Raw genomic sequence first — 57,671 nt, 5'->3', positions numbered from 1 at the left:
AACGCCATTTCATGCTATAATCCAGATACAAATAAAAACAAATCGAGGATTTTTATGAACCAGAAAGTTTTGAAAACATTAGAATATAACAAAATCATCCATCAACTGACCGGTTACGCGGCTTCCGCTCCGGGAAAGCTCCTGTGTCAGAACCTGCTCCCTATGAGTGACTTCCATGAGATCGTGCAGGCCCAGACAGAGACCAGCGACGCCCTCACCCGTGTCCGCATGAAGGGCAGCCTTTCCTTAAGCGGCATCCGCGATGTCCGGGATTCCTTAAAACGTCTGGAAATCGGCAGTGCCTTAGGCATCCCGGAGCTGTTATCCATCAGCTCTCTGCTCACCGTGGCGGCCCGCGCCAAAGCCTACGGCCATCATGAGGAATCCGAAGAATTTCCGGATGACTCCCTGGATCAGATGTTCCGCAGCCTGGAGCCCTTAACGCCTGCCAACAACGAAATCAAGCGCTGCATCATTTCCGAAGAAGAGATCAGTGACAATGCAAGCCCCGGCCTGCACAAGGTCCGCCGCTCCATGCACGGCATCAATGACCGCATCCACACCCAGTTAAACAGCATCTTAAACAGCTGCCGCTCCTATCTGCAGGACGCTGTCATCACCATGCGTGACGGACGCTACTGCCTGCCGGTCAAGGCAGAGTATAAATCCCAGGTGAACGGCATGGTACACGATCAGTCCTCCACCGGTTCCACCCTGTTCATCGAGCCAATGGCAGTCATTCAGTTAAACAACGAACTGCGCACCCTGGAAATTCAGGAGCAGAAGGAGATCGAAGCTGTTCTGGCTGATCTGAGCAATCAGCTTACGCCTTACACCACAGAGCTGGCCATCGACCTGCAGATCCTGACCAGGCTGGACTTTATCTTCGCAAAAGCCGCCCTGTCCCGCCATTTCAAGTGCAGTGAACCGAAGTTCAACACTGAGGGACGCATTCACATCAAGGACGGACGCCATCCGCTTCTGGACCCGCAGAAGGTGGTCCCGATCACCGTATGGCTTGGCACCGATTTCGATCTTCTTATGGTCACCGGACCAAACACCGGCGGTAAAACGGTTTCCTTAAAAACCGTAGGCCTCTTTACCCTGATGGGACAGGCCGGTCTGCATATTCCGGCATTTGAAGGCTCAGAGCTGGCTGTATTTGAGGAAGTCTTTGCCGATATCGGCGATGAGCAAAGCATTGAGCAGAGTCTCAGTACCTTCTCCGCCCATATGACCAACATCGTAAATATTTTAAATCAGGCCGACAGCCGCTCTCTCTGCCTGTTCGATGAGCTCTGTTCCGGAACTGATCCGACTGAGGGTGCGGCTCTGGCCATTGCCATCTTAAACTTCCTGCACAACATGAAGTGCCGCACTATGGCTACCACACATTACAGCGAATTAAAGATCTACGCCCTCAGCACTCCGGGCGTGGAAAATGCCTGCTGCGAGTTTGATGTTGCCACCTTGCGCCCAACCTACCGTCTCTTAATCGGCATCCCGGGCAAGAGTAATGCGTTTGCCATCTCCAAAAAGCTGGGACTGCCGGATTACATCATCGAGGACGCGAAAAATCATCTGGAATCCGAGGATGAAACCTTTGAAGATGTCATCAGCCGTCTGGAGGAAAACCGTGTCACCATCGAGAAGGAGCGCGCGGAGATTGAGAACTACAAGGCAGAAATTGCCCGCCTGAAATCCGGTCTGGAAAAGAAAGAAGAGCGTTTCGATGAGCGCAGGGACAAGATGATCCGCAAGGCCAACGAAGAGGCTCAGCAGATCCTGCGGGAAGCAAAGGAAACGGCAGACCGCACCATCAAGAACATCAACAAGCTGGCTGCTTCCTCCGGCATCGACACCAAGGCCCTCGAGGCAGAGCGCACAAAGCTGCGCGACAGCTTAAAGAAGGTCGAGGGCGGCCTCTCCTTAAAGCAGGAGACCAGAAAGCCGCACAAGGCCATCAACCCGAAGACTCTGAAGCTGGGCGACGGCGTGCGTGTGCTTTCCATGAACTTAAATGGTACTGTCAGCAGCCTTCCTGACGCCCAGGGCAACGTATTTGTCCAGATGGGCATCCTGCGCTCCAAGGTGAACATAAGCGACCTGGAGCTGCTTCAGGAGAATTCTGTCAGCGGTCCGGGACTGGAAGCCCGCCGCAAGGGCAGCGGAAGCAGCAACATCAAGATGTCCAAGTCCTTTGGCATCTCCCCGGAGATCAATGTCCTGGGTATGACCGTGGACGAGGCCGTGGCACAGCTTGACAAATATCTGGACGATGCCTACATTGCCCATCTGCCGCAGGTACGCATTGTGCACGGTAAGGGTACTGGAGCGCTGCGTGCCGGCATCCACAAGCACTTAAAACGGCTCAAATATATTAAGGAATTCCACCTGGGCGGCTTCGGAGAAGGCGACGCAGGCGTAACCATCGTAGTATTCAAGTAAATTGGGAGGATAAAAAACATGGCTGAAAAGCAGCGGATTTTGATTGTAGATGACGATGAGAACATCGCAGAGCTGATTTCTCTCTATCTGATGAAAGAATGCTACGAAACCTATATTGTCAACGACGGCGAGGAAGCCCTGAAGATCTTCCCGGAATTTAAGCCGAACCTGATCCTGCTGGATCTGATGCTTCCGGGTATCGACGGCTACCAGGTGTGCCGTGAGCTGCGGGCCACCTCCCAGGTTCCGATCATCATGCTTTCCGCCAAGGGCGAAATATTTGATAAGGTCCTGGGACTGGAGCTGGGCGCTGATGACTACATGATCAAGCCCTTCGACTCCAAGGAGCTGGTAGCCCGGGTCAAGGCCGTGCTGCGCCGCTATCAGGCTGCTCCGGCTCCGGCCGCGCCGGAACCGGCCCAGCAGGGCGAGTATGTGGAGTACCCGGACCTGACCGTCAACCTGACCAACTACGCGGTCACCTACTGCGGCCATTCCGTGGAGATGCCGCCGAAGGAACTGGAGCTTCTGTATTTCCTGGCTTCCTCACCGAACCAGGTCTTCACCAGAGAGCAGCTCTTAGACCATATCTGGGGCTACGAATACATCGGAGACACCCGCACCGTAGACGTACATATCAAACGTCTCCGGGAAAAGATCAAGGATCACGCCAACTGGGCGCTGACCACCGTGTGGGGCATTGGATATAAATTTGAAGTGCGGAAGTAAAAAAGTGGACAGGCACCTTTCAAGGTGTCTGTCCACTTTTTTACTGGATCCAGGCTCCGTCCCCGCCGACGTAGCAGCCATCCGGAGTCCGGCTATTTACAAGCATGGCTCCGGTGCTGTCCGTGTAATACCATTTTCCGTTATCCTCGATCCATCCGCAGCGCAGATAACCATTCATTCCAAAGCAATACCAGATTCCGTCTATCTGCACCCAGCGGCCCACCGGGTAGCTTCCATCTTTAAACTGGAACCATTTGCCGCCCTGGTCAATGCACCAGTGGTTGCCCTGTGCGGTGGAAAAATCCTGTCCGCTGCCTGCTGCCACACCGGGACCTCCGGTGCTGGCTGGATTTCTTCCGGTATCCCCGGGGCCTCCGGAAACATATTTTCCATCTCCGGGACCTCCGGAATAGCTGTGGCGGTAATCATAGCTGAGATCATCTGCTTCCTCCGCAGTCAGAAACATGGTATCGGAACTTACCCACTCTCCCTTTGCCGATCCGCTTCCCACAGCACGTACCATAAAGCAGTAGTTGCCCCTGCGGGTCATGTGACCGGCAAAATCATAGGAATTATCGTAGACCGATGCGGTACTCATCACAGAAGAATCGTTCCGGTACAGCTTCACCTGATAATACCGGGCTGACGTGTTGTCCGTCCAGGTACCACTGCCGGAATCTCCGTCCCATCTTACATTCTCTACATTCAGATCCGTGCCGGGATCCGGCGCCGCAAACCCGCTGACCGCTCCGGCCAGGCTCATCCCCATGACAAGCAACATGCCTGCAATACATTTCCCTGTTTTTTTCATACGCGTTCTCCTTCTTTACTCTTACAGATTCGTTGCCAGGGGCAGGGAAAAGATAAACTCCGATCCCACGCCTTCTGTGCTGACTACATCAATATTTTCCCCATGTGCCTGAATGATTTCTTTTACAATGGCCAGCCCCAGTCCGGTGCCTTTTTTATCTTTTCCGCGGGACAGATCAGACTTATAAAACCGGTCAAAAACCTTTTGTACACTGTCTTTCGGAATGCCAATGCCCGTATCCTTCACGGAAACAAAAATCTTTTCATTTTTAATGCGGGTCTGGATATAAATCGTGGAATCCTGATGACTGAACTTGATGGCATTGTCAATCAGGTTATAAAGCACCTGCTGGATCTTTCCCAGATCCGCATACACCATCTGCATGCTGTCCGAAAAGGTCAGTTCGAAATTAATATTCTTCTTTTCACAGGTTCCCTCAAAGGAAGCCGCTGTGTCTTTGATCACGCGGTTGATATCAAAGCTTGACCTCGAAAGATATCCCTTACTGTCTAAGGAATTTAACGTCAGCATGCCCTGTGTCAGCTTGGTCAGGCGCTCCGTCTCCGAAATCACACGGGTCAGATATTTTTCATACATTTCCGGCGGAATCGTTCCGTCTATAATCGCTTCAAGATAGCCTTTGATAGATGTCAGCGGAGAACGGAAATCATGAGAGACATTGGCGATAAAGTTTCTCTGATATTCCTCCAGCTTGTTCAGCTCACCGGACATATAGTTTAGCGTACCGGCCAGATAGCCCATCTCATCCCTGGTATTCAGATCAATCCGGTACTCCAGATTGCCGGCCGCATATTCATTGGCACCCTCCGTGATCTTCTGCAGCGGAAAATACACAGTCTTCGTGAACACCAGCAAAATGATCAGGGACAGGATAAACAGGATCGCTGCCGTTATGTAAACCACATTCAGATTTGAATTGCTCATCTCCCAGATCACGCTCATAGGAAGATGCACCAGCACATAGCCGTAGGTATTGTAATTTCCCGTAATGGGTGCGGAAACACTTAAAACATCATACGGAAAGAGCCCGTAGTAAGTTCCGGTACAATAAGACTTATTGCCTGTCGCCGTCGGATCAAACCCTTCGATGGCTGTCCCGGCCCGCTTATTCTGTTCGCTGTCCACCACAATGATGCCCTGGCGGTTCACCACCCAGATCTCCGCCCGCACAAACTTGGCCACGGCCTGAAGCTGCGGGTAGACGGAATCCAGATCCTGCTTCTTCCCCTGATACACACTGCTGTAGGCTGACGCGATCAGATTCGCCTCGTCATACATGGCTTCCGCCTGGTTTTTTACCTGATTTTTGTTCATCAGCTGCGCGGATAAGGTCGCAATCGACGCAAAGCCAAGCAGACCGAATACCAGATAGCCTAAGATGAATTTATAGTAGAGTGAATGCTTCATAGATACATAAAACCCCTTATTCTGTAATGGATGTCCTGATTATATTCATTCTAACACAAAATAAGGCTGAAATAAACAAACAAAAAGCACGCCTGGCAGCGTGCTTTCCGTTTAGGAGTTGAGTTTCTGATTTCACGGGTCAGATGAAACCAGACGAAATGTATAGAATATTCACATGTAGTTAGTTGCGGCTAACTGTCATTATATTAGCATATGCTAACTGTTTTTGCAAGCCCTTTTTTCAAATTTTTTTAATTTTTTATCTGCTGCGGTCCTGGTATTCAGACGGAGAGATTCCGATCAGCTTCTTAAACTGGGCGCTGAAATAGGCTGTGTCGGAATATCCTACCTGCTCTGCCACTTCGTAAACCTTCACACGGCAATCCTTCAGCAGGGACATGGCTTTTTTCATGCGATACCGCGTTAAATAGCTGGTGAAGGTATAGTCCGTTTCCTTTTTGAACACACGGCTTAAATACCCTTCGCTGATTTCCAGTTCTCCTGCCACGGTACTGATATTGATATCCTCCCGGAAGTGTTCCCGGATCAGCTGTACAGCCTGCTCTACGTATTTATTCTTCGTATTTTTCACCGGATTTAACCGGAACACCGGCATATCCTGCTCCTTCGCCGCTTTTGACTCCAGCGCCTCTTCCTGCCCCTGAATACGGCGCACCACAAGCTCCAGTTCACCGTCTTTGAGCGGCTTCAGCAGATAGTCACTGACACCAAGGCGAAGTGCGCTCTGGGCATACTTGAAGTCGCTGTAGGCCGTCAGGATGATAAATTTTGCCTGGCAGCCATTTTCCCGCAGCTTCGCGATCATCTCCACGCCATCCATGCGGGGCATCTTCACATCTGTCACCACAATATCCGGCGACAGGCGTTCCACCAGAGCTGCGCCCTCCTCCCCATTGGCCGCTTCCCCCACAACGACACAGCCCAGGGCAGACCAGTCAATGGTCAGGATAATGCCCTTGCGGGCCATCGTCTCATCTTCCACCACTACTACTCTATTCATGTTCCACTTCCTTCCAAAATGGCAGCCTCAGCGTCACAGTAGTGCCGTCTTCCGCCACTTCCGCGTGCATACCGTACTCCTCTCCATAGTAAATCTTTAAAATCTGGATCACATTGAAAAGGCCCAGATGTCCATCCCTCTTTGCCGGTGCCGGGCTGTTGATCCAGTCCACCATATCCCGGCTCATTCCGCAGCCATCATCCGTCACGGAAATGCTTAAAGCACCGTCCTTCTGGGCCGCGTAAATACAGATATAGCCATTATCACATCCATCCAGGCCATGAATGATGGCATTTTCGACCAGCGGCTGCAGAATCATTTTGGGGATCATGCTTTCTTCCAGAAGATCTGGAATTTCTGTTTCATAGAGGAACCTTCCGCTGAACCGGATCTTCTGGATGCGGATATAGCTGTCTATGGTATCCAGCTCCTCCCTCAGGGTGATGAATGGCTTGCTGGAAATGCTTTTTCTTAAGATTACTGCCAGGTTTTCCGCCAGCACCGCAATCTCCGGGATCTGATTGATCTTGGCATTCCACTTAATGGTATCCAGTGTGTTATACAAAAAATGCGGATTTAACTGTGTCTGATACAGGCGCAGGGTCGTCTCATTTAAATCCTTCTGCTGCTGCACCTTCTCCTCCAGGTATGTTTTCAGATCACGTACCATACCGTTAAAGCTATCTGTCAGCCTTCCCAGTTCATCGGTACGGGTACTGTGAACACGGATGTTTAAATCTCCTGCCTTAACCTTTTCCATGGCCTTATCCAGCTGGCTGACCGGCTTTACAATATTCCGGGTCAGCGCGCCGGAGATCATCATGGACAGGACCAGGCTCAGCAGGGACATGGCCAGGACCACCGTTCCCATCGTCTGCATGGCCGGGGAACTGATGGGCGCCTGACGGCACAGGATCACATAAAACCCACGCTCCGGTTCCTGCATCCACAAATACTGTGTGTCTTCCTCCTCATTCATGTTGGTCTCATCATAGTCTGATCTGGAACAGTACAGAAGCCGCTTATGGGAATCCAGAAGCCAGATGGTATCTGTCTGGGAATAGAATCCGCTGAAAACATTATCAAAATTTTCCCGGGTAAAATCCAGCACCAGATATCCGGTCCTGGCTCCGCCGGGATTTTCTATCGCGTAAGCCCCCTGCATCAGCACACGGTCATCATTCAGTGTCAGGTATGGATCTGTGCGGTACCAGGTCATGCCCGCCTGTCCGGATGCTTTCTTTAAAATACCCCAATACACAGGCAGAGAATCTGCCCGCGACAGTGTATCCGTGGTAAACCGCAGCTTTCCACCCACATCGTACACACTGATCTGGGCATGTCCGTAGATTTCCTGCGAAGCCTGATATAAAGAAACGTACATGCCCCGCTGCATTTCTATCGTAGTGGTATCGATCATATAGCGGGACACGGTACCGTTCCTTGTAAGTTCCCGGCACGCTTCCTCACAGTCATCCAGAAGCGCTGCAAAACGGCTGCGGATCTCCGTAATCTGCCGGTTCGCCTCCTGCTCACTCTGGCGGTTCAGGGAAGCTGTAAACAGCCGCACCATGACCACGCTGGTTAACAGAAGCGGAACCAGTGTTACCAGAAAGCAGGCCAGAAAAACCTGGTCCCGGAACGAAAGGGTTTTATGCTTCATGCTCCGCCCTCCCTTCCGTCTGCCTGCTGCCACAACATGTCTGCCTGCTGTTTTGCTTCCGAAAGCTCAGCCCTTCCTGCCTCCGGAAGCGGCAGCTTTTCCATCGGATCCATGCCTTTTTCCGCAGCTGTGTCCGTCCGCACGGAACGGCGGTTCCGGCTCACTGCCATGATCTTCTGCGCGTCACGGCTGACCGTAAAATCCAGAAAGGCCAGGGCTTCTTCTTTATGGCTGCTTCCGGCGCGGACTGCCGTACCGTCCAGCACCATCGCAGTTCCCTCCTCAGGATAAATATAATCCACATCGGCTCCGCCGCTGCGAAGCGTCTGAGCCGCCGCCTCCGTGGTCACACCAACCGAATAACGCCCGTCCAGGATCCCCTCATTGACCTGCTCCACGCTTTTTAAGACCTCATAATTCAGATTTTCCGCCAGTTTTCCAATATAATCCTCACCGCTCTGACTGCCAAGCATGGCTGCCGCAAGTGCCAGGGCAGAAACATCAGACTGCTCCGGATCCGCAAAGGCCACACGCCCCTGCCACCGGGGCTCCAGCAAACTCTCCCAGCCCACCGGAAGCTCCCTGTAGGTCACCACATTGGTGTTGTACATGATTACCAGCGGCAATACTGAAAAACCGATCCAGAAATGGTCCGGTGACACATACCGGCTGTCCAGCATTTTGGCCTCACTGCTCTCACAGGGAAACCACAGCTCTTTATATTCATCCAGAAGTTCTGTGTTCACGCCAAAGGCCAGATCCCATTCTGCCGGCTGATCCGGTCCGCGCTTTCCATCTCCGTTTCGCTCTGTCTGTTCCTGCGCAAGCCAGGTCCGGATCTCTTCCGATGTTCCCGCCTGCACTTCAACTATCAGACCGGTACGCTCTTCAAATTCCTTTACCACCGGCTCATAAACCGGAAGCTCCAGATCCGTACAGACCACCAGATCTGCCTGCCGCGTAAGCGGCGGCTCCGTCCTGCGCCCGCAGCCGGAAATAAAGACTGCCAAAACGAACAACGCCGTTTTTCTAAAGTTTCTGCTTTTCATCCAGTCATTCCCCTCAAAATTCAGCCATTTCAAAACAAAAAATCCCCGTTCTCCGGACTTCTGCCATTTTCGTGACTTCATGGATTTCCCGTATCTTCACTGATACGGCTTTATCACTATATTATAGCAGAAATCCCGGAAAAACGGAGATTTTGCAGGACATTTACAGTCCCAAAAACTTCTCAAATACTTCACAGAGCAGCACAGCCTCATGCTCCGTCTGCATCTCGCAGAAGATGCGAAGCAGCGGTTCCGTTCCGGAGAACCGGGCGCTGACCCAGCCTCCATTTTTTAAGTAAACCTTGCAGCCGTCCATGTAGGAAACATGATCAATCTCAAATGGGATCTCCGGCAATGCCTGGTCCATCATCAGGGTCTTGTGAATGCGTTCCTTTTCCTCTGCCGTGAAACGGTACGCGCGCTCTTCCATGTGGATCTCGCCGTACTCCTTGCGGATGTCCTCAGCAATCTCAGAAAGCTTCTTGCCGCTGACTGCCATCATCTCCACCAGAAGGGAAGCCGCGTAAATACCATCCTTGCCATGGATATGGCCCTTTACTGTCAGACCGCCGGAGGATTCGCCGCCAATGATAGCATCGGTCTCCTGCATCTTTGCGGAAATATACTTAAAGCCCACCGGCACCTCATAGCATTTCTGGCCGAAGCTCTCTGCCACCTTGTCCAGCACATGGGTAGTAGACAGGTTGCGCACCGCCGGGCCGCGCCAGCCGCGGTATTTCAGCAGATAATAATACAGCATGACCAGAATGGTATTTGCGTGAAGGTAATGTCCCTTATCATCAATCACACCCAGACGGTCCGCATCACCATCGGTGGCAATACCGATGTCACAGTATCGGTCCAGCACATAATTCTGGAGGCTGCGCAGCGTGCTTTCTGTCGGAGCCGGCATCTTGCCGCCAAACAGCGTATCATGCTGGGAATTGATAGTCTCAACAGTGCAGCGGGCAATGGAAAGGATCGTACAGAGCGCCGTCAGGCTCACACCGTACATCGGATCAATGGCAATACGCAGGTCGCGCTCCCGGATGGCATCCAGATTGATAAGGGAAATGATGTTGTCCAGATACTCATTCATCGGGTTCATCTCCACCACCCGGCCGCTCTTCACCAGCTCCTGGTATGCATGCGGCGGCATCTGTCCGTTCTCCTCCGGATCCGGCACGTAGAGTTTCTCTGCCTGCTCCAGATATTTCTCAATATCTGCTGTCTGATGTTCGTCTGCGTCGCGGCCGCCTCTTGTGAATACCTTGATACCGTTGTAGATAGCCGGATTGTGACTGGCTGTTACCATCATGCCATAGCTGAGATCATGCTTCATCACATAGAACATGATGAGCGGGGTCGGGGAACTGCGGTCCACAAACAGCACCCTGATTCCCTGCTGCCCCAATATTTCACAGGACCAGATAACAGCCTCTTTGGAAAGGAAACGCCGGTCATAACCGATCACCACCGGCTTGTCCTCCACATGCTCTGCCTTGATTTTCAAAGACATGGCCAGTGCAAGCTTCTGAATGTTTTCTTTCGTAAACTCTTCGCCAATGATGGCTCTCCAGCCACCAGTGCCAAATTTTATCATAACCACACCTCTCTTTTATAAGAGCTCCGGCGGCCTCTCAGACCGCCGAACGCTGCAGCTGTTTCCGGATCAGACAACCGATACCCTGCCCTTGCTGACTTTCAGGAAAATCAGCAGGGAAATCACAGTGCTGACCGTCAGGATGGAGGCCAGCGCTGCCGCGGTACCGAAGCTGTTTCGTACCACCTCCGTGTAGATCGCAACAGAAATCGTGCTGGTCTTGCCGCCATACAGCATAACGCTGGAGGACAGCTCATTGATACAGGTGATCCAGCTTAAGATCGCGCCGGAGAGAACTCCCGGTGCCATCAGTCTGGCAGTCACATTTACAAAGGTCTTCATCGGGGATACACCCAGGCTGATAGAAGCCTCTTCCACGCTCACATCCATCTGCTGCAGGAATGCACTGCCGGAACGGACGGTATAAGGCAGCTTGCGGACAATAAACGCAATGATCATGATCATAGCGGTACCGGTCAGGATCACCGGCTGTTTGTTGAAGGCAACGATCAGGCTGATACCGAGGACAGCGCCCGGAATGACAAACGGGAACATGATCAGAAGATCCATGAGCTGGCCAGCCAGCCCTTTCTGGCGCACGACGATGTAAGAGATCAGCATGCCCAGGATGATAATGAACACGATCGCGATCGAGGAGAATACGAAGGTGTTGCGGATATTGGTCCACAGACGGTTGAAGATCGTTGCATAGCTGTCCAGACTGAAGCCCTTCTGGAATCCGGTAAAATCACATTTGATAAAGCTGCTGACGATCACCACGATCTGCGGCATAATACCGATCAGAGTAACGAGCAGTACCGGCAGGGTAACCAGGAAACGCTTTCCACCGTGAAGAACTTCTTCCTTCGGCGGGCGCATGGCAGTCATCACATAGTTTTTGCGGCTCACGAAATATTTCTGAACCAGAAGAACAGTGGTGGAGCAGAGTACTACCACAACAGAAAGGGCACTTGCCAGATGGGCATTTCCTCCGATCTCACTCATGTACTCATTGTATACAAGAACCGGAAGAACCATATAGCCCTCGCCGATCAGCATCGGGGTGCCGAAGTCTGCCAGGCTGGTCATGAATACCATGATCGCGCCTGCCGCGATGGACGGAGCCACAACCGGAAGGGTAATGGTTAAGAGACGGCGCAGCTTGTTGCTGCCCAGGTTCTCTGCCGCTTCCTCAATGCTGGAGTCAATGCTTCCCATGGCACCTGATGTATACAGATACACGTATGGGAAAAGCTTAAACGTAAATACCAGGATGATTCCCAGCTTGCCGTAAATACTCGGCAGATGGATCCCGATATTGGCAAACAGCCTTGTCACAAAACCTGCACGGCCAAACAGCATGATCCAGCTGTAGGCACCGATGAACGGCGGGCTCATCAGACTCATGATAATAAAAATATGAATGAAGCTCTTGCCAAATACATTATAGCGGGACATGATATACGCGATCGGAACTCCTACCAGAAGCGTGGTGCAGGTGGTCACAATCGATACAAACAGGCTTCGTCCCAGAGCCGAATAGTAATACTTCTTCGTAAAAAACCGGATGTAGTTTTCAAAGGTGAATCCGGCCGTCTTGTTGGAAAAGAAGCTTCGGGTGATCAGGGTGCAAAACGGATAGATCAAAAAGATCAGCATAAATCCGATCACTACCACCTTGACCCAAAACCAGAAATCCAGTTTTTTCCGGGATGTTACCATGAAATCACCTCCTGGGTTGCCGCATCGTATACGCCCACTGCGTTGATGTCAAAGTTGACCTTCACCTGCTCGCCATCCGGGCGCACCATCTGCACATCCTTGGTGTACTCGTTGAGCTGCAGGGTCTGTCCGTTGTTCAGCTCAATCTCATACTCAATGAAATCGCCCAGGAAGGTGGACATCACGATCCTGCCCGGAAGTCCGTTTTCCTTGTCAAAGAACAGCTGCTCCGGTCTGGCGGAAATGATGCCCTTGCCGGTAAATGGCTTTTTTAACTTACAGGTGATGCTGCACTCATCCTTGACATTTAAAACCGCCGCCTCCGGATTTTTGCCATCCACCTCACACTCCACAAAGTTAGACACGCCGATAAATCCGGCTACAAAGGTATTTTCCGGTTTCTTGTAAATGGCTTCCGGCGTTCCCACCTGCATGATATTGCCTTCTTTCATGACGGCAATCCGATCCGAAATAGCCAGTGCTTCCTCCTGGTCATGGGTAACGTAAATGGTAGTAATGCCGAGTCTTCTCTGCAGCTTCTTGATGGCGGTCCGCATCTGCACGCGGAGCTTCGCGTCCAGGTTGGAAAGCGGCTCATCCATTAAAAGAACGCCCGGCTCAATCACAAAGGCTCTGGCCAGTGCCACACGCTGCTGCTGGCCTCCGGAAAGTTCGTTCGGCTTTCGGTCCTTTAACTGGCCGATCTGGACCAGTTCCAGTGCCTCTTCCACCTTGCCCGGTATCTGATCCTTCGGACATTTCTTTGCTTTCAGTCCGTATGCCACGTTCTCTGCTACCGTCAGATGCGGAAAGATCGCATAATTCTGGAATACCATGCCAATATCACGCTTGTGCGCTTCCAGATTGTTGATGACCTTGTCATCGAAACAGATCTCACCACCGTCCACGCTGTTAAATCCCGCGATCATACGAAGCAGGGTGGTCTTTCCACAGCCGGAAGGTCCAAGCAGGGTAAAGAACTCACCCGGCCGGATTTCCAGATCCACTCCATTTAACGCAGTGAAATTCCCGTATTTTTTTACGGCTTTTTTTATGATAACTGCATGACTCATATTCATTCCTCCATTCCTTCATAACCGAAAAGGCTGCCCGCCCGCTTGGGGCAAGGCAGTCTTTCCGTTTTCGCTCAGCTGTTTACTTGCTGTATCTCACGATTCAGTGTTTGCATTTTCTTTGCCGGTGTTCTTAAAATTAATCTACCATGATATCATTGAAATGCTCGATATTGGCTTCCTTCTCATTTGCTGCCCAGTCAAAGTCATAATCAACTAATACCAGGTCATCCAGCTTCGCCATGCCATCGCCAACTTCCATATCGCTGCGAACCGGACGACGTCCCCAGTTCTGGCTCTGCTCAGTCTGGCATTCTTTTGAAGTAACAAAATCAATGAACAGCTTTGCGTTCTCTTCGTTCGGGCATCCCTTAACCAGTGCAACACCATCCGGAACTGCGCTGGTGCCGTCTTTCGGATATACAAATCCAACGGATGGATCGTCTGCGTATTTGATTGCGGATTTCTCAATGGTAATTCCTACATAGAACTCACCGTCAGCTACCATCTTGTGACACTTACCGGAAGAGTCAACGATCTTGCCATCCAGATTGTCATACAGCTTCTTGATGAAATCCCATCCGGCTTCCTTGCCGCCATGTCCAAGGATCATGGTGCACAGCTGGGTGTATGCGGAACCGGATTTAGACGGCAGACAGTAAGCAATTTTACCCTTCCACTCCGGCTTGGTTAAGTCTTCCCAGGACTCCGGAATGGTTAAACCATCTTTTTCAATTAAGTCTTTGTTATAGAAGATAACCATCGGAAGCGGGCTCTCGCCGATCCACAGGCCATCCGGGTCTTTGTATGCATCGCCGATAAATTCATCGTTTGCGCATACATACGGCTGGAAGTACTCCTTAAATGCTGCCAGTGAGTCTGCACCGCCGCCCCACAGTACGTCTGCGATCGGGTTTGCGGACTCTGCCGCGATTCGGTTGCAAAGCTCACCGGTTCCGGCTGCTACCACCTCAACCTTTACGTTCGGATATTTCTCCATGAACAGGTTTACACCTGCATTCAGCGGATCTGCGTCATGCGGGGAATATACGACTACACTGCCGGTATAATCTTCCGGAGCCTTCTCGGCCGTTTCCTCTTTGGAAGCTTCCTCTGCCTTAGATTCCTCTGCTTTTGTCTCTTCGGCCTTGGTCTCTGCCGGTGCTGCTGTTGTCTCTGCTGCCTTTCCGCCGCCGCATGCGGTCATACTCAGAGCCATAAGTGCCGCTAACGATGCTGCAAACCAACGTTTTTTCATAATACCTCTCTCCTTTTCACGTTCTTGCTAATGTCACGTTCTCCGGGAATGAAGCTGTGAGCGAATGAGAAGCTGTCATTTTCCCTTGTTGATGTATTTATTATATGATTATTTTGTGCATTTTTCCATTTGTATTTCTGACTTTTCTTTTGTAATTCTGAACTTTGTATAATCATTCTGCATTTCATTTCTTTCTTTTGTGCAATATTCGTTAATTCGCATTCCTACTCGCAGACACATACAGCCACAGCAAAAAGGACCTGCCCGCAGGCAGATCCTCTCTTATCATTCGCTCTGATTCTGTAATTGCTTTACACTTCATCCTTCCAGTGCAGCCGGTGCAGATGGCCTTCCATATTCATCTTCTCAAATCCGTTCTGGCGCAGTGCCTCATACAGCACGATCGCCACCGAATTGGAGAGGTTCAGGGAACGGATATCGCCCCACATGGGAATGCGCACACAGTTTTCCTTGTGCTCCACCAGAATTTCTTCCGGGATTCCGGCACTTTCCTTACCGAACATGATATAGCAGTCCGGCTCGTACTCAACCTCAGTGTAGGTTTTCGGCGCTTTGGTAGTAGCCATGTAGATCTTCGCCCCCGGATTGCGGTCCAGAAAATCCTGAAAGTCGGAATACACGGTAACATCCAGCTTATCCCAGTAGTCCAGTCCGGCACGCTTTACGGCCTTCTCATTCAGCTTAAAGCCCAGAGGCTCGATCAAGTGCAGACGGGTGTTGGTGGCCACACAGGTACGGCCGATATTTCCGGTATTCATCGGCATTTCCGGCTCAAATAATACAATGTTCATCTTTCTTACTCCGTTTTTCCGTCCAGACGGTCTACAAACCGTTTGATGCGGCTTAAGGCCTCCTTCAGACTCTTTAAGGAATAGGCATAGGATACGCGCAGGAATCCTTCTCCGCAGTCACCGAAGGCGGTTCCCGGTACAACTGCCACCTTTTCTTCCCGCAGCAGGCGGGTCGCAAACTCATCGGAGGTCATGCCAAACCGCTTGATGCTCGGGAACATATAGAACGCGCCCTGCGGCTCAAAGCAGTCCAGATGCATCTCCTCAAACGCATTGATCAGGAAACGGCGGCGCTGGTCATAGGACTCACGCATGTGCTGTACGTCTTCATCGCCATTGCGCAGCGCTTCCACTGCAGCGTACTGACTGGTGGTCGGTGCACACATGATGGCATACTGATGGATCTTCAGCATCTGTTTTAAGATCACTTCCGGCGCACAGGCATAGCCCAGACGCCATCCGGTCATGGCAAAAGCCTTGGAGAAACCATTGATCAGAACGGTGCGCTCCTTCATGCCCGGCAGAGATGCAATGGATACATGATCCTCTTTCGCATAGGTCAGCTCTGAGTAAATCTCATCTGAAATAACAAACAGATCTTTCTCAAGGATGATCTCAGCAATCTTCTCCAGATCTTCCCGCTCCATGATGGCACCGGTCGGGTTGTTTGGGAACGGCAGCACCAGAATTTTTGTCTTTGGGGTGATCTTTTCCAGTAATTTCTCCGGAGTTAAGCGGAAACGGTCTTTCTCCTCCAGCTCGATCGGCACAGGGACACCGTCTGCCAGCACACAGCACGGCGTGTAGGAAACGTAACTCGGCTGCGGGATCAGCACTTCATCTCCCGGGTCGATCATGGCACGCATAGCCGCATCAATGGCTTCGCTGCCACCCACGGTAACCATGATCTCATGGTCCGGGTCATAGCAGATATTGCAGCGGCGCTCCAGATAGTTGTGGATCTCAATCTTTAAGTCCTTTAAACCGGCGTTGGAGGTATAAAAGGTACGTCCCTTTTCCAGAGAGTAGATGCCCTCCTCACGAATGTGCCATGGCGTGTCAAAATCCGGCTCGCCTACACCAAGGGAAATCGCATCCTTCATCTCACTTACGATATCAAAAAATTTCCGGATCCCGGACGGCGGGATAGAAACGATCTTTTCATTTAATGGGTTTCTCACGGGGTAATCAGCATCCTTTCATCCTGGACCTCATCGCAGAGGACTGTTCCGTGGTCCTTATATTTTTTCAGTACAAAATGGGTTGCCGTGCTTAAAACAGAATCCAGCGGGGCCAGCTTGTCAGAAACAAACTGTGCTACCTGGCGCATGGTCTTGCCCTCGATAAATACGGTGAAGTCAAATGCACCGGACATTAAGTAAACGGCATTCACCTCGCTGTACTGGTAAATGCGCTCCGCGATCTTGTCAAAGCCCATGCCGCGCTGGGGAGTTACCTTTACCTCGATCAGCGCAACCACTTTTTCCTCACTGGTGTTGTCCCAGTTGATCAGGGTGTGATAACCACAGATAATATGCTCTTTCTCCATCTCGGCAATCTCATTGGCGACCGCGACTTCACTCTCCCCTAAAAGAATCGCCAGGTCATGGATATCGATTCTGCTGTTCTTTTCGATTACCGCCAAAATTTTCTCTCTCATTTTTTGATTGCCTCCTTGTATAGTTGTATATATGTGGAATCCCGATTTCTTCTTTTTACTTGAAAAAACCGGGAATCACTTTCGTTATTTCATCGGGCTGCGGGCGCTCCAGAAAGCCCCGTCCCTCCTGCACGATCATTTCCCGTGCAATGCCTTTGTTCACCCGGCCAATCACCTGGGCCGGAATATGTTTTTCTGCCAGTATACGGACAAGCTGCCCGCCGTTGTCTGCTGTGAGGAGCACGCATCCCCGGCTGTAAAGCCGGTAAGGATTTAACTCCAGCCGCTCGCAGACCTCCACGGTCTCCTGCCGCATGGGAATCTGGCGCAAATAAAATTTCACGCCGGTCTCATAAGCTCCGGTCAGATTCCAGATGGCGGTTAAAATGCCGCCCTCACCTGCCGGTTCCCATTCTGCCGCACCGCAGGAGCGCCAGAACTCCGGACTTACCGGGCAAAGCGGCGCAGCGTCTGCAATTTCTTCCATATATTCATCGGAAAACCAGCGGGACAGCTCTTCCTTTGCTGCCTCCGCCAGCTTTACCGTACCAGCGAGTCCCGCGTAGCCTGCCACAACCAGATCCTGTCCGGCCTGCAGAAGGCCCGTGTTCTCGCGCTCAATCTTTCGCATCATATCAATTCAAACCTTTCACAGCGGATTCCTGTACACGCAGACACATCTGACCGCTTTTGCTGCCGCACTTGTTCAAAAACGTGCGCTCTTTTACTGCTCCCCGGGACCCTCTGCCGCAGGAGCCGGCGCTGCGCCCGGTCCGCCGGAAGAGTTCTCTGACGGCTGGCTTGCTGCCCCCGGTCCTACCACCTGGCTCTGGGACGGCTGCGGTGCCGCAGTCTCTGCAGGTGCTGCCTGTTCCGGTGTGGTTTCTGACGACTGAGCCGGATTTTCTACTGCTGGTGGGACCTCCGGAGCGGCTGGTCCCACCAGAACAATGGCTTTCGATGGGTTGTATGTGTCGGTGTGCAGAATCGTTCGTTCTTTTTCTACACCATCTACCGTTACCACCTTCCACAGTCTGGATTTGTAACCGATATGCGCAGACTGGACCTTTTTCGTCTGCCCAGGCATTAAAGAATGATCTACCTTTTGCTGCGGTGCACCCGGATCTGTCTTGCTCAGGGTCTCGGAAATATACTCTACCTTGCGGTTCGCCGGTCGGGTTTCCTTGCCATAAATGGTAAAGGTCAGCGTCTTGCCTGCGGTAGTTCCCTCAATATAGATCGGGGTACTGTAATTATTGGTAATCTTGATATCTTTATAAGTACCGGCAATGGCCGCATCCATAGACGGCTTTACATACGTAACGATCATGGAATGGTTCTGCCGCTGGGTAATCTCCAGCTCTGCCGCCAGAGAAGCATCGTACAACGTTGTGGCAATCTGGCACACACCGCCGCCTACACTGTCCACGACCTGACCGTTCTCATAAGCCGCTGCCGTAAAGTACCCATTCTCAATGGTAAACGGATGCATGCACTCGTAACCGGATAAGGTCTCCCCCGGCATCAGCACATGGCCGTTGATCTTGGACACGCCGTTTGCAATGTTGCCGGAACGGGATGCCCCGCTGCTGGCATAAGCCGTGGTACAGGTCCCCAGCACATCGGAAATGGATTCCAGATCTGCTTTTTTGATGTTTGGCTCCTGCTCCGTCACAACGGCTTCCACGCTGACTGCACCGGTTTCTTTTCCCAATTCCTCATTCAGCTTTTCTATAGTTGCCTTTACATCCACCGCCATGCCGCTCTGCTCCGGTGTAATCTCGAATTTTCCATTCACACGGGTGATAACAGCATCCTGAGGCTCACCCGGAAGTCCGGAACACTGTTCCTCCACAAAGGTCTGAACCGCCGTTTCATCTACACCTGCATCCAGCGAAATATGCACCGGCTCCTTTTCCAGATCCTTGCGCTCCATGTACTGCCGGATCAGACAGCCGCCTGCGGCGTACTCCTCTGCTTCCTGCAGCGCATCTTCATTTTTGCAGGCGTAGCCCAGATCCTTCGCGGTAGTCTCCAGCCCGTTTCCTGCCACATCCAACGTCACGCTGCGCTCTTCCAGGCCAGAGATATAGGCGGCAAACTGTGTCTCAGCCTGTTCCTTTGTCAGTCCGCCAAGTGCAAACCCACCCGCATAGATGCCCTCCGGAAAGGTCTTCTCTTTCGCGTAGACCGGAAATGTAAACACACTTCCAAGTATTGCTGCAAAGGCCAGACCTCCCAGCACACTGCTCTTTTTCATAATCTTCTCCCTCTGTCTGCATTCTGCTGTAATGCTGCGTTCGTGCGCTTTGGCCGGTGTTCCGGTCACTTTACATCATAACAGATAATGCCATCGGTGCTACCATAGCCAGGATCAGGATTACAATTACAACACCCATGATCACACGGGCTTTTTTATTGTTATGCATGTTCATCATAATAAAATTCACCTCTTCTTAAATTCTAAAAATATTGCCCGCCGTTTATTTCTGCGGGCAGATTTCTGTTTTTTGTTATACTGAATTACCGGATTCTTCCGTACCGGGATATGATCTGATCGGTGATACGGGAGATCTCATTTCTGCTCAGGTAGTCAATCTGCACAGGTAAATCTATTTTATGATATTTTAGTAAATACCGCAAGTCCTCTTTTTGCTTTTTGGAGGCCGGCTGTTCCCGTTTTACCTTGTAGATCAGCGGCTTTGCGGCAAAGATTTCCGGAGCCTTTGCTCCGTGCTTTTCCAGCAGTTTCTGATAGAGCCGATGGGCATCCAACGCATCTCCCAACGCCCTGTGGGCACTCTCCTGAGTCAGCCCGTAAAAGGCACAGGCCGCGCCAAGACGCTTACTCTCCTCCGCAGGCATAAAACGGCGACAGATCGTCAGGGTATCAATACCATTTTTTTCAAATGACAGTCCCTGATTTACAGCAGCCCGTTTGACAAAACTATAATCAAAAATAATGCGATGGCCAAGCAGCGGAAGTTCTCCACAGAAAGCAAGAAATTCTTCAAGAATATCCACAATATCGGGGGCATCTTTCAACATATCCCAGGCAATGCCTGTCAGTTCCGTAATCCGCTCCTCCAGTTCCCTGTGTGGATTCAGCATGGTGTGAAACCGGCCGGTTTCCTGCCCGTTTTCCACGCGCACCGCTCCAATCTCAATGATTTTGTCCTGCTTCGGATTTAAGCCGGTAGTTTCCAGATCCAGGGCAATATAGCTGTTTATCATACATCTGTCCTCCCCAGCACCGTCACCTTCGCGTTATGGTTCAGCCGGTCTTTCTCCCGGTAATCAAACAGCAGAACCTCACCGGACCGCAGGACTTCTGCGTGTACCTGGGTTCCCAGAGTCCGCAGTTCCGGAACCATATGGCGGATTTCTTCTTTATAAGGAGCCTGCGCCAAAGCAAATGACGGCCGGCTCTTCGCATTTTCGCGCAGATACAGATCACACATCAGCGCATCCTCAAACATGCTCATCCGCTCCTGCTCCGCCCTCCTGCTGATCAGGTCGTGAAAGACCTCATAACGCGCCAGGCGGCTGTGGTTCAGACCAGTCAGATGCTGTTCATCATAATACCCGGCCATATACTCGTACATGGCAAATGCTCCGTCAAACTCCTGTTCAAACAGCTTTAATGTCCGCATAAACTGACGGCTGTTGTAATACACCTCCACCATATCCTCCACGCCCTTTAAGCGAAGCACATCACTGTATGGAAGCCACTTTGTGGACAGCACCTCATAGGGTGCCTTTCCCCGGTACTGCAGATCATAATCCGGCACCTTCTCATGCATATAGGAGCCTTTGAGAACCTTCAGAAATCCCAGCTGAAACTGCTCTGGCTCCATGGAATAGACATCGTTGAAGGATCGGCCAAAGGAGTCATAATCCTCAAAGGGCAGACCCGCGATCAGGTCCAGATGCTGATGCACATTTTTTCCGGCATTGATCCGCTCAACCACATAGCGCAGCCGGTCCAGATCCATCTTGCGCCGGATTGCCTTAATCGTATCCGGATTGGTACTCTGCACGCCAATCTCCAGCTGGATCAGCCCCGGCCGCATCCGGCTGATCAGGTCCAGCTCTTCCTCATCCAGAAGATCTGCCGTAATCTCAAAATGAAAGTTGGTGACACCGTTGTCATGCTCCAGAATATGCTTCCAGATTGCCATGGCATGACTCTTTTTCGCATTAAACGTACGGTCCACAAACTTAACCTGCGGCACCTTCTTTTCCAGGAAAAAGTCCAGTTCCGGAAGCACCAGCTTCAGATCCCGGAAACGAACAGACTTATCAATGGAGGAGAGACAGTAGCTGCAGGAAAACGGACATCCGCGGCTGCTTTCATAATAAACAATGCGGTTTTCAAATCCTTTTAAACTCGGATACAGAAACGGGATCCGGCTCATGTCCATGACCGGACGGACAGGCTGGTCGCAGAGTTTCCCATCCGCACCGTGATAGGTCAGGCCTGCCACCTGAGACATGCGGTACCAGAATTCCGCAGTGCATGCTTCATCCGGCGCTTCTGCTGCGGCATCCTTACCGCATGCAGAACCTGTCGGAGCACTTCTCCGCCCTAAACGCTGCATCTGCCGCACTGTGCATCCCAATGTCCGGTAGCAGTTTAAAAGGGCCGCGAACATCTCCTCGCCTTCGCCCTTCATGACACCGAATACCTCCGGCTCCCGGACAAGAAGCTGTGGCGCATCATAGGAAACCTCCGGGCCTCCAAGCCAGATATCCGTCTCCGGCAATACCTTGTGGATGTCCCGTACCAGATCCAGCACATAGGCAATGTTCCAGATATAGCAGGAAATTCCTACTATATCCGGCTTTCTCCGGTAAATATCTTCTAAAATCAGTTCCATCTGGTTATTGATGGTGTACTCTGCAATCTCTACAAAGGGTGCGCAAGGGAGACCATCCTCTCGCGGATCCTGGTCTCCCTGCACTGCTTCTGCCGCGCCCTGAGACTCGGCAAACATTTTTAAACTGTACACTCCCGGATTGGAGTGAATGTATTTGGCGTTGATCGCCGTCAGTAAAAACTTCATCTTATACGTCAATCTCTATCTTTCTTCCGGTCTGGTCGTACTGGTAATACCGCACGCCTGCCGCATTCAGCATGCGCTTGGATGCCCGCACGGACGGAGAATCCGGATATTTATCTTCCTTATAGATGATGGTCTTGATTCCAGCCTGAATGATAGCCTTTGCACACTCATTGCACGGGAAAAGAGTCACGTAAATCTTGCTGCCCTCCAAGCTTCCTCCCCGGTAATTTAAGATGGCGTTCAGCTCACTGTGGGTCACATACAGATATTTGGTGCTGTACGGATCGTCTGCTTCCTGCTCACGTCCCCACGGGAACTCATCATCGGAGCAACCCTTCGGGAACCCATTATATCCCATAGACATAATCTTGTTATCCTGACTGACAATGCAGGCTCCCACCTGGGTATTGGGGTCTTTGGAACGACGTCCGGACAGATCCGCCACACCCATAAAATATTCGTCCCAGGAAATATAATCCACACGTTTCTTGGAATTGCTCATCGTACGCTTCCTCCCGTTTCTTTCTCATTATCACAGTGCCCTGCTCCTGTCATCGCATCAGGGAATATCTCTTTTTCGCTTGTTCTATTCTCTGTCATCTCATACGTTCAGTATATGATAGCCTGCCGCTTTCGTCAGACGGTTCATGATAGCCTGCCCCAGATGATCCTTGGAAAAGCTTTCCGAATAAATGCAGTCCACATTCAGATCATCAAACTCCCTTAACACGGCGAACAGATTGTGGGCAATGGTCTCCTCCTTCGCGCGCAGTCCCACGCTGCGGACTTCACCCTGCGGATAACGCACTCTTGTCTCATCCGTGCATATCACACCAACCATTTTGCCTTCTGCAAGCTTCTCTTTTACCAGATTATTGATGACCTCCACTACTCTGTCCGTCTCACCCTCTACCAGCTGCAGGTCCGCATGAGGTGCATAGTGGCGGTACTTCATGCCCGGTGCCTTCGGCCGCAAGTCTGCGCTCGGCGGTGCCTGAATAGCCGGATCGATCTCTACTCTGCCTACAGTCTCCCGCAGCATCTCCATGGTGATGGCCCCCGGACGAAGCAGCGTCGGAACATCGCCGGAGACATCCACAATGGTGGATTCCACGCCGATTCCCACCGGACCGCCATCCAGGATCATCTCAATCTTGCCTTCCATATCCTGCCATACGTGCTGTGCCGTAGTCGGACTCGGTCTTCCGGAGGTATTGGCACTCGGTGCTGCCACCGGAACTCCCGCCAGCTTGATGAGCCGGTTTGCTACCGGGTCACTCGGCATGCGGACTGCCACCGTATCCAGGCCACCCGTGGTTCCATAAGGCACAATGTCACTCTTCGGAAATACCATGGTGAGCGGCCCCGGCCAGTATGCCTCTGCCAGCTTTCTTCCTGCTTCCGGAATGTAAGCCACCAGCGGTTTTAATTCCTCCAGGCAGGAAATATGCGCAATCAGCGGATTGTCTGACGGACGTCCCTTCGCCGCATAGATTTTCTTTGCCGCAGTCTCATCTAAGGCATTGGCTCCAAGCCCGTATACGGTCTCCGTTGGGAATGCAACCAGTCCGCCATCCCGCAGAATCTGCGCGGCCTCTGCCAGCTCCTCATTTTTGATCTGTTTTGTATCTTCTATTTTTATCAGTTTTGTATTCATGTTTCTACCTTCTTTGCAGCTGCGCTTATATCGGTATGTTCATTACCGTTCATGCATGCACAAATTGTAACGGATTCTGCCTTATCATAGCACAAGACGCCCCTTGGTGCAAGGCACACCGCGGGGCGTCAGAAAGGATTCTGCTATGCATTTATTTGATTGCTGTTCTTCACAGCCTTATGGTTTCCCACGCTGTGGATCAGAACGCTGACACGCTTGTAAACCAGAGATGTTACTACCGACACTACAACACCTTTCACCAGGTTAAACGGTCCCACGCAGAAGAATGCGAAGGTCCATACGCTTCCAACTGCCGGATTGATGGCTGCGCCTGCTGCCAGGATAGTCTCCATCGGCATAAAATTAGAGTAAAACGGAAGCATAACCAGTGCATTGGCTGCCACTCCGACTACAGCCATCAGAACCGTTCCAGTCACAAGGCCAGTCATGGCGCCCTTGCGGGTGTGGGAAATCTTATAGATCAGCCCTGCCGGAATGACCATGGCACAGGAAATGACCAGGTTCGCAAACTCACCCACAAAACCGGTGCTGGTCGGCTTTAATACCAGCTTGACCAGAATCTTTACTACCTCCATAATGGCGCCTGCCACCGGTCCCATGGCAAATGTTCCGATCAGCACCGGAACCTCGCTGACATCCAGCCCGTAAAAGCTCGGTGCCAGGAACGGAAGCGGGAACTCAAAAAGCATCAGCACGCCGGCAAGGGCACCAAACATTCCCATTAATACCACATTTTTCGTTGTAAGCAGTTTTTCTTTCATATCTTTTTCCTCCTGAAATAGATTGGTTAAGTTCATTATTCAGAGGAATCGTGTGAAACGCAAAAACCCCCGGATATCGCTATCCGGGGGAATCAGATCATTCATGCTGCTTTTACAAACCATAAGTTAAAAGCCTTCACACAATCTCTTCTCTCATCCAGACTATACTGTCGGTTTTGGAATCTCACCAAATCAGCTGCTTTACGCAGGTCGCGGACTGTAACCGCCGGTGGGGAATCTCACCCCGCCCCGAAGAACTTATCGTGCCTTAACTATAGTACAGTTTTCCATAAAAATCAAGAGGATTTCTTCTGATTCAGAAACTCCATAATTCCCACATGGATCGTCCAGGCCAGCCGGTCCTGGTACTCTCCGGAATTCAGATTTGCAGCCTCTTTCCAGTTCGACAAAAAACCGCATTCCACAATCACGATCGGCTGCTTTACATGCAGAAGAAGGTAATAGCTTCCGTTCGGCTTTGCCTTCCGGGTATTCTTTTCTCCCAAAACATAATCAAAGCGCCTCTGCAGAATCTCTGCAAGGCGCTTTCCTCTTTCGGATGTTTTGTAATAAAAAACCTGACCACCGGATACAGACTCCTGGTGGTAGCTGTTTTGATGAATGCTCACCACCAGATCTGGCTCTGCCTCCGCAATTTTTCCGCACCGGTTCTTCATATCTGCCATTTTTTTGCTGCTGTCTGTTTCTTCGTAAAGCCCACGGTCATCCTCCCTGGTCATGACCACCGTTACATCCGAAGCCTCCAGATAGGTTTTCAGGCGACGTGCGATCTGCAGATTGATCTCCTTTTCCAGACTTCCGTCCACGCCGATCTTTCCAGGATCATTTCCACCATGACCACTGTCCAGCACCACAACCGGACGACGCGCCCCTACTGCCACTGCCTGGCCGGACACCATCAGTCCTGCCTGCCGTGACACCAGAAATACCGCTATCAAAAGCATAACTGCCATCATAAATTCCGGCATTCTCCGGCGCTGCTCCTCCCGGCTTTCATTCTTTTCCGGCTGTTCGCTCCCGATCCATCCATCTTTGCTCACCTTACCCGCTCCATTTTCACTTTTCCTGTAAAATATATGATTCAGAGCCGTGAAAAAAACATAGTTTTTCCTTCATCGGGAAATATCAGCCAGCAAGGTCTAGTTAACCTCCAGACGATTATAATCTCTCTTACCATCTTCCAGAATATACCGGAAATATTCACCCTGCTGCGTTGCCATACCATCTTCCTGCCAGAGCTCATATGCTGGATCATTCCGCACAGGCTCCTGCACCTGATACGCCGTTCCTTGATAATAATGGAATTTCAGCAACGAATACAGCTGTGCCATCTGTTCACGTTCGCTGTCCGTAAGTTCCGGCACCTCATTCAGGGACGCAATTGCCTGATTATAAAAAACACGTCTCAGAAACGGGGTCTGGAACTGTTTGAAATTCAGGAGATCTTCTTCTGTGCACTGGTTCTTCTTCGCCCAGGCCTCTACATCCAGCGATCGAGTCCGGTACAGAAAGCTTCGATCATCCCGGTAAGTCAGGATGGCATACTTGCAGGACGGTGTTGCCAGTGAAGCCGTCACCATCTCCCAGATTCCCCGATTATCCTCCGAGCGTTTGCAGTGCTGCACATGCAGATGTCCGCTCAGAAACAATGCTACATCCCAGGTTTCCAGAAGATCTATAAACTGCTCGCTATGCTCAATCGTGCATTCATCCACATAGATTTCGCTCTCATCCAGCAGATTGTGATGGGCAACAGGGATAATTTCCACCCCCGCATCCCAGGCAGCTTCCAGCTGCTGTTCCACCCACTCATAGGTTGCCTCAGAGATAGCTCCGCCCACCTTGTTTACCGGACTATACTGGCAGCTGTCAATCATCAGAATCCAGGTATTTTCATCCAGTTCATACAGATAGCTTAAACTGTTTGGATCCTCACTCGCCGCTTCATCATAGCCAAACGCCCGGTAAATCTGACGGAATTCCGCCGGAGTCGTATATTCTGCAGGAAGCCGTTCTTCTCCCTTATAGCGTGCTGCCTGATGATTGTTGATATCGTGATTGCCGGGAATCACCAGTACCGGAATTCCATGATTCTCCACCCGGTGGAGTTTTTCTGCCAGATCTTTATGGCTGGCTTTCTCCCCATTGAGCGTCAGATCCCCGCTTAACACCAGAGCATCCGGATGCTGCTTTACTACTTCATCCAGAAACGCATCCGTAATCTGATCAATGTAAGTGACTATCTTACCATCCCCATACTCCACCATCTCCTGAAAGCGAGGTCCGCCATCGGTCAGTGAATCTGAAAAATAATGGATATCAGTCGCCAGCATGATATTTTCTATCCATTCTGCATCCGTACTGCTGTCAGTTGTTTGCTCTTCCTCAGTCTCTGTACTGCTATCCGCTGTTTTGTCTTCCTCAGTCTCTGTACTGACCGCTTCCTGCTGCGTCTCCGATTCCGTCTGGCTTTCCTGTGAAATTGCCGTAGCATCTGCCGGATCACTCTTCTGATGTCCGCAGCCAATGAGCACCACCGCTGCTGCCAAAACAGGCAGAATGGCAGAAAGCGTCTGCCTTCTGCCATCAAAATCCTTTTTCATATTCCTCACCCTTTCCAAACCATCCCGCCATCGATCATCACGGAAGCTTCACGGTATCCCAGATTTCTGCCGATTCCATCCCAAGCCGCCAGCAGGCCACACCCGCCAGACCGTTGTCCCGGATCAGCTGCATTTTCAATGCCAGAGATCGTTCCTCTTCCATCCAGATTTCGTAGTTTACGCCATCTTTCTCCAATTCTCCGTAATACTGGCCAAGATCGTCCTGCCAGTACAGCTCTACCTGGTTCGTCTCCACCCACGCTTTGGCACCGGATATGCCTACTGCCTGAGAACTGGTTCCGGAAGCATCTTCTTTCCAGATTCGTGTGTAAAACGGAATTGCGCTGATGATTTTTTCCTTCGGAACCTGCTTTAACAAATCGGCGATTCCCTGCCGCTCGTAGCCAATGGAAGCAACCGAACCGGCTTCTCCACCAGCATAATGTTCATCGTAGCCCATCATCACCACATAATCGGCAACACGGCCCTGCTCTGCCCAGTTATAAAATGCAGAGTATGACGCCGGCACATAGGAATCGATAGAAAGAACAAGCCCTTCCTTCCGGCAATCCACGGATAATTCCCGGATAAACTGCACATAATGCGGACCGGCTGATGCTTTGATTCCTTCTATATCCAGATTAATACCGTCGACTCCATAGGTCTTTGCATCCTGCATCAGGGAAGTGATCAGTTTTTTTCTGGCTGCCGTGCTGGCAAACAGGATTTCCGACTGCACCTCATCTCCCTTATTGAAATTATCCAGCACGGCCCATACCTGAACACCCATGGCATGTGCCTGATCCACATAATTCCGGTCTGCCAGAGATTCGTAGTTACCGTTATTATCCGTCAGCATAAACCAGGTAGGCGCAATAACATTTACTCCCTTGGTATTGTCCATAAGAGTTTTCATCGCCTGATTGGCAGAAAGATTGGTTACCTGATGCCATACCAGAACCACCGGCTCATCCATGGAAATATTGGTATATTTCGGTTCTGCAAACGTGCTGACCAGTGTCCGCTGCTCCATTTCCTTCAGACGGCGGTTCGGAAGATAACCTACCTGTCCATCCTCTGTACGCACCCGGCTCCAGTTTTCCAGCTGTTCCAGAACGATCACTTCTGAATCAGCCGGCACCTCTGTAATGACTGCACTTTTCACACCGCCCCGCACCCGGAGGGCACTGTTCTTCTTCACATCTGCCAGCTGCTGCGGATCCCATGAGGTATCTACAAACACACGCCGCACACTGTCCGTGTCAAATGTTTCGATCCGCACATTCGTGTACGCAGTCACCAGACTGGTGAGCAGCCATACCGTCCCATCCTGCTGCTCCAGCAGCGGCTTTCCGCTGTTTCCCACAGTTTCCGCATTCGCGTATACAATCTGATCTGGCAGTGTATAGATCAGCTGGCTGTTTTCTTCATCCCAGTAAAATTTCTCATTCACCGCCTTATTTACCCAGTCAAGCGGCAGATAGGTCTGTCCGTCTATATAACGTCCCTGAACTCCTTCTACCCGTTCACTGTTAAAAAAGACAGCCGTCTCATCCCCGCTGGCCTGATACCATTCCTTCTGATCCACATGCTCTTTTGACGGTTTGTACTTGCGGTATAAGATAAATCCTGCTGCCGCTCCCACGACAAGCATGATCGTCAATATCACTGTCAGTACTGTTGCCAGAAATCTTTTCATCCGCCGTATCTCCTTACCGGTATTCTTATCTCACATCTGAGTCATATTATACCACAGATCCGATACGACTTCTCTTAAATTTTCCTGATCTTTCTCTTTACCCGGGCTGAATCGGGGATTCTCTTTTCTGATCAGAAATTTTCGCTGTTACTGGTGATACACGATATCAAAATGGATTTCTTTTAACCGTTTGGCTTTCATATAATCTTCCTCTTCTTCATTCACCTCCCCTTTAGCCGTATTTTCCTGTGGAATGTCCTCCAGAATATAGTCGCCCATATAAAAGCTTCCATCCTCGCGAACCTCAAACAGTTTTCCCCACGTTTCTTCACAGGCATCTTTTCCATCGATCAACACACGAATTCCCCGTTTCTGATACCGCTTTAAACCTTCCACATAAATCTGGCTGCCTTTGTTGTTTTCATACACTCCCGATACATTTGTTAACATATGGCCCCCTATTGCTGACAGCTCCGCCGCTTAGAAGGTATTGTCGTGACACATTATTCCCACTAAATACTGCTGCCGCAAAGCTGTCCGCTTTCTTCGTTTTTGCTTTGTAAATTCTTACTGTACAGTAACCGTTTTGCTGATCCGCTCCGTTATTTTGCAAACAGCAGCGTCTCAAAACATAGAATTTCCTCCTGTGTAATGCGGAATGCATCTACTGAAGCCGGAATTCTTTGAAGCCGGCAGCGAAACATCGATTCTATCTCCTTTCTGGTATCTTCTCCGCCCGCAACGACGGCCATTCTCCAGCTCTTATCTCTTCGCTCTGTCTGCTCCAAAATTTCCAGAAATGCTTCCACTTTCCACTCGCTCAGAGAGCCCACCAGAATTTTCCTGTCACAGCGTGCACATTCGTACAGGTTTTCCTCCGTTGCTTCTCCATAATCCATGATGATGTAATGATAATCACGGCTCAGGCAATGGGACAGTACGGCCAGATCCGCCATTTTGTAATAATCCACTTCCATAATGCGAAACCTGTCGCTTTTATTTCGGCTCCGCTCCGTCTTCTTCTGTCCCTCTCCCTCTCTCCTGCCATTTTTTCCGGCAAACCGCTCCAATATCTGAAAATCATCATGACTGTTCCATTCCAGCAATGCTGTCTTCTTACGTTTTACGCCTGTCAGATAATTTGCCAGCGCAACTGCCAGATGGCTGGTCCCTACACCACGCCCGCAGCCCATCACACCAATTGTCCGGATTCCAGTTCCCGGCAGCGTTACCAGAACCGTTTTATTCTTTCCAAAAACAAACTTCGTACGATTCCTCCCTTCTGCCCAAACCATTGATTCCAGATGGCCCGGTACACTCGGTCTGATGCCCGGCTGCCCCAAAACGGATCCGCAAAATACGGCATCCGTAGTCCGCCTGCATACCGCTGCTTCTGATAAAAAGACAGTCTGGCACAAAACTGATTATAAATCACAGTCAGTCCCTGTACCGATCTGCCAAGCTGCACTGCCGTCTCGGAGTCTTCCCACTCCCATGGTTTGCCTCCGCACACAAGCAGATAGCCGTCTGCATCCACCTGCTGCACCAGATCCGGATCCGCTCCGCAGTCCAGGATCCTTATCTGATATCCGGCAGGCATTAATTTCACAGCCTCACCATAACGCGGAAGCATAGGGATATTCCGGATATGAAATATCCCATATATATCTGCCTGACTTTTTCTGCTTTCTGCCAGCTGACGCACCGCACCAGATTCATTGAGTTCTTCATAAACTACTGACATCCCGCACTTTTGTAAATATGCGGTCAGTCCCATAGCAATGTGGGTCGTTCCCACGCCATGACGACTTCCCGCTACGGTAATCACCAGAGACTCTTCCATCCTCCTCGCACCATACCGGTATGCTGTGCAGTCCGATTGGTCCCAAAGTTTTTGTAGTTCCTGCTCCAGGTCCAGAGCTGACTGATACCGTCTGCTCTTTTCTGTATGCAGGCATTTACGGATCACGCGCATCAGGCGGCGTTCGGTCACACCTGATAATTTCACCTGTTCCGGCCGGATCATTTCTCCAGGGAAATGTCCAGTCAGCATGTAATAGAGGACAGCACCAATGGCATAGATATCTGTTCTTCCATCTAAAACATCTCCCGAATACTGCTCCGGCGCCGCACAGCCAATAGTCCCGTAACGTTCTTCCATGCGCTCCACTTCGTCCGCATAAACTGCATGATCAAAATCGATCAACTTGATTGTGTTGTTATAAAGTAAAAGATTTTTGGGTTGTAAATCAAGATATAAAACAGGGGTAGGCATTGTTGAATGCATGATATGTACCAGATGGCAAATCTGAATCCCATAATGGATCGTCATCACCGATGAACAATGCCCTGACTCTGAAACCAGGGCATATAAAGAATCTCCTTCGAGATACTCTTCAATCAGGTAGCTGTACTGATCATCTTCCGCCAGGTCATATACGATTGGAATGCCCTGGTCGCGAATCCCCTTCAGTATCAGCGCTTCTTTTCTAAACAGTTCATAATCGACAAAGGTCTTTGGCACCCGCTTGATGGCACGATATTCGTCCAGTTCCATATGTTTTGCCAAAAATACGGTACCGCTCCTGCCGCAGCCCAGTACCCGGCACAACCGGTACTTTCCGAATAAAATGGTGTCCGCTTTTTACACCTCCTTCTCATCTCTCGTCTCTGTGATTTCATTTTAATTCGAATAACGAAATATGGCAAGACAATCAACCATCAAGGTTCGACAAAATTCGCCAGACCGTTTTTTGTCCTCTTTTCTTAACATTTCCTAAAATTTTCACATAGGAATTGATATTTCCCCGTATCATATACTATAATTAAAGTAGGAAATTAGATTCTTTTTTCTGTTTCCCTATATTTCAGATTGAAAGGAGTGATCTTATGAAGATTGAACGAATCAATGAAAACCAGATCCGATGCACACTGACCAGTCTTGACCTCAGTTCCCGTAACTTAAATCTGGGTGAGCTTGCTTATGGAAGTGAGAAGGCTCGCGGCCTGTTTCGTGAAATGATTCAAAAGGCCTCCAATGAAGTTGGCTTTGATGCTGAAGATATCCCCCTGATGGTGGAAGCCATTCCACTGTCCGGTGAAAGCGTGATGCTTGTCATCACCAAGATAGAGGATCCTGAGGAGCTGGACACCCGCTTTTCCAAATTCTCCCCTCTTTCCGAGGATGGGGCAGAAAATCTCTGGGGTGGTCTTGCAAATGAACTGTTAGAGGGGGCAGACGGGCTCATGGAACTATTTAAGCAGAACATGCTGGCAACCAATGCACCGGCTGTTCCAGACGCTTCCGACACTGCCGCACTGCAGACCCCCAAGACTTCCACTGACGGAGATTCTGCAGACGGTGTTTCCGCTATCCAGACCCGTGTTTATCGCTTCAGCAGCCTGGACCAGGTTTCCGATGCCGCAAATGCTGTACAGACTCTGGGCACTGTCCAGAGCAAGCTCTATAAAAAGCCGGGAACCAGCCAGTATTATCTGGTTCTTTCCAGCCAGTCTGCGGATCCGGTCGCTTTCAGCCGTGTCTGCAACCTGCTTGCAGAATATGGTGAAAAAATCAGAATTGATGTCGCAGGCGAAGCCCACTATCAGGAGCACTATGAAGTCATCATTGGAGCAGACGCATTGCAGAAACTTGCGCTGATCTGATTTCGGACCATTCTGTGAAACGCAAAAAGACTGTGAGACAAAACAAATGTCTCACAGTCTTTTTGCGTCAGCTGCCTTTACAAATGCTTCAAAAATCTGCCGGATAGCCGGATCCTGTTCCCACAGATATTCCGGATGCCACTGGACTCCCAGAAAGAAGGGATAATCCGGTTTTTCAACTGCCTCAATCAGATTTCCGGACGCATGACCGCATGCCACCAGTCCCGGAGCAAGTTTACGGCATGCCTGGTGATGCATGCTATTGACATTTAAGGTATTACTGCCCGTAAGCTGTTCCAGAAGTGTTCCAGGCAGCACCTCCACTTTATGGGATGGAATCGCATAATCAAAGGGCTGGACATGGGCAATCGGAAAATCCTGCGGGAACTGGCTTGGAATATCCTGATAAATATCTCCACCCAGAGCCACATTCAAAAGCTGGATACCGCGACAGATACCAAAGACCGGTTTTCCGGTTTGCATCACCAGTTTTAACAGCAGTATTTCCATACGATCACGCCGCAGGCAGACATTTCCACAGTTTGCCTGTGTTTCCTCCCCAAAATAAAAAGGGTGGATATCCGGACCGCCGGTAAACAAAAAGCCATCGAAGGTATCGACAATCTGCTGGAGATCTTCTTCTTCCAGATCAAGAGGCAGGATCATCGGAATGCCTCCGGCCGCGCGGATAGCCTTCAAATAAGCTGGCCGCATATATGGTTCATCACGTTCTATGTTGAAGTATGGAGTAAGGGCAATCAACGGTTTTTTCTTTGTCATGGGAAATCTCCTTTCATAAAAAGAATGTGCCTTGGCACATTCTCGCGGAGCGTTATTGTATGATAGGACGCAATTTCCTCTCATACAAAAAATGCCCCTTCTGTACCGCAAATACAGAAGGGGCATTTGATGGTTTGTGTCTTAATTAACCCTCGCTGATAGCGCCGGTCGGGCAAACACCTGCACAGGTACCGCAGGAGATGCAAGCGTCAGCGTCGATAACGTACTGGCTGTCTCCCTGGGAAATAGCGCTTACCGGGCACTCGCTCTCGCAGGTACCGCAACTAACACAAGAATCAGAAATTACATATGCCATGATAATATCCTCCTTAAATATTCTATAATCATTTCGCTGACATCATTGTATACTATATTTTAAAAATATTCAAGAGGGAAATATTGCACTTTTGAACAAAATAAGGTACAATATCAAGTTAGCTTTGGGTAACTATTTTAAAATAATTCCTAGAAAAAGACTATGAATTGTATATATTCAATAAAATTTCAGCATGTATCCTGTCTCCTGTTTTATGAATATTACTTGCGTATTTTGGTGAAAAGTATTATAGTGTAATGTAGTATATCCAAAAGGAGGAATTTCACATGCAGATCAGTAAAGATATGTTAATCGGTGAGCTGCTTCAGAAGAGCGATCTGATCGCCCCGATTTTAATGCGTGCAGGTATGCATTGCCTGGGTTGCCCGTCTTCTCAGGGAGAGTCTCTGGAAGAGGCATGCATGGTTCATGGTATTGATTGTGATGCGCTGGTAAACGGCATCAATGAGATCCTGGCTGATAAATAAAGAGCGGAAACGCATCGAAAAAGCGTGTGGGAACGGACAATCGTCTCCACACGCTTTTTATTATAACTTCTTCCCACTCCGTCCGAATCTCTTTTTCCGGAAAAACGGCATTCTTGCCGCTGCCGCCTCTGCCTTTCCCTTATTTTCCTTCTGATGGGCCCGCAGCAGCTCATCCAGCGCTTTGAACCGCTCTTCCTCCTTCTCGTCACTGATCCGCATCATGTACTCCAGCTCCTGCACCATACGATCGTTGACCTGACGGCTGATTTCCTCACTCAGAGCTTCATTGTTCTGCCTCATAGCCTGTCCAATGGCATTGCCAATGATGTGGTTCATGAGCTGCTGAAACTGATCCAGCTTGTCCTGATGTGACATTACCGCAGGCTCTTCTTCCATTCTGGCTGCTACCTCTGTCTTTGCTTCCCCATCCATATTGCTCTCCACACTCTCCTCATTCATACTATCTGGCGCTGCCATATCCTGGCCGGTTTCCGCCGCATAACGATACACAGTTTCCGGTTCCAGCTGCGCTGCACCGGTCGATGTCTGTCTCAAGATTTCTGCAGCATTCTGCCTCAGGACCTCATTGAGATCCAATTCCTGCTCTCCAGCCAGCATCCTCTTTAACACCGGTTCAATTGCCTTCAGCTGATACCCTTTTTCCTTTAGCTCATTAATCTTTTGGAACATCTCAATATGCAGCTTTGTATAATACCGTTGATTTTTTCTGTCCCGCGGTATCTCCAGATGCAGCTCGTCCTCCCAGTAACGGAGCACATGATTCTCCACGCCCACCAGCCTGCCGGCCTGGGATATGGAGTAACGTCTCTCAGCCATCCTTTTCTCTCCTTAAGGTCTTTCCATAATTTCATACAGCTTATTTAATACTATGAACCAGTCCTCAGAATTATGCTTAAGGGGGAAAAGAAAAAGAGATGAATCCGAGGACTCATCTCTTGTAATGCTCCAATTCTTCTATTGTTCATTCTCTGCCTGCCGGTAGATCTGGATTGTGGAATACACGTGCTGCTCCAGTGCCTTTTTTAAACCTTCCGTATCGCAAAGTTCCAGCTGGTTTACGATGTTCGTATGCTCCCACTGAACACCTCGTAATGTTTCTTTATTATGACATGTAAAACCAGTGAACATACCTGCATAAACATTCAGGCTTTCATACATGTTCACGATCTGGTCATTCTGGCAGCATTTGATGATTTCCGTATGAAGCCGCCGGTCGTATTCGGACAGATGGCTGAAATTTTCCTTTGTGTAGTCCTGAATACATTTCTCATAAGCCTCGTTGGTTACCTGCAGAAGTTTCCGCACATTACTGATGAACTGCTCATCGCGCCGTACGGTATCTACAGCCGCAGCAGCGCAAAACTGTTCAATCATCAGCCGGGCTTCCCAGTTATTCTTCATATCCTGAAAAGTAAAAGTGCGCACACGCATGCCGCATTTCGGAATGGAAACCACAAGTCCCGTTGACACAAGCTGGTTTAATGCCTGTTTCACCGGCGTCTCACTGGCACCAAATTCTTCGCATAGCCAGCGCACAGTCAGGCGATCACCCTGAGCGTATTCCTGTTTCTGTATTTTCTGCCGTATTTTCTGCGCGATCTCATCGGCTAACAATTCCGTTCGTGTGCGTATCTCTCCCATCTCTCCACTCTCCAGTTGCTTTTCGTATCTTTAATTACTTTATAACATATTTTTCCATTTTCGACCAGTCTAAATCAACGCCCAGACCGTCTCCCTCCGGTACGAAAAAGCTCATCTGGCTGTCTGTCTCAAAGCTGCCCTTCATGATGTCTGTCTTTAACGGGTTCGGATTCTCCTCAGACTCCATCATCTCCGTATTCGGAAGCGCAGCTGCCAGATGTAGGCTTGCCGCAAACAGTACAGCAGAACCAAAGCAGTGCAGGGAAATCGGTTTGCTCATCGCCTGCGCCATAGCGCCGATCTTTCGGCACTCGGTGATGCCGCCAGCCCAGCCGACATCCGGCTGTACAATGCTGATCGCATCTTCCTGCGCCATGTGCTGGAAGTTCTTCACGCCCTGTTGGGTCTCGCAGCCAATGACATGAAGCTGCGGAACTGCAGCATTCAGTTTCTTCATTCCTTCGATATCCTCAAATGGAATCGGCTCCTCCAGCCATGCCACGCCGAGGCGTGCCAGCTCCGGTGCGAATGATAACGCGGTCTGCGCATCCCAGGAGGCATTGGTATCTACCAGAAGTTTTCCGGAACCAACGATCTGTTTTGCAACCTCAATCCGCTTATAATCTTCCTCAACACTGACTGCGCAAGCCTGATTTGCCATATAGGTAAGGGGTGCGTTGGAGCGCTCCAGCGTCCGGCCAATCTTGATCTTCATGTCACGGTAGCCCTGGTCTTTGTAGTGCTCCAGTTCTTCCTCCAGCTTATGCAGGTCTTTTCCCGGAGCATAGAAACCGCCGCTGGCATAGGACGGTACCCGGTCAAGATGCTGGCCCAGCAGCTTGCATACCGGCATATGGGCTGCTTTTCCAAGCAGGTCCCACAGTGCGATATCGATGCCGCTCATGGCTCCCATAGTCATACTTCTGCGGCCATGAGCAATGGTGCGCCAGTACATGGTATTCCAGTGCTTTTCAATCTCTGTCGGATCCTGGCCGATCAGCATCGGTCCCAGCTGCTCTTCCACCAGATATTTCATAATCTTAAGCGGAGCGCCATAGGTAAATGCCTCACCGATTCCGTACAGTCCAGCATCGGTTTCGATTTTTACCAGAAGTGCCTGTCTGGCAGTCGAGGTAGACAACGCATCGCTGATGGGCGAACAGGTACAGCGCAACATAATTCCCCGAATTGCTGTAATCTTCATATCATCGTTTCCTCATCTTTCTTCTTATAATTAAACGCTCATTCCCAGCATAGTCGGGAACCACAGGCTCAGCTGTGGGATAAAAGTTACCAGAAGCAGTGCAGCAAGCAGCGCGCCCAGCCACGGAATCAGTGCCCTGGAGAAGCGGCCAATGGAAATGTGGCCTATCTTACTGATTACAAACAGAACCAGACCAAACGGCGGTGTCAGCAGACCAATCATTAAATTCAGAACCATAATGATACCGAACTGAGTCAAGTTGATATTATAGGCTGTCAGCAGCGGAAGGATCAACGGCACTACGATGGTGATTGCAGATGCAGTCTCCAGAAAGCAGCCTACGATCAGCAGAAATACATTGATAATCAGGAGCAGCGTTACCTTGCTGGATACCACACTGGTCATGGAAGTCAGGATCATCTGTGGGATTTTGGCACGGGTAGCTACATAACCGAAGAAGGTTGCGCCTGCAATGATCAGAGCGATGGTCAGGGAATCTCTTACGGTCTCCTTTAAAATAGCGATAAATTTCTTTAAGCTCAACTCACGGTATACAACCACATCCAGAAATAGGCTGTATAATACGACGATTGCAGCACTCTCAGTAGGAGTGAATACACCGCCGTAAATACCAACCAGAAGGATGATCGGCGCCATAAGCGGTAAAAACCCCTCTTTTAATGCATGACCAAACTCATGGAAGGTCGGGAATTTGGTTCTCGGATAATGACGCTTGATTGCGTAAATGGTTACGACAACCATCATTAACAGTGCCATAACGATTCCAGGAACAATACCTGCCATAAACAGGGCTCCTACGGACGCGCCGGAAACGGTTGCGTATACAACCAGCGGAATGCTCGGCGGGATGATTGGTCCCATGGTGGAGGAAGCTGCGGTTACACAGCAGGAGAAATCGTTATCAAATCCATTTTCATTCATGGCCTTGATCTCAATGGCTCCAAGACCGCCGGCATCGGATACTGCGGTGCCGGACATACCAGCAAAAATCACGCTGGATAAAATATTTACATGGCCAAGACCGCCAGGCAGCCAGCCTACTACTTTCATACAGAACGCAAACAGCTTTTTGGTAATACCACCGGTGTTCATCAGCTTTGCGGCTAAAAGGAACAGCGGGATTGCAAGCAGTGTGAAGGAGTTTGTTCCAGTGTACAGATACTGTGTCAGAATACTCCATTTCATTCCTGAGGTTGCCATCATCAGCGCACATCCAGTCAACGCCATGCTGATGTATACCGGAACTTTCAGCAGGAACAGCAGCAGCATACAAATAAGAATAACAACAATCATGGTTTTCATATTCCCAGATCCACCTCCGACTCTTCTTTTCTTGCCTGTTCTTTTTCTTCCGCATTGATATCAAAGCACTCATTCTTTCCAAGGGCTGACATAACTGCCTTCACAACTGCAACTACAGCCAGGAACGCAAAAGAAACAAAGAATGCATAATACAGCCAGTTCATCTTAATCCAAGTCATAGAAACCGCAGTTACGCCCTTGTTGCTTCCGATGAAGGTAACCAGGCTGCGCATGCACAGACATGCAAATACTGCAATCAGAAGATTTACCAGGGTATCAACGACTCTACGAATTCCCTTTGGTAAAATGTTGACTACCATATCAACGGAAATATCAGCACCCTCTGTCAGAGCCAGCGGCGCTCCGAGAAAGATCAGCAGGCTGAAAGCCAGTCTGGAAAGCTCCTCTGTAAAGTTCTGACCGATGGTAAACAGTCTGCATACAATCTGAATACACATACATCCCAGAATTACCAGTAACAAACATACACATATCGCTTCTACTATTTTCAAATACCAGCGAGCAATCTGTTTCATTAATTCATGCCTCCTATTTCTTTATATAGAAAGGGCGCTAAACCTTTCCAGCTCAGCGCCCCTGCCATAAGCCTTATTCTGCGTAGCTCATTACCTCATCGTAAGTAGTTACAGTCCACTTGGACTCAAACTGTGTTTTGTAGTAATCGGTCAGAGCATCGCGGAAAGCATCACGGTCTACATCCACCAGGGTCATGCCACCGTCAAGGCAATCTTTCTTGTACTGTTCACGATTCTCCTCTGCCAGCTGATCGGCATATGCCAGATCTTCTTCTGCGCAGCTGCTTAAGATTTCTTTCTGATTGTCGCTCATGGAATCATAGAGATCTTTGTTGATATAAAGTCCTACGAACTCATATACATGATCGGTCTCGGCAATGTTCTTCTGAACCTCATAAAGTTTTAAAGTATCCATCTGCTCGTAACCACCCTCGCAAGCCTCTGCAACCTTGGTCTGCAGTGCAGTGTACAGCTCACTCATTGCTACGGTAGTGGAACTTACGCCCAGTGCGCTCCAGGTATCTACATATACGGTCATGCCCGGGAGACGAAGTTTCAGGCCATTTACATCAGCTGGCTCCTTAACCTCCTTGTTGGATGCCAGTTCACGGATATCTCTCTGATGCCAGCCAAGGGTTACAAAGCCATTTTCCTCGTAGCGCTCTTTTAATTTATCACCGATACCGCTGTTTAACAGGGCTTTCTGATGCTCAGGGTTCTTAAGAAGGAACGGCGCGTCCAGGAAGGTGTACTCTGGTGCGTACAGATCAAGGCCTTCCAGACCGGACATGGTCATATCCAGGTCACCACTCGCTACGGAAGAATAGTTGTCAGATGCGCTTCCCAGAGTTCCGTCTGTGAACAGGCTGATTTCAATGGAACCGCCGGACTTGTCAGCTACATCTTGTACGAACTTGTCCAGTGCGATACCAGCTGGGCCATCTGCTGCATATGCGGTTGCCAGGTCGATCTGGAACTTTTTCTCGTCTTCAGCCGGAGCAGCCGCTTTTGCGTCATCCTTGCTCTCTTCTTTCTGATCAGCCTCTGCAGCCGCTGCTGCTGTGGTTGCCGGTGCCTCCTTGCTTCCGCCGCAGCCTGCCAATCCTGCTACTAAACCCATACAGCATACGCTTGCCATTACCTTTCTTAACTTCATAATTCCTCTCCTTTTAATTTGTAAAATATTGTTCGCGTTTTAAATTAGATCTAATTTGCTATCTGGGTTTATTATATACACTCTTGCATCCGTTGTCCATGTTCATTTTCTTTAAAATACCACCCCACATTTTATGCATTTTTAACAATTTTAGGTCTAATTTTTACATTTCGCAGACATTTTATGCGCTTTATAATTAGACCCGATTATTTAAATTTTCGCAAATATTACTACTCCATCAAAATATTCATCTCTTTTTCCCAATAAAAATGCAGAAAGACAGGCAGAAACACCGAGCTCGCATTTCTGCGCGCTCTGCATTTCTGCCCGTCTTTCGAAATTTTAGATCTAGTTTTACTTTGCCAGGTTCACAAACTTGGTAAATTCCGGCTGCCACAGCAGGTTCACGGTTCCAATCGGACCGTTACGCTGTTTGGCTATGATTACCTCCGCGATATTCGGAGTATCAGTATCTTTGTTGTAGTAATCGTCGCGGTACAGGAACATGACCACATCGGCATCCTGCTCAATTGCTCCGGACTCACGCAGATCCGAAAGCATCGGCCGATGGTCGGTTCGCGTCTCGCAGGCACGGCTTAACTGCGACAGAGCAATAACCGGCGCATTGATTTCTCGTGCCAGTGCTTTTAAGGATCGGGAAATCTCGGAAATTTCCTGCTGACGGCTTTCGCTGCTCTTGCCGCCGCTTCCTGTCATCAGCTGCAGATAGTCAATGATGACCATGCTCAGGCCGTATTCCAGTTTCATCTTCCGGCACTTGGAACGCAATTCAGTAATGGAAATACCCGGTGTGTCATCAATGATCATCTTGGAATTACCGATGACGCCGATACCTTCCACGACCGCATCCCAGTCAGAATCTGTCAGGTTACCGTTACGCAGCTTTTGTGCATCTACATTGGACTCCATGGCCAGCATACGGTTAACTAACTGCTCCTTGGACATCTCCAGGCTAAAGATCATGCATGGAAGTCCCTTTCGGACTGCCACATGATCTACCAGATTTAAGACAAACGCTGTCTTACCCATAGATGGACGCGCCGCAATCAATACCAGATCCGAAGGCTGCATGCCGGATGTCTTGTAATCCAAATCAATAAAGCCAGTCGGGATACCTGTTACCGTTCCCTGGCTCTTGGAAGCCGTCTCAATCTTTTCCAGAACATTCAATGCCACCTGGCGGATCGGCACAAAATCACCGGAATTTCGGTTCTGGAGAAGGTCGAAAATCGTCTTTTCGGTTCCTGCCAGAATCTGTTCCAGCGGCTCCTTACCGGCGTAACAGGTGTTAGCAATCTCCTCATTGACCTTGATGAGCTTTCGCAGCACTGATTTCTCGTACACAATATTCGCATAGGAACGAACATTGGCTGAGGTCGGAACCGTGGTAATAATGTCCCGCACAAACTCCAGACTGCTGACCTCCGGCGGAACATCCTTCTCCTTCAGGCGGTTCTGCAAAGTGATCAGATCTACCGGGGCACCCTCATTAAACAGCTCCACCATACACTCAAACATGACGCCATACTGCTGCTGGTAAAAATCTGCAGCTGTGATGATTTCCGATGCGGCAATGATGGCATCCTTGTCCATCAACATAGAGCCGATTACCGACTGCTCTGCTTCCACACTGTGTGGAAGCACACGCTTCATCAATGCCTCATCCATAAAACCTTACGCCTCCGTTACTTTGACCGTTAATTTTGCAGTCACATCTTTGTGGAGTTTTACCGGAACCTCATGGTTTCCGAAAGTCTTGATCGGCTCCGGAAGAACCAGTTTCTTTTTGTCGATGTCCAGTTTTAGCTGATCTGCTGCCGCTGCTGCAATCTCCTTGCTGGATACAGAACCAAATGCCTTGCCGCCCTCTCCGGCTTTCATCTTCAGGGTTACGGTAAGCTTCTCAATCTTCTCTGCCAGCTCCTTTGCTGCTGCCAGCTGCTCTGCTGCTACCTTTTCAGCGTTTGCCTTCTGGAGCTTTAAGTCGTTTAAATTCTTGGAAGTTGCCTCAACACCCAGCTTTTTCGGCAGGATAAAGTTTCTTGCATATCCGTCATTGACTTTTACAATCTGGCCTTTCTTTCCTAAAGCCTTAACATCCTCTAATAATACAATTTCCATTATGATATATCTCCCTTCTGTAACATCTCATCAATAACCGCTTTCACACGGTCTTTGGCTTCCTCCATACTGATACCGGAAAGCTGTGCTCCGGCAATGGTACGATGTCCGCCGCCGCCTAGCTTCTCCATCATAACCTGTACATTGACTTCATCTATGGAGCGGGCACTTAAATAGATCAGGCCATGATACTCTGTCATGACCACGGAAGCCTTGATACCCTTAATCTCAAGCAGCTCGTTGGCCGCCTGGGCACAGACAATGGTCGGGCTCGGAAGTCCTTCCGACGGACATACCCCGATAGAAAATGCCTCCCTGTAGATCTCCGCAGAGGAGATAGCTGCTGCCCTTGCCTTATAATCCTGCATATCATCCCGGAACAGCTTGCGTACGCGGGTTACATCCGCTCCGTTCCGACGCAAAAATGCTGCAGCCTCAAAGGTACGCACACCTGTCTGATTGGTGAAGTTGTTGGTATCGATCACGATGCCGGCATACATGGCATCTGCCTCTGCTGCCTTGATCTTAATACCGTCTGCGATATACTGCAACACCTCCGCTACCATCTCACAGGCTGAAGACGCATACGGCTCTACATAGGAAAGCACTGCATTGCTGATCACCTCGCTGCTCTGACGGTGATGATCCATCACGACAATGGTCTTCACCAGCTTCAAAAGCTCTGGCGCATCGGTGATACTGGGCCGGTTTACATCCACAACTACCAGCATGGTACTGGCATCCACCAGCTCTGCCGCCTGGGCGCCGGTCAGAAACAGATCCTCCGGATAATCCGGATTGTCCAGGAAGCGATTCATCATCGGCTGGACTGATGTGGTGACTTCGTTAATAATCACATGCGCCTTCTTATTCAGCGCAGTCGCGATACGGTAAATACCGATGGCTGAACCAAATGCATCACTGTCACTTAACTTGTGTCCCATGATCAGGATGCGATCCTTGGTCTCCATAAGTTCCCGCATGGCATGAGCCTTGACACGGGCCTTAACACGGGTAGATTTCTCCTGCTGCTGGGACTTTCCGCCGTAATACTGAATGCGGCTCCCGTCCTTCACAACTGCCTGGTCTCCGCCCCGTCCAAGTGCCATATCAATGGCTACACGGGCAGAATCATAATTCTGCGCATAGCTGTCCCCATTCATGCCGATACCAATACTTAAGGTAACCGCCATCTCATTGCCAATGTTAACCGTCTTAACATCTTCCAGGATAGAAAATCGTTCCTCCTGCATCTGCTCCATATATTTCTGTTTCACAGCGAAGAAATACTTGTCCTTCTCGATGCTTTTTAAGATACCATCTACCGCACCGATATATTTATTGATCTTACGATCGATCAAAGCAGTCAGCAGAGAACGGCGCACCTCTTCCACGCTCTCAAGTGCCTCATCATAGTTATCCAGATAGATGATACCGGCTACCATCTTTTCATCTGTGATCTGCTGACGACACCGCAGAATCTCGGTTTCATCAAACAAATACACAGCCAGAAGCTTCTGGCGGCTGATGACCGCCTGAATTTCCTCCTGTTCCGAGCTGCTCACATAGATTGGCTGAAGCTCCATACGGAACCGACGCTCTCCAAACACGGTATGCACCTTGATCGGATCCTCATCGGTTGCCAGATCATCTTTTGTGACTTCCGGGAACATGGTAAGCAAACTCTTCCAGTTTCCTTTTTCCAGGGCGGTGATCGCCTGAAATTCATCGTTGGCCCAGACAATCCTGCCGTCTTCATCTGCCAGTGCGTAAGGCAGGGCCAGTCCTGTAAGCAGCTGCTTCTGAATCCATGCATATTCCGCAGAAAAGTCTACCAGACCGCCCAGGATTCTTTTTTTGCTGTAAAAAAAGATCCACATGGCAACGCCCAGATAACTGATCGTGAAAGGGATCATGACCAGACCGCCAATGCGGCTGACACACCCGGCCGCGATGTTGGCGCAGACCATAAACACGGAAAGAAGCAGGGGCCAGCTCAAATACCCTTTTAGCTGCCCATGGACTTTTATGTTCTCTTTCATACGTTTTCTCCTTATCAGATCCGAACGGATCTGCCGCTGTCGGCCAGCTTTTAGCTGCCGCCTATCTTTGAATTATACCATAGCTGCCCTATTTCGTCTACTGTTCGCATGTTCTGCAAACAGCAGACAGATTTTACCGATGCTCTGACTTCCCCTTTATCTAAATCCGTTTCTGTGATAAAATAAGAGTCCAGATTCACGATTTACCATGTATACAAAGGAGATCTGCCTTATGATAAAAAAAGAAATTGCTGAGATCAAACGCCAGTTTACCCCGGCCAACTGCTCCATCTCCCGCATCTGCGGCTGCTATGTGGACGGCGAAAAGAATAAAAAAGCAGATTTTAAAGAGGCCTTTTTATCCCTCCCGGAAGAGGATATGTTCAAGTATTTTGAACTGCTCCGAAAAAATTTGTCCGGTACACTGGGGAAAAACCTCATTAACCTGGAATTTCCGCTGGCAGCTGAGGGTGAGGGTGGCCCTCATGAGTTTCTGTTAAAGCTGCGCAACAGCCGCCTGCAGGATGACACACTTTTAGACGCGTTCTATGACCGCATCATTGAGAATTACGATTATGTGGGCAACTATCTGATCCTGCTGATTCACGATGCCTATGATATCCCGGGAAAGACTTCCGACGGCATTGAGATGGAGGATGCCTCTGATGAGGTTTACAGCTACATTCTCTGCTCTATCTGCCCGGTAGATCTGTCCAAGCCGGGCCTGAGCTACAATGAACTGGAGGGCAGCTTCCAGAACCGCATCCGCGACTGGGTAGTCCAGATGCCGCAGCTCGGTTTCCTTTTCCCGGCCTTCAATGACCGCTCCACCGACCTGCACAGCACTCTGTACTATTCCAAGGACAGCGATGACCTGCACGATGCCTTTATTGAGCAGATGCTCGGCTGCCCGCTTCCGCTTCCGGCTGGTTATCAGAAGGAATCCTTCCAGACCATCATCGAAGAAACCCTCGGTGACGCCTGCGACTACGAAACAGTAAAAACCATCCATGAAAATTTAAGCGAACTGATCGAGGAACATAAGGATGAACCGGAACCACTCATCCTGGACAAATATCAGGTCCGCAATCTTCTGGAAAACAGTGGGATTGAGGAAGAACAGCTTGCTGCTTTTGATCAGAGCTTCGATGAAACTGCAGGCGAAAAGGCTTCCATCTACGCAAACAACATTGCAAACACCCGCGCCTTCGAGGTCAAGACCCCGGATGTCATCATCAAGGTTAATCCGGACCGCACTGACTTAATCGAAACCAGAGAAATCGATGGCCGCCAGTGTCTGGTCATTGCCATTGACGGCGGTGTAGAAGTGAACGGAATTGCCGTGACGTCCGGTACGGCCGCCAAAACAAAGGAAGAATAAAACATTCCGTTCAAGCCATAACACAGAATACGCCAAAAGCACTGGCATATGGCCGCGCTTTTGGCGTATTCTGTTACAAATTCTTTTTTTCTGAGCTGCAATGGCTGTAACATTTACTGCAATCGCCGCTGCATGTCATATGTGAAGCTGCCGCATTCTGGCTTTCTGCTGAGTTTGTGTCATGAGATCCGCCGGCTCCTGCGTTCTGTGCATCTTCCCGATCTTTCTTTTTTGAATAAAGGATCAGACCAGCCAGGCAGATCACTCCAACAGCTACTGCCACACATGCTTTTACAAATATTCCCATCAGTACTTCCATACATATGCACTTCCTTTTTGTCTGTTTTATCAGTCGTTTTCATTGTAACACCGGCACATGACAGATTCAACGGTTCCATCCAAATTCCAGGAGAAATGTACGATAAAAAAAGACCTTACACAGTTTCCTGCATAAAGTCTCTTCTGAATTCTTATTCCGTATCTTGTGGATTACTCCATGGTGTACGGCATCAGAGCGATGTGACGTGCTCTCTTAATAGCAACGGTCAGAGCTCTCTGGTGCTTAGCACAGTTACCGGTAATTCTTCTCGGAAGAATTTTACCTCTCTCAGATACATATCTTTTCAGCTTGTTGGTATCCTTGTAATCGATTACGCCGTTCTTATCACCGCAGAATACACAAACTTTTTTTCTTCTACGCATGCCGCCTCTTCTTACCTTAGCGCCATCTGCCTTATCAGTCTTATTGAATGCCATTGGTACTGCCTCCTTCTTCAAATGATTCGTGCCGTCTCAGCTAAATCCGATTTAGTTAAACGGCAGTCCTTCGTCTTCCACACCATCCGGGATGTTCATGAAGCCATCGCCAATTGCGCTGGTCGGAGCCGGTCTGGAGGTCGGCTGATAGCCGTAACCGCCATTATCACCATTTCCGCCTGCAGAGTTTTTACTGTCTGCAAACTCCTGATCATCTACGATGATGTCTGTGGTATAAACACGCTGACCTTCTTTGTTGGTGTAACTGCCAGTCTGGATACGTCCGGACACCAGTACGCGCATCCCCTGGCGGAAATATTTCTCTGCAAACTCGCCTGCTCTGTCAAATGCCACGATGTTAATAAAATCGGCAGTCTGCTCGTTTCCGTCCTGGTTACGGCGTCCTCTGCGGTCCACCGCAAGAGTATATCTTGCAACAGCCATGGAACGCTCTCCCTGGGTGTAACGAACTTCCGGGTCTCTGGTCAATCTTCCCATAAGGATTACTCTATTCATACCATCACTCTTCCTTTTTTAAGCTGGTCGTTATCTATTACTTACTGCTCGTCCTGCTTTACGCAAAGATATCTGACAACCGACTCCATGATGCGGATGTGTGCTTCCACTTCGTTAGAGCAGTCAGAGTTCTCAGACTCGAACTTGATGAAGTAGTAGAAAGCCTCTTTTGCTTTCTGAATCTCGTAAGCAAGTCTCTTCTTGCCCCAATCATCAACGCCTGTTACAGTGCCACCGAAGCGGGTGATATAACCCTGTACCTTCTCCAGTGCTGCAGCTCTCTCTTCATCTTCGAGTTTTGCGCTCAGAACAACTGCTAATTCGTATTTGTTCATTGCTTTACCTCCTTGTGGTCTCTGGCCCTTGACTTCAGTTTCAAGAGCAAGGATTTTAATGTGTCACGGATAAATATTTTAGCAGACTTACCATATAAAAGCAAGCACTTTTTTGCAGATTCCGTAAGTTTTTTTGTGGTTTCCGCAAGTTTTTTCGCGATTTTCCGGGTACGCCTGCACGCTTTGTCTGTTAACGAGTTTCTCTCTCCACCGCTTTGATGAGCCCACGGGCATTCTTCTCTACCATTTTCCGCTCAGTCATGACCTGATGGCCACATCCCATGCATTTTAAGCGAAAATCTGCGCCCACCCGCAGAATCTCCCATTCATGGCTTCCACAGGGATGCGGTTTTTTCAGCTTTACCACATCACCCACTTCAAATTTCCATTTCTGATCCATATATCGCTCCCATTTTTCTTTCGCTGTTTCCTGCAATTCTTTCCATAAATTTCCTACCGGATCATATGTCCCGGATCTTTCCCAAGAATCGTATCGATCGTTGTAAGTTCTTCCTCATCAAAATCCAGATGTTCCAGGGCCGCCACATTATCCTCCAGCTGGCTGACGCGGCTTGCTCCGATCAGGACACTGGCTACCTCATCTCTGCGCAGCACCCAGGCAAGTGCCATCTGTGCAAGACTCTGACCACGCTCTTTCGCAAGCTCATTCAGCTTTGCCACTTTGGCAAGCTGGTCCTCATGCATATACCGTTTTCCTACGGTAGTGCCCTGTCTGGACGCCCGGGAATCTGCCGGAATTCCATGCAGATAGCGGTCTGTCAGCGCGCCCTGCGCCAGCGGACTGTAGGCAATACAGCCGGTTCCGTTTTCTGTCAGAACATCAAACAGCCCCTGTTCCGGCCAACGTTCAAACATATTATATCTCGCCTGATGAATCAGACACGGCGTTCCATTTGCTTTTAAAATCTGAATGGCCCGTTCCGCTTCCTCTGCCTGATAATTGGAAATTCCTACATACAATGCCTTACCCTGCCGCACCATATCTGACAATGCGCCCATGGTCTCTTCCAACGGAGTTTCCGGATCCGGACGATGGTGATAGAAAATGTCCACATAATCCAGCTTCATGCGTTTTAAGCTGGCATCCAGACTGGACATCAGATATTTTCTGGATCCCCAGTTACCATATGGGCCCGGCCAGAAATCATATCCGGCCTTGGTCGAAACCAGAAGCTGCTCCCGGTACTGCTTTAAATCTTCTGCAAAAATTTTTCCAAAATTTTCTTCTGCCATTCCAATATTTGGTGCGCCATAGTTGTTTGCCAGATCGAAATGGGTAATTCCCAGATCAAAGGCCCGGAAAATAATCTCCTTCTGTTCAGGGAGCGGCTTTTCTGCTCCAAAATTCTGCCACATGCCAAGCGACACTCGCGGAAGCAGAATCCCACTGTTTCCGCAGCGCTTATAGCTCATCTTGTCATAACGTGATTCCTCTGCCTGATACATCGATTTGTCCTCCCCGTTTTCTATGAATCCAAAAAGCGCCGGAACACTTCACCAATCCGTTCATTAATCACCAGATCTGCCCGGCCATCCATTGGCGTAGCGGTCTTATTGATGAGCACCAGTTTTTTCCCCTTATAATAATCAATGAGTCCTGCTGCCGGGTACACGGTCAGGGACGTTCCGCCGATGATCAGAACATCTGCCTCCTGTATGTAGTGAACCGCCCTCTGCAGCGTGGTCTGATCCAGGCCTTCCTCATAAAGAACTACATCCGGCTTGATGATACCGCCGCACTCACAGCGCGGCACGCCCTCCATCCCCAAAATTGCGGAAAGATCAAAGAATTTTCCACAGCGGGTGCAGTAATTTCTGTGGACAGAACCATGCAGTTCCAGCACCTCCCGGCTTCCCGCTGCCTGATGTAATCCATCAATGTTCTGGGTAATAACCGCACGTACCTTTCCCTGCTGCTCCAGCTTCGCTAAGGCCAGATGTGCCGCATTGGGTTTCGCTTCCGGAAACAGCATCTTATTTTTATAAAACCGGTAAAACTCTTCCGGATTTCTCCGGTAAAAGCTATGGCTGATGATGGTTTCCGGCGGATAATCATACTGTTGATTGTAAAGACCGTCTACACTGCGAAAATCCGGAATTCCACTTTCTGTGGAAACTCCCGCACCACCGAAAAATACTACATTATCACTCTCACGGATCCACTGTTCCAGCAGATCCACACGCTCTTTCATGATCTGATCCATCACTTCCGCTCCTTCCCGCTGCCGCATTATTTTTTGCCACGTCTGCATACACCGTTGCCAGACAGCATTTTTTCGTGCAGCTGGTTTATCATACGTTACACAATCTCATCCAAAAAGATCTGCTTCAGTACATCAATCTGCTCCGCTCCTGCATACCGTTTTACCGCCTCCGGAACCCGGTAACCAAACAACCACTGTGCCAGTTCCCCGATGTGCAGATGCAGCACACGGTCATTCTCCCAGTCTGTCTGAGCCAGGGTTTCCTCCATGTTTTCTATCCGGCTGGTCAGTCTTTCCAGTTGAGAGCCTGCATGATCTAATGTCCAGATAAATTTACCGGTATTCTTAAAAATCAGCGGGTCATCTAATTCCAGACAAATTTTCATCTGTTCCGGCTGAGCCTCTTCCCGCAGCCTGATTACCGGCACAAATGTCTCCGGCGTTATGATCCGGGCCATAATAGCTGGTTTTTTCATTTCAAGTTCTGTGTATCCGTTTTCTGCATACAGGAGACGCTGTTCTTTTTTCTCTCGTCCCCAGACACCCTGTATTCCAACAAGGAGATCCTGATCGTAAAGAAAATCCAGACTTCCCATTTCACTCTTCACTTCCTGAAGCAGACTGTTCACATAAGCTTCATCCCGCCTCGCAAACAGCTCGTAACGCTGCTCCATCCAGTGCTGCATCCAGTCTGCCGCAAGCCTTAACGCCTCAGTTCCTTCTATCACAGCACGTTTCAGTTTCACCTGCTCTTTCAGTTTCCAGACTGGCTGGTCATAAACAAAGGCAAACTGAAATGGTGTGTAAATAGCTTCTGCCGCCGGCATCAGAAAACAGAACGGCAGCTGTCTCTTCCGCATATCTTCCATCATCTGAAGCAGCAGGCTGCGCATATAGCCCCGATGGCGCATATCTGCTCTGGTCGCCACTGCAACAATGTAATCTATATCCCATTCTGCATTCCGAACCTGCAGATGATATGGATTTAAATGAAGCATCGACTGAATCTTATCTGCTTCCTCCCGGACCAGAACCTGATTCTCCTTCATTTTCTCATGGTCATAGTAATCCAGAAAATCTTCAGAATCCTCCGGAAATGCTTCCCGCCACAATTCTTTCGTCAGGCCTTTCTCCCGATTATCCAGATATCTTATCATAGCCGCCTCTCTTTTTTGTAACACACATCGTAACTGTTCAGTACCTTCACAGTCACGAGCAAAAATCCATGAAAATTGCCTGCGGCAATGGGATTTTTGCCTGCCATCCTATGTTTTCTTACGGTCAGCGCAGTAAATGCGCAGACCTACTGAATAGTTACCACACATCCTATTTAAAGTTCTTTTGCTGTACCAGATATTTTCTTGCAAAGCCACAGGGATTATAAGACATCTTGGCATGTCGCAGTCCTTCCTGGCCAAGATCATCTTCCCGGTTTACCAGTGTCACCTCCGGGAATTCCTGTATCAGGAACTGCTGATTAATAAACTGATACAATCCGCGAATTTCCGGATTTGCCTTCTCAATATGAATCACCGCCATATTTTCCGTTGGATTATAGCTTCCGATCGTAAATGCTTCCAGCTTTCCATCAATATAGACACCGGACATCCGGATATCCAGCTCCAGGCACTGCCTTAAGATCTCATGGATTCCTTCCACCTCATAATCCAGATGTTGCTCTACCTCATCGCCCTTGCCCGCTCTCCAGCGGTCCAGAAAACACCACACATCATCCCGGTCTGAACAGCAGAGACGACGAAACTCATAACGGCCCTCATACTCTTTTAAAAATGCATTCAGATGATTCTTCTTTTTGTGAAGCTTCTTTCCCGAAAGCTTACGCATTGCCTCGCCATCGTACAGATAATCCTTCAGATCCACCTGCTCGGTCACTACAAAATCTTCTGATTCTTTCAGATGAAGATACTCCACAGCCTCCTCATCTGCCAAATAGATTTTTAAGGGAATATGAAGCACCTGATTAAAATATTCCACGGTCATATCAAAATATTTTTTCAGGTCCTCCTCTTTGCAAAGCGGCATGGCACTGTGCATTATGCCACCTTCCCTCATCAGCCATAAGAGTGCCTTATTCTCATGAATGGCATACTGTACATGATAATATTTTCGCCAGATGAAGCTGTCCAGTGGTACGCTGTCACAGGTTTTATTAGGGCGCAGACCAAAATAAGGCGCCAGCAACTTCATATCTTCTGCTTCAACTGGTTTAAATTTCAAATCTGTCATTTCAATTCCTTCCATTTAGACAGAGGCTTCTGCCTTTTTCTCGTTTCCGATTCTGTCATACTTTCTTATTATAGCGTGAGCTGCTCCCGGAATCAATATACCGAATTTTTCATGGTTCTGTTTTACTGTCTTCATCATCTTTCCTTATATTTCTCAAATCCGTTCCCGAACATTCTGCACGGTCCAGGCCATTATCCCGGACACATGCAACACAGAACCGCAGTAACGGCACTGCTTTGCACCAAGCTTTTCCACCGGGGCGCCGCAGTTCGGGCAGATCACAGAGGCAGCTGCCCCAGACAGGCCGGGATCATACACATAAAGCAATTCCGCCGTACAAACTGTCTGTTTTTTATGAACCTGCGTCATCTTCTGGGGTTCCTGTTTCCTATACACGCCTCCGCACACATGACCGTTTTCTGCCTGTGGCCAGTACTCTGCTGCCGTCTCGCAAAGGATACTGGCTGTACCTCCATACTTCTGATACCGGCTGATCACCGTTCTGTGAATCCGGACCGCGCCTGCAGCCTCCACATTCTGCGCCTCCAGAAAAAGCTGTACCTTTGCTTCCACTGCTGCCTGCTGTTCTTCCCAGTTAAATTCCGGAAAATCCCGCAGAATCTGTGGAAGATAAATACTGGTCATCCCGCTAAGAGATTTTGGTTGATCCTCCTGCTGCAGCTCCCCAGCCTGTGCACTGCGAACCAATTCCCGCAGCAAACATACTTCCGCTGAATTCAGGAACCGGCGTGTCCTCCGCCGTATCTGTGCAACCAATAGCCCCATGAGCAGAACTGCTGTCGCAATCAGGACCACCTTAAATGAATTTTCATTCATAAACACCGCCCCATTTCTTTTTTATTCTGGAAACTTACGGATCATTTTTTCAGCAGCAAACAAACGCAAACACTTTTTAGAATAAGCAAAAACCCCGGAAGCCTTGATTTTTCTAGGTTTCCGAGGTTTTCAGAGAGAGGCGACAACCAGATTTGAACTGGTGATCAGGGTGTTGCAGACCCACGCCTTACCACTTGGCTATGTCGCCATATTTAATTGCTTATCAGATTTCTCTGATAAATGACCCCAACGAGATTCGAACTCGTGTTACCGCCGTGAAAGGGCGATGTCTTAACCGCTTGACCATGGGGCCTCTCATATATTCTATTTACACATATAAATATGTGAGCTCCCCGAGTAGGACTTGAACCTACGACAGCGCGGTTAACAGCCGCGTGCTCTACCGACTGAGCTATCGAGGAATACGCTGCTCGTTGACAGGCAACACAGGTATTATATGATATGGGTGCTTTTTTGTCAAGCAATTTGTTTCAAAATTTTAAAAATTTTTATTTACTTGAGTAACACGTTCATTTTCACTTCAAAAGACACATTTTTTAATTTACCTGGTATAAAAAGAATATACCTTGGCATACTTCCGCACTGAGGCACGGTTTCCTGCGAAATAAGAAAGCACTAGGTTTCTATCCATTCAGGATGAACTCCGGTGCTTTCTTAGTTTGCCACGATTCTGTTCGTTTATTCATTCTGTTTTTGCTTACAGCAAAATCCTCACTCGTATGAAAATCTACTTTTCAAGACTCTTCCAACGGAAGTTCGGAACCACATCACTCCACTTGCTAATTCCAATCAGTGCTTTGTATTTCTCTGTGGTCTCCAGGGTGGATGCCTTGTTGTCGATATTTTTATATACCAGCCAGGAGGGCTTCTGCATGGTTGCTACGATATCATTGGTCTTGCTGGTATCACAATGCCACAGACCAAACGCCTGGGATGCTGCCATCTCAGAAAGCGCATCAACCTGACGGCTCATGATAAATGCATCGATATACGGATTGCTGTCGGCAATATAATATGCATAAGCAATGGCTGCTGCCTGCAGATCTTCTGTCGTGCCACGCGTTGCACTGGTGGATGTAAAGCCCTGTTCAGAAAGGATCACATGGCGTACTTCACCAGAACGGGTACGGAACTGGGCCTGCTGCAGATAATCTGTCAGAACGCTTAAATTCAGCATATTTACAACCGGTGAAGACGCATCATCCTTGATCAGTCCGGTTTCGCGGTCATTCCAGAATTCCGGTTCCGTTAACGGAATCGAGTACGGATGATATGCTAATCCCCAGTCCATGGAACCGCCCGGGATCATCTGGTTATTAAATGCATCCAGCAGATCTTTGGCATTATATGTCAACGAGCCATCCGCTTCGTGCATCCAGTTATAATCCGTTGAGAAGAAGACACGGCTGCTCTGGCTGGTACTGCGGATTGCTGTGTAGAACACGCGGAATGCCCGCTGATATTCATTGATATAGCTTTCCAGACTCATAGGTCCCATATAGTTCCAAAGCTGATTATTAATCTCATTGCCGATGACCCAGTTGGACACTCTCCCATATGGAGAAGATTTGCTTCCGTAACGGTCTGCCAAAAATGCAGCAATCGCACGCAGGGACTCATATCCTTCCTCCGTCGCAACATGAAAACCATAATAGTTTGCAACGGAAGCCGGCTGCTTTGTAACCCCCGGATAATACAACTGCGGCGTGCTGTCGTTCCAGCCATTTAAGATAACCGCAGTAACAGTCATATCTTTTTCCGACATTCTCTTAATGGTGTCATCGTATACGGCAAGCACATCTTTATTAAAATGGTAAGTTTTCCCATCATACTCATAATCAATTCCGCTGCCCAAAATGTGGTTGAACGGAATATTGACGATCACATGGTTTACGCCAAGGGAAAACGCATCCGAAAGCATAGCCGGTGTCGTCTGGATCAGAAGTCCTTTTTTTGTCTGCGCAGTCTTATACGGATCTGTGTATTTTGCAACACTTTCTGGATTTGCCACATAAGCCTCATTACTGACAATGGTATATTCACTTCCATCATAGACAGCTACAACAAAACTGGAATACAGTCTGTCTTCCTGCGTTCCATGATTCAGCGGAAGCTGAAACGATAATTCATCTCCCTTTGTGATCCATGCAGCGTAATCCGTTCGACCTTTTAAATCCCTCTGATACGGTTTCATTTCAAAAAGATACAGATAATTATCATAGTATGCCGGATCCGACCAGCTTCCTTCCATCTGACCTTTGATGCTTACCTGATTGCCACCTGTCACTTCGCAGCTTGCTATATGGGCAAATTCTGTCGGTGCAGGCTTTGCCGCCTGACTTTCTGCCTGAGTTTCCACCGTAGCTGCATCCGCAGTCTCTGCCATTGCTGTTACGCTGCCGGCCCCGGCAAATACAGCCGCCATACAGCATAACGAGATACAATACTTCCATATTATTTTCAAATCTTCTGCCTCCAATCTCTGTCAATCCATGTCATAAACAGCAAAATATTTCGACTTGCCATTTTCACTCCATTATCATAGCACGGAATCCATTTGGTTCAAGTAGGTTTTCCCTTACATTGATTTAAGATTTTCTTGCAGAATTCTATGGAAGAAAGTAATGATTTATGATTCTACGGCAACTGCACAATGCATTTTCTCCACATCAAAACCGATAAAATGACTGCAATATAGTCCGTCAGTGCCTGCCCATAAATGACGCCGGTTAAACCACCAAGCGCATTTAGCAGAAATAAAAGCGGGATCAGAAGTACCCCCTGACGAAGCACCGATAAAATAGTCGCCCAAAACGCTTTTCCTACAGACTGCATACAGTTCATATTCATGAACAGGATTCCGATGACAGGCCCAGAAAGCATGTATGCAATCAGCATTCTGACACCATACATGATGACTTCCTCATCCTGGATAAACAAGCCGATGATCTGTCTGCGGAATACAAAGAACAGAAGTGTCGCCAGAATTCCAATCACGATACAGCATTTTTTTGTGTATGCCGCAATGTCCTGAAAACGTTTTTTATCGCCGGATCCAAAATTATAACCAAGCAGGGGCTGCACTCCGTTTGCAAGTCCCATCTGCAGAAATGTGATAAACATATTTGCCTTGAATACGATTCCGATTGCCGCTACCGGTGCATTTCCATATGCGACTAAAATCTGATTTAATACAATTGTGGAAACGCTCATTAAAGTTGAAAAAATAGCTGTTGGGAGACCGCAGGAACAAATGCCGCTGAAAATACCGTACCGACATGTGAAATTACGGATCCCAATAGAAAAATTATTACTTTTTTTCACGAAATACCAGAGATAATACAGGCTCGCCAGTATGTTTCCCAAAGTAGTAGCAACTGCTGCACCAGCTGCACCGAGATGAAATCCACTGATCAGAACCGGATCCAGAACAATATTGGCAATGGTACCGATCATGCTGCCGATCATCGCCTCTTTGCTGGCCCCCTCAGAACGCACTACAAAGCTGGCTGCTGCAGACCAGATGATAAACGGTGCTCCATAAGAAATATGAAAAACATATCCGCGTGCCAGCGCATAAGTTTCTTCATTGGCACCAAAAATACTCAGGATTGGCTGCATAAATCCCACTAACACAAGTGCGAAGAGAATCCCAACGGCCAATGACGCATACGTGATAAACGCAGAAACCTGTTTCATACGCTTCTGATTCTGCTCTCCAAGTGCCATAGATGCCACAGCACTGCCGCCCATGCCAAACATATTTGCAAACGCCATAAATAAAATAAAGATGGGATTCGTAAGACTGACTGCAGCAACCTGAAGCGGATCTCCCGTCTGTCCAACGAAAAAGGTATCCGCCATATTATAAACAACCGTAACCAGGCTGCTGATCACACTTGGGATCGCCATTGTCGCAACTGCCTTAGAAACCTTCATCCGGGCCATTAATTCATTTTTCGCATTCTCATTTGCATTCATTTTTCCTTCGTCCTTTCTGCCTCCAGATTTTGAAGCATTTTTCCTGCAATACGCAGAAATTCCTGCTTTTCCTGTTCCGTGATTCCCTGTAATAACAAATGCTCCGTCTCCTCGACCTCCTGCCGAATCCGGTCTTTCATGCTTCTCGCTTTTTCGGTAAATACGATTTTTTTATATCGTCCGTCCCATTCATCCGATATCCGCTGGATCAATTTTTTCTGCTCCAATGCATTCAGCATTTCCGTTACCGTAGATGGTCGCAGACCAAATTCCCGCTCCAGATCTTTTTGATATACGGAATGCGCCTCTGACTCAACCAGAACATAGTTCAGGATTTTCCCCTGCGCACTTCCGATGCCCAGCTGCGTATGTACTTCCTGCGAGCGGTTCCGAAGCCGGTTCGAAATACAGTTGATCATTTTTCCTGTTTCCATAAATCCATGTCACACCTTTCTGCCTTTGTTTCTGACTCCGCCTTTGCAGACTTTTGTTTGTCCGTAGTTTCTTTTCATCGATACGTTATTGCTTCACCAATTGTTGCGTTTCCGCTTCTGATAGTTGTAATAGCCTTCGTAATAGTTCGGCTCCTAAGTATCTTAAGAGAAGAAATAATAAAAGTCAACGATACTTCAAATATTGAAACTTTCCTTCGTTTTTTCGCATAAACTGCTTTCTTTTTCGCCGACTGCCTAAGAAACAAAACTGAGGAATTTTCGCCGATTGTTCTTCATAACAAAAAAAGACTGGAATCTCTTCCAGCCTCTCATCTATGTACCCTCAAAACCACATATTGAATTTCATCCGTTTTTCTTACCTAAACCGTCTTGGTTAAGCCCTCGACCTATTAGTGACAGTCAGCTGCACATGTTACCATGCTTCCACCTCTGCCCTATCTACCTCGTCGTCTTCAAGGGGTCTTACTACTTGCGTATGGGATATCTCATCTTGAGGG

The 57,671-nt window shown here is 49.1% G+C and carries 54 protein-coding genes, 3 tRNA genes, 1 rRNA gene and 1 riboswitch; of the genes, 5 read left to right on the top strand and 53 right to left on the bottom strand.

The genetic code is table 11. The features are described 5' to 3' along the window. Nucleotides 1–54 precede the first annotated feature (54 nt). Nucleotides 55–2,448: an endonuclease MutS2 gene (locus tag ACMP1L_RS04665; protein WP_118731984.1), complete on the top strand. Its 2,394-nt coding sequence runs from the start codon at nt 55–57 to the stop codon at nt 2,446–2,448. A gap of 18 nt (nt 2,449–2,466) precedes the next feature. Next, a complete protein-coding gene (locus tag ACMP1L_RS04660) occupies nt 2,467–3,177 on the top strand; it encodes a response regulator transcription factor (RefSeq protein WP_118731985.1) in 711 nt (236 codons plus the stop codon). Nucleotides 3,178–3,217: 40 nt separating this feature from the next. Here the strand turns inward: ACMP1L_RS04660 and ACMP1L_RS04655 are convergent, their stop codons facing one another. The 25 genes from ACMP1L_RS04655 to ACMP1L_RS04535 all read right to left on the bottom strand — a co-directional run bounded on the left by ACMP1L_RS04655 (nt 3,218) and on the right by ACMP1L_RS04535 (nt 31,716). Further along, a complete protein-coding gene (locus tag ACMP1L_RS04655; protein WP_177304678.1) occupies nt 3,218–3,988 on the bottom strand; it encodes a hypothetical protein in 771 nt (256 codons plus the stop codon). A gap of 21 nt (nt 3,989–4,009) precedes the next feature. Beyond that, nucleotides 4,010–5,416: a HAMP domain-containing sensor histidine kinase gene (locus ACMP1L_RS04650; protein WP_118731986.1), complete on the bottom strand. Its 1,407-nt coding sequence runs from the start codon at nt 5,414–5,416 to the stop codon at nt 4,010–4,012. Between the two features lie 259 nt (nt 5,417–5,675). Further along, a complete protein-coding gene (locus ACMP1L_RS04645) occupies nt 5,676–6,437 on the bottom strand; it encodes a response regulator transcription factor (protein ID WP_118731987.1) in 762 nt (253 codons plus the stop codon). Then, nucleotides 6,430–8,100: a sensor histidine kinase gene (locus ACMP1L_RS04640; protein ID WP_177304676.1), complete on the bottom strand. Its 1,671-nt coding sequence runs from the start codon at nt 8,098–8,100 to the stop codon at nt 6,430–6,432. Before ACMP1L_RS04640 ends, ACMP1L_RS04645 begins: the two co-directional genes overlap by 8 nt. After that, nucleotides 8,097–9,149 carry an extracellular solute-binding protein gene (locus ACMP1L_RS04635; protein ID WP_418452147.1) on the bottom strand — a complete coding sequence of 351 codons (1,053 nt, stop codon included), beginning with the start codon at nt 9,147–9,149 and terminating at the stop codon, nt 8,097–8,099. Before ACMP1L_RS04635 ends, ACMP1L_RS04640 begins: the two co-directional genes overlap by 4 nt. Before the next feature lie 163 nt (nt 9,150–9,312). Continuing rightward, nucleotides 9,313–10,752 (bottom strand): phosphoglucomutase/phosphomannomutase family protein, encoded by a 1,440-nt coding sequence (locus ACMP1L_RS04630; RefSeq protein WP_118731990.1) that lies wholly within the window; start codon nt 10,750–10,752, stop codon nt 9,313–9,315. A 69-nt stretch (nt 10,753–10,821) separates the two neighbouring features. Next, entirely contained in the window at nt 10,822–12,474 is a 1,653-nt protein-coding gene (locus ACMP1L_RS04625) for an ABC transporter permease (RefSeq protein ID WP_118731991.1), read from the bottom strand. Then, the gene (locus ACMP1L_RS04620; protein WP_118731992.1) at nt 12,468–13,547 is read right to left on the bottom strand and encodes an ABC transporter ATP-binding protein; all 1,080 of its coding nucleotides are present in this window, start codon (nt 13,545–13,547) and stop codon (nt 12,468–12,470) included. Before ACMP1L_RS04620 ends, ACMP1L_RS04625 begins: the two co-directional genes overlap by 7 nt. 139 nt (nt 13,548–13,686) lie before the next feature. Next, entirely contained in the window at nt 13,687–14,805 is a 1,119-nt protein-coding gene (locus tag ACMP1L_RS04615) for an ABC transporter substrate-binding protein (RefSeq protein WP_118731993.1), read from the bottom strand. Nucleotides 14,806–15,116: 311 nt separating this feature from the next. Continuing rightward, entirely contained in the window at nt 15,117–15,617 is a 501-nt protein-coding gene (locus ACMP1L_RS04610; protein ID WP_118531139.1) for a tRNA (cytidine(34)-2'-O)-methyltransferase, read from the bottom strand. 5 nt (nt 15,618–15,622) lie between these two features. Beyond that, on the bottom strand, nt 15,623–16,798 hold the full coding sequence (locus tag ACMP1L_RS04605; RefSeq protein ID WP_177304674.1) for an aminotransferase class I/II-fold pyridoxal phosphate-dependent enzyme: 1,176 nt from the start codon (nt 16,796–16,798) through the stop codon (nt 15,623–15,625). Next, complete coding sequence (locus ACMP1L_RS04600) at nt 16,795–17,277, bottom strand: Lrp/AsnC family transcriptional regulator (RefSeq protein WP_118531135.1); 483 nt, start codon at nt 17,275–17,277, stop codon at nt 16,795–16,797. Before ACMP1L_RS04600 ends, ACMP1L_RS04605 begins: the two co-directional genes overlap by 4 nt. A 55-nt stretch (nt 17,278–17,332) precedes the next feature. Continuing rightward, entirely contained in the window at nt 17,333–17,911 is a 579-nt protein-coding gene (locus ACMP1L_RS04595) for an AIR synthase-related protein (RefSeq protein ID WP_418452145.1), read from the bottom strand. Between the two features lie 90 nt (nt 17,912–18,001). Continuing rightward, nucleotides 18,002–19,537: a VanW family protein gene (locus ACMP1L_RS04590; RefSeq protein ID WP_418452144.1), complete on the bottom strand. Its 1,536-nt coding sequence runs from the start codon at nt 19,535–19,537 to the stop codon at nt 18,002–18,004. Between the two features lie 263 nt (nt 19,538–19,800). Further along, the gene (locus ACMP1L_RS04585) at nt 19,801–20,511 is read right to left on the bottom strand and encodes a 3'-5' exonuclease (protein ID WP_418452143.1); all 711 of its coding nucleotides are present in this window, start codon (nt 20,509–20,511) and stop codon (nt 19,801–19,803) included. Further along, nucleotides 20,508–22,343 carry a B12-binding domain-containing radical SAM protein gene (locus ACMP1L_RS04580; protein WP_418452141.1) on the bottom strand — a complete coding sequence of 612 codons (1,836 nt, stop codon included), beginning with the start codon at nt 22,341–22,343 and terminating at the stop codon, nt 20,508–20,510. The genes ACMP1L_RS04585 and ACMP1L_RS04580 overlap by 4 nt, the downstream gene beginning before the upstream one ends. Before the next feature lies 1 nt (nt 22,344). Beyond that, entirely contained in the window at nt 22,345–22,845 is a 501-nt protein-coding gene (locus ACMP1L_RS04575) for a deoxycytidylate deaminase (RefSeq protein WP_118731998.1), read from the bottom strand. A gap of 99 nt (nt 22,846–22,944) precedes the next feature. Continuing rightward, complete coding sequence (locus tag ACMP1L_RS04570; protein ID WP_418452139.1) at nt 22,945–24,000, bottom strand: L-threonylcarbamoyladenylate synthase; 1,056 nt, start codon at nt 23,998–24,000, stop codon at nt 22,945–22,947. A gap of 143 nt (nt 24,001–24,143) precedes the next feature. Further along, nucleotides 24,144–24,782: an ECF transporter S component gene (locus ACMP1L_RS04565; protein WP_418452137.1), complete on the bottom strand. Its 639-nt coding sequence runs from the start codon at nt 24,780–24,782 to the stop codon at nt 24,144–24,146. A gap of 141 nt (nt 24,783–24,923) precedes the next feature. Next, nucleotides 24,924–25,043, bottom strand: a riboswitch (FMN riboswitch). Nucleotides 25,044–25,078: 35 nt separating this feature from the next. Continuing rightward, nucleotides 25,079–25,771 carry an N-acetylmuramoyl-L-alanine amidase gene (locus ACMP1L_RS04560; RefSeq protein ID WP_475544515.1) on the bottom strand — a complete coding sequence of 231 codons (693 nt, stop codon included), beginning with the start codon at nt 25,769–25,771 and terminating at the stop codon, nt 25,079–25,081. Nucleotides 25,772–25,942: 171 nt separating this feature from the next. After that, the gene (locus ACMP1L_RS04555; RefSeq protein WP_418452135.1) at nt 25,943–27,406 is read right to left on the bottom strand and encodes a metallophosphoesterase; all 1,464 of its coding nucleotides are present in this window, start codon (nt 27,404–27,406) and stop codon (nt 25,943–25,945) included. Between the two features lie 37 nt (nt 27,407–27,443). Then, nucleotides 27,444–29,105 (bottom strand): glycosyl hydrolase family 18 protein, encoded by a 1,662-nt coding sequence (locus tag ACMP1L_RS04550; RefSeq protein WP_177304669.1) that lies wholly within the window; start codon nt 29,103–29,105, stop codon nt 27,444–27,446. A gap of 147 nt (nt 29,106–29,252) precedes the next feature. Then, the gene (locus tag ACMP1L_RS04545; RefSeq protein ID WP_243025524.1) at nt 29,253–29,555 is read right to left on the bottom strand and encodes a hypothetical protein; all 303 of its coding nucleotides are present in this window, start codon (nt 29,553–29,555) and stop codon (nt 29,253–29,255) included. Between the two features lie 152 nt (nt 29,556–29,707). Then, a complete protein-coding gene (locus ACMP1L_RS04540; protein ID WP_418452134.1) occupies nt 29,708–30,400 on the bottom strand; it encodes a hypothetical protein in 693 nt (230 codons plus the stop codon). After that, on the bottom strand, nt 30,334–31,716 hold the full coding sequence (locus tag ACMP1L_RS04535) for a serine/threonine protein kinase (protein ID WP_177304667.1): 1,383 nt from the start codon (nt 31,714–31,716) through the stop codon (nt 30,334–30,336). Before ACMP1L_RS04535 ends, ACMP1L_RS04540 begins: the two co-directional genes overlap by 67 nt. A 278-nt stretch (nt 31,717–31,994) precedes the next feature. Here ACMP1L_RS04535 and ACMP1L_RS04530 point away from each other — a divergent pair, with 278 nt between their 5' ends. Continuing rightward, a complete protein-coding gene (locus tag ACMP1L_RS04530; RefSeq protein ID WP_177304666.1) occupies nt 31,995–32,771 on the top strand; it encodes an adaptor protein MecA in 777 nt (258 codons plus the stop codon). A 51-nt stretch (nt 32,772–32,822) separates the two neighbouring features. On the opposite strand, the gene ACMP1L_RS04525 is transcribed toward ACMP1L_RS04530, so the two are convergent. After that, complete coding sequence (locus ACMP1L_RS04525) at nt 32,823–33,551, bottom strand: gamma-glutamyl-gamma-aminobutyrate hydrolase family protein (protein ID WP_418452133.1); 729 nt, start codon at nt 33,549–33,551, stop codon at nt 32,823–32,825. Nucleotides 33,552–33,696: 145 nt separating this feature from the next. After that, nucleotides 33,697–33,867, bottom strand: a complete 171-nt coding sequence (locus tag ACMP1L_RS04520) for a DUF362 domain-containing protein (protein ID WP_118720865.1) — start codon at nt 33,865–33,867, stop codon at nt 33,697–33,699. A 287-nt stretch (nt 33,868–34,154) separates the two neighbouring features. Between ACMP1L_RS04520 and ACMP1L_RS04515 the strand changes: the two genes are divergently transcribed. Next, nucleotides 34,155–34,355, top strand: coding sequence for a DUF1858 domain-containing protein (locus ACMP1L_RS04515; protein WP_118732013.1), 201 nt, complete (start codon nt 34,155–34,157; stop codon nt 34,353–34,355). 60 nt (nt 34,356–34,415) lie between these two features. Here ACMP1L_RS04515 and ACMP1L_RS04510 read toward each other — a convergent pair whose 3' ends face one another. The 9 genes from ACMP1L_RS04510 to ACMP1L_RS04470 form a co-directional block, all read right to left on the bottom strand. Beyond that, nucleotides 34,416–35,192 carry a helix-turn-helix domain-containing protein gene (locus ACMP1L_RS04510; protein ID WP_418452131.1) on the bottom strand — a complete coding sequence of 259 codons (777 nt, stop codon included), beginning with the start codon at nt 35,190–35,192 and terminating at the stop codon, nt 34,416–34,418. 138 nt (nt 35,193–35,330) lie between these two features. Then, nucleotides 35,331–36,017 carry a GntR family transcriptional regulator gene (locus tag ACMP1L_RS04505; RefSeq protein ID WP_118732015.1) on the bottom strand — a complete coding sequence of 229 codons (687 nt, stop codon included), beginning with the start codon at nt 36,015–36,017 and terminating at the stop codon, nt 35,331–35,333. Between the two features lie 34 nt (nt 36,018–36,051). Beyond that, nucleotides 36,052–37,221: a mandelate racemase/muconate lactonizing enzyme family protein gene (locus tag ACMP1L_RS04500; RefSeq protein ID WP_118732016.1), complete on the bottom strand. Its 1,170-nt coding sequence runs from the start codon at nt 37,219–37,221 to the stop codon at nt 36,052–36,054. 30 nt (nt 37,222–37,251) lie between these two features. Continuing rightward, the gene (locus ACMP1L_RS04495) at nt 37,252–38,544 is read right to left on the bottom strand and encodes a TRAP transporter large permease (RefSeq protein WP_418452130.1); all 1,293 of its coding nucleotides are present in this window, start codon (nt 38,542–38,544) and stop codon (nt 37,252–37,254) included. After that, nucleotides 38,541–39,080 (bottom strand): TRAP transporter small permease, encoded by a 540-nt coding sequence (locus ACMP1L_RS04490; protein ID WP_118732018.1) that lies wholly within the window; start codon nt 39,078–39,080, stop codon nt 38,541–38,543. The genes ACMP1L_RS04495 and ACMP1L_RS04490 overlap by 4 nt, the downstream gene beginning before the upstream one ends. 73 nt (nt 39,081–39,153) lie before the next feature. Next, complete coding sequence (locus tag ACMP1L_RS04485) at nt 39,154–40,236, bottom strand: TRAP transporter substrate-binding protein (RefSeq protein WP_418452129.1); 1,083 nt, start codon at nt 40,234–40,236, stop codon at nt 39,154–39,156. A gap of 354 nt (nt 40,237–40,590) precedes the next feature. Further along, entirely contained in the window at nt 40,591–41,925 is a 1,335-nt protein-coding gene (gene dnaB, locus ACMP1L_RS04480) for a replicative DNA helicase (protein WP_118732019.1), read from the bottom strand. A gap of 6 nt (nt 41,926–41,931) precedes the next feature. Then, nucleotides 41,932–42,378 carry a 50S ribosomal protein L9 gene (rplI, locus tag ACMP1L_RS04475; RefSeq protein WP_118732020.1) on the bottom strand — a complete coding sequence of 149 codons (447 nt, stop codon included), beginning with the start codon at nt 42,376–42,378 and terminating at the stop codon, nt 41,932–41,934. After that, nucleotides 42,378–44,420: a DHH family phosphoesterase gene (locus ACMP1L_RS04470; RefSeq protein WP_418452128.1), complete on the bottom strand. Its 2,043-nt coding sequence runs from the start codon at nt 44,418–44,420 to the stop codon at nt 42,378–42,380. Before ACMP1L_RS04470 ends, rplI begins: the two co-directional genes overlap by 1 nt. A gap of 232 nt (nt 44,421–44,652) precedes the next feature. Here ACMP1L_RS04470 and ACMP1L_RS04465 point away from each other — a divergent pair, with 232 nt between their 5' ends. After that, nucleotides 44,653–45,801, top strand: coding sequence for a DUF4317 domain-containing protein (locus tag ACMP1L_RS04465; protein ID WP_418452126.1), 1,149 nt, complete (start codon nt 44,653–44,655; stop codon nt 45,799–45,801). Nucleotides 45,802–45,874: 73 nt separating this feature from the next. On the opposite strand, the gene ACMP1L_RS04460 is transcribed toward ACMP1L_RS04465, so the two are convergent. The 17 genes from ACMP1L_RS04460 to ACMP1L_RS04380 all read right to left on the bottom strand — a co-directional run. Then, nucleotides 45,875–46,120 carry a hypothetical protein gene (locus ACMP1L_RS04460; RefSeq protein WP_118732023.1) on the bottom strand — a complete coding sequence of 82 codons (246 nt, stop codon included), beginning with the start codon at nt 46,118–46,120 and terminating at the stop codon, nt 45,875–45,877. Nucleotides 46,121–46,290: 170 nt separating this feature from the next. Continuing rightward, nucleotides 46,291–46,557, bottom strand: a complete 267-nt coding sequence (gene rpsR / locus ACMP1L_RS04455; protein ID WP_118534146.1) for a 30S ribosomal protein S18 — start codon at nt 46,555–46,557, stop codon at nt 46,291–46,293. Between the two features lie 51 nt (nt 46,558–46,608). Further along, entirely contained in the window at nt 46,609–47,073 is a 465-nt protein-coding gene (locus ACMP1L_RS04450) for a single-stranded DNA-binding protein (protein WP_118534145.1), read from the bottom strand. A 41-nt stretch (nt 47,074–47,114) separates the two neighbouring features. After that, complete coding sequence (rpsF, locus tag ACMP1L_RS04445; protein WP_418452124.1) at nt 47,115–47,408, bottom strand: 30S ribosomal protein S6; 294 nt, start codon at nt 47,406–47,408, stop codon at nt 47,115–47,117. 190 nt (nt 47,409–47,598) lie between these two features. Then, nucleotides 47,599–47,808: a DUF951 domain-containing protein gene (locus ACMP1L_RS04440; RefSeq protein ID WP_118732037.1), complete on the bottom strand. Its 210-nt coding sequence runs from the start codon at nt 47,806–47,808 to the stop codon at nt 47,599–47,601. A 53-nt stretch (nt 47,809–47,861) separates the two neighbouring features. Next, nucleotides 47,862–48,875, bottom strand: a complete 1,014-nt coding sequence (locus ACMP1L_RS04435) for an aldo/keto reductase (protein WP_177304663.1) — start codon at nt 48,873–48,875, stop codon at nt 47,862–47,864. A 20-nt stretch (nt 48,876–48,895) separates the two neighbouring features. Continuing rightward, complete coding sequence (locus ACMP1L_RS04430) at nt 48,896–49,633, bottom strand: NAD-dependent protein deacylase (RefSeq protein ID WP_177304662.1); 738 nt, start codon at nt 49,631–49,633, stop codon at nt 48,896–48,898. Between the two features lie 95 nt (nt 49,634–49,728). Next, nucleotides 49,729–50,790, bottom strand: a complete 1,062-nt coding sequence (locus ACMP1L_RS04425) for a GNAT family N-acetyltransferase (RefSeq protein WP_418452122.1) — start codon at nt 50,788–50,790, stop codon at nt 49,729–49,731. A 169-nt stretch (nt 50,791–50,959) separates the two neighbouring features. Next, nucleotides 50,960–51,880 carry a DUF2156 domain-containing protein gene (locus ACMP1L_RS04420; RefSeq protein ID WP_418452121.1) on the bottom strand — a complete coding sequence of 307 codons (921 nt, stop codon included), beginning with the start codon at nt 51,878–51,880 and terminating at the stop codon, nt 50,960–50,962. Nucleotides 51,881–52,033: 153 nt separating this feature from the next. Continuing rightward, on the bottom strand, nt 52,034–52,717 hold the full coding sequence (locus ACMP1L_RS04415) for a zinc ribbon domain-containing protein (RefSeq protein ID WP_418452120.1): 684 nt from the start codon (nt 52,715–52,717) through the stop codon (nt 52,034–52,036). 137 nt (nt 52,718–52,854) lie between these two features. Continuing rightward, nucleotides 52,855–52,925, bottom strand: a tRNA-Cys gene (locus ACMP1L_RS04410). A gap of 33 nt (nt 52,926–52,958) precedes the next feature. Then, nucleotides 52,959–53,030: transfer RNA gene (locus tag ACMP1L_RS04405), tRNA-Glu, on the bottom strand. Nucleotides 53,031–53,066: 36 nt separating this feature from the next. Then, nucleotides 53,067–53,139: transfer RNA gene (locus ACMP1L_RS04400), tRNA-Asn, on the bottom strand. A 326-nt stretch (nt 53,140–53,465) separates the two neighbouring features. Beyond that, the gene (locus ACMP1L_RS04395) at nt 53,466–55,163 is read right to left on the bottom strand and encodes a DUF5722 domain-containing protein (protein ID WP_475544514.1); all 1,698 of its coding nucleotides are present in this window, start codon (nt 55,161–55,163) and stop codon (nt 53,466–53,468) included. Between the two features lie 212 nt (nt 55,164–55,375). After that, entirely contained in the window at nt 55,376–56,719 is a 1,344-nt protein-coding gene (locus tag ACMP1L_RS04390; protein ID WP_418452117.1) for an MATE family efflux transporter, read from the bottom strand. Next, nucleotides 56,716–57,153 carry a MarR family winged helix-turn-helix transcriptional regulator gene (locus ACMP1L_RS04385; RefSeq protein WP_418452116.1) on the bottom strand — a complete coding sequence of 146 codons (438 nt, stop codon included), beginning with the start codon at nt 57,151–57,153 and terminating at the stop codon, nt 56,716–56,718. The genes ACMP1L_RS04390 and ACMP1L_RS04385 overlap by 4 nt, the downstream gene beginning before the upstream one ends. A gap of 390 nt (nt 57,154–57,543) precedes the next feature. Next, nucleotides 57,544–57,671 (bottom strand): 23S ribosomal RNA (locus tag ACMP1L_RS04380); the annotation flags it as partial.

This window comes from Ventrimonas sp., assembly GCF_048380235.1.
Lineage (GTDB): Bacteria > Bacillota > Clostridia > Lachnospirales > Lachnospiraceae > Brotaphodocola.
Note: the sequence above shows the minus strand (reverse complement) of the source record. Positions and strands in the feature narration are given on the sequence as shown.

What these genes read in the sequence shown, in the direction of transcription:
- ACMP1L_RS04440 (WP_118732037.1), bottom strand. Translation starts at nt 47,808, where the DNA reads ATGGATCAGAAATGGAAATTTGAAGTGGGTGATGTGGTAAAGCTGAAA.
- ACMP1L_RS04465 (WP_418452126.1), top strand. Translation starts at nt 44,653, where the DNA reads ATGATAAAAAAAGAAATTGCTGAGATCAAACGCCAGTTTACCCCGGCC.
- ACMP1L_RS04640 (WP_177304676.1), bottom strand. Translation starts at nt 8,100, where the DNA reads ATGAAGCATAAAACCCTTTCGTTCCGGGACCAGGTTTTTCTGGCCTGC.
- ACMP1L_RS04540 (WP_418452134.1), bottom strand. Translation starts at nt 30,400, where the DNA reads ATGGTTTGGGCAGAAGGGAGGAATCGTACGAAGTTTGTTTTTGGAAAG.
- ACMP1L_RS04510 (WP_418452131.1), bottom strand. Translation starts at nt 35,192, where the DNA reads ATGGCTGAGAGACGTTACTCCATATCCCAGGCCGGCAGGCTGGTGGGC.
- ACMP1L_RS04610 (WP_118531139.1), bottom strand. Translation starts at nt 15,617, where the DNA reads ATGAACATTGTATTATTTGAGCCGGAAATGCCGATGAATACCGGAAAT.
- ACMP1L_RS04505 (WP_118732015.1), bottom strand. Translation starts at nt 36,017, where the DNA reads ATGGGAGAGATACGCACACGAACGGAATTGTTAGCCGATGAGATCGCG.
- ACMP1L_RS04570 (WP_418452139.1), bottom strand. Translation starts at nt 24,000, where the DNA reads ATGAATACAAAACTGATAAAAATAGAAGATACAAAACAGATCAAAAAT.
- ACMP1L_RS04580 (WP_418452141.1), bottom strand. Translation starts at nt 22,343, where the DNA reads ATGAAGTTTTTACTGACGGCGATCAACGCCAAATACATTCACTCCAAT.
- ACMP1L_RS04650 (WP_118731986.1), bottom strand. Translation starts at nt 5,416, where the DNA reads ATGAAGCATTCACTCTACTATAAATTCATCTTAGGCTATCTGGTATTC.
- ACMP1L_RS04635 (WP_418452147.1), bottom strand. Translation starts at nt 9,149, where the DNA reads ATGAAAAGCAGAAACTTTAGAAAAACGGCGTTGTTCGTTTTGGCAGTC.
- ACMP1L_RS04645 (WP_118731987.1), bottom strand. Translation starts at nt 6,437, where the DNA reads ATGAATAGAGTAGTAGTGGTGGAAGATGAGACGATGGCCCGCAAGGGC.
- ACMP1L_RS04415 (WP_418452120.1), bottom strand. Translation starts at nt 52,717, where the DNA reads ATGAATGAAAATTCATTTAAGGTGGTCCTGATTGCGACAGCAGTTCTG.
- ACMP1L_RS04450 (WP_118534145.1), bottom strand. Translation starts at nt 47,073, where the DNA reads ATGAATAGAGTAATCCTTATGGGAAGATTGACCAGAGACCCGGAAGTT.
- ACMP1L_RS04390 (WP_418452117.1), bottom strand. Translation starts at nt 56,719, where the DNA reads ATGAATGCAAATGAGAATGCGAAAAATGAATTAATGGCCCGGATGAAG.
- ACMP1L_RS04395 (WP_475544514.1), bottom strand. Translation starts at nt 55,163, where the DNA reads ATGGCGGCTGTATTTGCCGGGGCCGGCAGCGTAACAGCAATGGCAGAG.
- ACMP1L_RS04590 (WP_418452144.1), bottom strand. Translation starts at nt 19,537, where the DNA reads ATGAAAAAGAGCAGTGTGCTGGGAGGTCTGGCCTTTGCAGCAATACTT.
- rpsF (WP_418452124.1), bottom strand. Translation starts at nt 47,408, where the DNA reads ATGAACAAATACGAATTAGCAGTTGTTCTGAGCGCAAAACTCGAAGAT.
- ACMP1L_RS04485 (WP_418452129.1), bottom strand. Translation starts at nt 40,236, where the DNA reads ATGAAGTTAAGAAAGGTAATGGCAAGCGTATGCTGTATGGGTTTAGTA.
- ACMP1L_RS04565 (WP_418452137.1), bottom strand. Translation starts at nt 24,782, where the DNA reads ATGAAAGAAAAACTGCTTACAACGAAAAATGTGGTATTAATGGGAATG.
- ACMP1L_RS04600 (WP_118531135.1), bottom strand. Translation starts at nt 17,277, where the DNA reads ATGAGAGAGAAAATTTTGGCGGTAATCGAAAAGAACAGCAGAATCGAT.
- ACMP1L_RS04490 (WP_118732018.1), bottom strand. Translation starts at nt 39,080, where the DNA reads ATGAAACAGATTGCTCGCTGGTATTTGAAAATAGTAGAAGCGATATGT.
- ACMP1L_RS04525 (WP_418452133.1), bottom strand. Translation starts at nt 33,551, where the DNA reads ATGACAAAGAAAAAACCGTTGATTGCCCTTACTCCATACTTCAACATA.
- ACMP1L_RS04655 (WP_177304678.1), bottom strand. Translation starts at nt 3,988, where the DNA reads ATGAAAAAAACAGGGAAATGTATTGCAGGCATGTTGCTTGTCATGGGG.
- ACMP1L_RS04595 (WP_418452145.1), bottom strand. Translation starts at nt 17,911, where the DNA reads ATGATGCGAAAGATTGAGCGCGAGAACACGGGCCTTCTGCAGGCCGGA.
- ACMP1L_RS04520 (WP_118720865.1), bottom strand. Translation starts at nt 33,867, where the DNA reads ATGGCATATGTAATTTCTGATTCTTGTGTTAGTTGCGGTACCTGCGAG.
- ACMP1L_RS04555 (WP_418452135.1), bottom strand. Translation starts at nt 27,406, where the DNA reads ATGAAAAAGGATTTTGATGGCAGAAGGCAGACGCTTTCTGCCATTCTG.
- ACMP1L_RS04530 (WP_177304666.1), top strand. Translation starts at nt 31,995, where the DNA reads ATGAAGATTGAACGAATCAATGAAAACCAGATCCGATGCACACTGACC.
- ACMP1L_RS04615 (WP_118731993.1), bottom strand. Translation starts at nt 14,805, where the DNA reads ATGAAAAAACGTTGGTTTGCAGCATCGTTAGCGGCACTTATGGCTCTG.
- ACMP1L_RS04665 (WP_118731984.1), top strand. Translation starts at nt 55, where the DNA reads ATGAACCAGAAAGTTTTGAAAACATTAGAATATAACAAAATCATCCAT.
- ACMP1L_RS04420 (WP_418452121.1), bottom strand. Translation starts at nt 51,880, where the DNA reads ATGACAGATTTGAAATTTAAACCAGTTGAAGCAGAAGATATGAAGTTG.
- ACMP1L_RS04545 (WP_243025524.1), bottom strand. Translation starts at nt 29,555, where the DNA reads ATGTTAACAAATGTATCGGGAGTGTATGAAAACAACAAAGGCAGCCAG.
- ACMP1L_RS04460 (WP_118732023.1), bottom strand. Translation starts at nt 46,120, where the DNA reads ATGGAAGTACTGATGGGAATATTTGTAAAAGCATGTGTGGCAGTAGCT.
- ACMP1L_RS04500 (WP_118732016.1), bottom strand. Translation starts at nt 37,221, where the DNA reads ATGAAGATTACAGCAATTCGGGGAATTATGTTGCGCTGTACCTGTTCG.
- ACMP1L_RS04625 (WP_118731991.1), bottom strand. Translation starts at nt 12,474, where the DNA reads ATGGTAACATCCCGGAAAAAACTGGATTTCTGGTTTTGGGTCAAGGTG.
- ACMP1L_RS04630 (WP_118731990.1), bottom strand. Translation starts at nt 10,752, where the DNA reads ATGATAAAATTTGGCACTGGTGGCTGGAGAGCCATCATTGGCGAAGAG.
- ACMP1L_RS04660 (WP_118731985.1), top strand. Translation starts at nt 2,467, where the DNA reads ATGGCTGAAAAGCAGCGGATTTTGATTGTAGATGACGATGAGAACATC.
- dnaB (WP_118732019.1), bottom strand. Translation starts at nt 41,925, where the DNA reads ATGGATGAGGCATTGATGAAGCGTGTGCTTCCACACAGTGTGGAAGCA.
- rplI (WP_118732020.1), bottom strand. Translation starts at nt 42,378, where the DNA reads ATGGAAATTGTATTATTAGAGGATGTTAAGGCTTTAGGAAAGAAAGGC.
- ACMP1L_RS04620 (WP_118731992.1), bottom strand. Translation starts at nt 13,547, where the DNA reads ATGAGTCATGCAGTTATCATAAAAAAAGCCGTAAAAAAATACGGGAAT.
- rpsR (WP_118534146.1), bottom strand. Translation starts at nt 46,557, where the DNA reads ATGGCATTCAATAAGACTGATAAGGCAGATGGCGCTAAGGTAAGAAGA.
- ACMP1L_RS04560 (WP_475544515.1), bottom strand. Translation starts at nt 25,771, where the DNA reads ATGCCGGAATTTATGATGGCAGTTATGCTTTTGATAGCGGTATTTCTG.
- ACMP1L_RS04435 (WP_177304663.1), bottom strand. Translation starts at nt 48,875, where the DNA reads ATGTATCAGGCAGAGGAATCACGTTATGACAAGATGAGCTATAAGCGC.
- ACMP1L_RS04495 (WP_418452130.1), bottom strand. Translation starts at nt 38,544, where the DNA reads ATGAAAACCATGATTGTTGTTATTCTTATTTGTATGCTGCTGCTGTTC.
- ACMP1L_RS04430 (WP_177304662.1), bottom strand. Translation starts at nt 49,633, where the DNA reads ATGGATCAGATCATGAAAGAGCGTGTGGATCTGCTGGAACAGTGGATC.
- ACMP1L_RS04585 (WP_418452143.1), bottom strand. Translation starts at nt 20,511, where the DNA reads ATGATAAACAGCTATATTGCCCTGGATCTGGAAACTACCGGCTTAAAT.
- ACMP1L_RS04470 (WP_418452128.1), bottom strand. Translation starts at nt 44,420, where the DNA reads ATGAAAGAGAACATAAAAGTCCATGGGCAGCTAAAAGGGTATTTGAGC.
- ACMP1L_RS04575 (WP_118731998.1), bottom strand. Translation starts at nt 22,845, where the DNA reads ATGAGCAATTCCAAGAAACGTGTGGATTATATTTCCTGGGACGAATAT.
- ACMP1L_RS04385 (WP_418452116.1), bottom strand. Translation starts at nt 57,153, where the DNA reads ATGGAAACAGGAAAAATGATCAACTGTATTTCGAACCGGCTTCGGAAC.
- ACMP1L_RS04550 (WP_177304669.1), bottom strand. Translation starts at nt 29,105, where the DNA reads ATGAAAAGATTTCTGGCAACAGTACTGACAGTGATATTGACGATCATG.
- ACMP1L_RS04515 (WP_118732013.1), top strand. Translation starts at nt 34,155, where the DNA reads ATGCAGATCAGTAAAGATATGTTAATCGGTGAGCTGCTTCAGAAGAGC.
- ACMP1L_RS04425 (WP_418452122.1), bottom strand. Translation starts at nt 50,790, where the DNA reads ATGATAAGATATCTGGATAATCGGGAGAAAGGCCTGACGAAAGAATTG.